The organism is Algoriphagus sp. TR-M9, assembly GCF_027594545.1.
Classification (GTDB): Bacteria; Bacteroidota; Bacteroidia; order Cytophagales; family Cyclobacteriaceae; genus Algoriphagus; species Algoriphagus halophytocola.
The window spans coordinates 2,660,489-2,718,159 of the sequence record NZ_CP115160.1 but is presented as its reverse complement, the minus strand read 5'-3'; the positions used below and the strand labels follow the sequence as shown (position 1 = coordinate 2,718,159).

Sequence of the window (57,671 nt, the reverse complement as noted above, 5' to 3'; positions counted from 1 at the left end):
CATCATAGGCCAAGGCTATTCCCTCCGGCAATTCCTGATCCACGCTACGATGAAGGCCCAGCTTGTGCGAAATATGTGTGAAATAGGTCTCCTCTGCTCCGATTTTCTGAGCCATTTCTATAGCTTCTTCCAGCGTGAAATGTGAAATGTGCGGGTCTTTTTGCAAGGCATTTAGTACCAGGGTCTTGGTGCCTTCCAGTAGTTTCAATGATTCCTCAGGAATGTAGTTTGTATCTGTGATGTAGGTGAAATCTCCTATTCTAAATCCGAAAATCGGCAATTTATAATGAAAAACCGGGATAGGAGTGATGGTGATTCCGGCCAGGGTGAATGGCCTATCTGAAATCTCCACGGTCTCCACCTGGGGCACTCCGGGATATCTTTTGCCGGTGAAAATGTAAGAGAATTCCCGTTGGATTTGCTCCAGCACCTGTTTTTTGGCGAAAATGGGCATGTCTTTTTGCTGACGGAAATTGAAAGGCCTGATGTCATCCAGGCCAGCGGTGTGGTCCTTGTGCTCGTGGGTGTAGAGCACCGCATCCAAGTGGGTAATTCCTGCTCTCAGCATCTGAGTGCGGAAATCCGGCCCGGTATCGATTACCAGACTGGTATCGCCGATTTGGATATGGATGGAAGAGCGAAATCTTTTATCTCTAAAGTCTAAGGATTGACAGACGGGGCAGGCACAGCCTATGACGGGTACGCCTTGCGATGTGCCGGTGCCTAGAAAGGTTACTCTCAAAATTTAAGTTTGGTTTGTCTCAGCTCGGTCAGAAAATCATGATTGGACTTGTCCTGAAAATCTTTTGGGTCCAGGTTTAGCTCCATGAGTATGTCTATGAGTGCATTGATTTTTCCTTCGAGCGGGAAATATTTATTTACGATTACAATTTTGGCGTCATTCAATACACAGTAGCCGGATTTGAAATTACCCTTCTCGTACCGCAGCATGTAGTCAGATGATGCAAAGAGGTTTTCAAGTTTGTCCAAAAAATGCTTGGTGTATTTTACTGCCATATCAGCTGAGGTGTTTTTTTACTAATGCCAATACCTGATCGTAATCCAGGGGTTTTTGCAGGAAATCAGAGAAACCCAAATTGCGAAACTCGTCTAGGGTGTAGTTTTTTAGATTTCCGGAAATAGCAATAATGGGAAGGTTTGATTTGACCGGATCTTCCAGTTTCCTGATGGCCTGAGTGCAGCTTACTCCATCCATAACAGGCATATTGATGTCCATTAGGATCAGGTCTATGTCATCTTTTTCCAATTGCTCCAAGACCTGCTTGCCGTTTCGAGCAGACTTGATTTCAAAATTTTCAAAGGCAAGTATACTTTTTGTCAAGTTGATGATTACAGAGCTGTCTTCAGCAACGAGTATTTTAGGGGAATTACTCATGGTTCAAAAGTTTTTTCATCTTTTATGTATTCTTCAAAAATTTTCTTTTCGCAGTTTAGCATTTGAATCGCCTCTTCAAGTTGGGGCCAGTTATGGTCTAAAGCAAATTGCTCGGCTTCAGAAGAGATCTTATAAATGGTATTCGCACCTAAAGTTCCAGAATTCCCCTTAATTGTGTGCAGGTTTTTCGCAATTTCTTCCAGATTTCCTTCCTGTAGCAGTTGATGGATCAATTTAGTCAATGTATCCATCTCCAGGACAAAATCATCATAAACAGCTTTGACTGCCTGGGTATTATTGAATTTGCTGAGCTGACTGAAGGTGTCCCTGTCTAAAATAAGGTCTGCCTGGTTAGTTGGGTTTTGATCCGATGAATTTCCGCATTGCTCATGAAGGAAATTTTCTATGAAAAGTAGAAAATCCTTGGGTTTTATAGGTTTCAAGAGGAATTCGTCAAAGCCTATGTTGATAAACTTCGCCCTGTCCTGAGGCTTCGCAAAGGCACTGATAGCAATGATGGGGCAGTTTTGGGGCGTCTCTTTTCGAATCCTTCTCATGGTGGTGATTCCGTCTATTTGGGGCAGCTGAATATCCATGAGGATCAAGTCAAATTTGCTTTCCAAACAATAGCTCAAGGCCTGAATTCCATTTTTCGCAGACACGCAGGGAGTTACCTGTGCGATCAGACTTTCATATAGCTTTCGATTGAGATTATTATCCTCTACTATTAATACGGTTTTGGTTTTCATGCCAATACTTTGGATTTTTGGGCAAAGTCATACCTAGCCTCTATTTTGATTGATCAAGCAATTTTACTTCTGGTAGTAGGGCCGACTGCGGTAGGAAAAACCGAAGTCTGTCTAAATCTAGCCAAAAAATTCAAAACAGAGATTGTCTCCTGCGATAGCCGGCAATTTTACCGGGAATTGGAGCTGGGTACGGCAAAACCAAGCCCTGAAGAATTAGCCGAAGTGCCACATCACTTTATCAATAGCTTGTCTATTCAGGATCCCTACGATGTGCGGCAGTTTGAGCAAGAGGCCATAGCCTTGCTAGGCCGGCTGTTTGCAAAGCACCGCGTGGTAATCATGACTGGCGGTTCTGGGTTGTTTGCCGATGCAGTAGTGAACGGTTTGGATGAAATGCCGGAGGTACCGCCAGCAATCAGGCTACAAATCATCCAGGAATATGAGGAAAAAGGCCTGGAATTTTTACAAAATGAAGTGCAGGCAAAGGATCCGGAATATTACGCAGTGGTGGACCAAAAAAATCCTCAACGACTCATGAGGGCATTGGAAATCTGGAAGGGTACGGGAAAAAAATTCAGTTCGTTCCGGGTGAAAAAAAAGAAGGAACGTCCCTTCAAGGTGGTTAAAATAGGACTGGAAAGATCCAGAGATGAATTGTATAGCCGGATAGATCTCAGGATGGATAGGATGATAGAAAAGGGGCTTTTTGAGGAAGCTAAGCTTTTTTATCCACAGCGGGATCTGAATGCGCTGCAGACCGTGGGCTATTCGGAGATTTTCGGGTTTCTGGCTGGTGAATACGATCAAGAGGAGGCCATCCGTCTGTTAAAAAGAAATTCCAGACGCTACGCCAAACGCCAATTGACCTGGTTTAAAAAAGACCATGAGATTAATTGGTTTTCCCCGGAGGATCAGGAGGGGATTATGAGCTTTTTGGCTACTCAGATGGACTGAAAACCAGCGATTTTGCCTACCCAGTTATAAGGAGCCTTGCGTAGAAGGGTATTATATTGATTGCGGTTAAGCTTCATTTCCCGGATGATTTTGAGGGCTTTTTTAGCTACACTTTCTTTGAGCGGTCTTTGCTTGAGTGCTTGTACCAGCGAATCAGGGTCAGCTTGATCCTGAACCACGAAGCCCAGTTCGGGGTTGAGTGAATTCAATTTGAAAAGTAACTCTTTTTGCAGGTTGAGTTTTCGCTGGAGGGAGTTTTTCACCGTGAGATAAAACAGCACGCAAGCTCCCCCCAGCATAACAAATAGTGGAATGTATCCCATTTTATATACTTAGGATTTCTACCAGTTTCAGATGGTCCTGGATTAGTGGTTTTGATTTGCCAATGCAGTCTGCAAATGGCGTGTAGACAACTTCTTGATTGATGACACCGGCCATGTGGAATTGGTAACCTTCCAGTAATCCCTCTACAGCAGCCATTCCGCATCTACTTGCAAGCACTCGATCTCTAGCTGTGGGGCTTCCGCCCCGCTGAATATGGCCTAGTGTGGTCACCTTGAAGTCCTTGGTTGAATCTTGTAATTTATCTTTGACGATCTCCATGACCGTCTGGGCATTTCCGGCATCGTCACCCTCAGCCACTACTATGATACTAGAGGTTTTTGATTTACGAAGGTGCTTGAGTGATTTGACCACCGCATCCAGGTCAGTTTTGGTCTCGGGCACCATTACAAATTCCGCTCCTCCGCCTATGGCTGACTCCACTGCGATAAAACCTGCATCTCTTCCCATCACTTCTATAAAGAAGATCCGGTCATGCGCAGCCGCGGTATCCCTGATTTTATCTATGGCTTCTAAAGCCGTATTGACGGCAGTATCGAAGCCGATGGTGTAGTCTGTACCATAGAGGTCATTATCTATAGTTCCGGGACATCCTACGGTAGGAATTCCGAATTCTTCGTAAAACAATTTTGCTCCGGTAAAGGTCCCGTCACCACCAATGGCCACTAAGCCTTCTATGCCATGAAGCATCAGATTGTCATAAGCTTTCTTTCTGCCTTCTGGAGTACGGAATTCCTGCGATCTTGCAGACTTGAGTTTGGTGCCACCACGCTGTACAATATTACTCACGGAGTGAGACTGCATGCGCTTGATGTCACCATCTATCATCCCCTCATATCCTCTATGTATTGCATATACTTCTATTCCTTTAAAAATTGCCGTTCTCACGACCGCCCTGATACAGGCATTCATGCCAGGACTATCCCCTCCGGAGGTAAATACAGCTATTCTCTTCATGTTTCTAGGTTTAAGAATTCAAAAATAGAGATTAAAGAAAGAATGCATCTAATTTCTTCAATTATTAACTATTTAATAAACAGAGATCAATCAAAGTGTTTGAATTATAGATTTAAAAATCACTATTTGAATACATGGAAAAAAGAAAAATACCTGGCCTGTCCATGCAGATCAGCCCGATTTCCCTGGGATGCATGTCTCTGCCAGCCAAGCCAAAGGAATCCCAAGCCATCCTGGAAAGGGCGATTGCAGCCGGGATCAACCTGCTGGATACAGCAGACCTGTATCAGCAGGGACTGAATGAGGAACTGGTAGGAGCGGCTATACGAACCCAAAGAGATCGCTTGACCATCGCGACTAAGGTGGGAAACCAATGGAGGCCGGATGGGAACGGTTGGGACTGGAACCCCAGAAAGGATTATATCCTAAAAGCTGTGGAAGATAGCTTGAAGCGGCTGAATACCGACTATATCGATTTGTACCAATTGCACGGGGGGACTTTAGAAGACCCTTTAGAAGAGGTTTTTGAAGCCTTCGAAAGTTTGAAAACCCAGGGTAAAATCAGGGCATACGGGATTTCTTCTATACGTCCCAATGTCATCAGGAAGGTGCTGCAAATTGCAAATCCAGCTACCATCATGATGCAGTACAGCCCCCTGGACAGAAGACCGGAGGAAGAAGTTTTTCCGCTTTTGTCCAAGTCGCAGACCCGGGTTTTGGTACGCGGAGCTTTTGCCAAAGGCCAGTTGATCGATAAGCCAGCTTCAAATTATTTAGATTATTCACCTACTGAGGTGGATGCGGTGGGGCAAATGATCAAGGAAACCGGGTATTCCCCCGAAGGCATTTTGATCAAGTTTGGGCTAAGTCAGGAGGCGGTGGGTTCCTTAGTGATAGGCGCCAGTTCCACAGAGCAGATCGAGAAAATTGCCAGAGGCTACCGGGAGGCTCAGCAGATCCCGGAGGAGTTGATCACTGATCTAATGGCCAAATTCCCCATCAATCACTACCAACAGCACCGTTAAATAATTCAAGTCCTGACTATCAGGAAAATTGAATTAATTTAGAAAAGTATATGCTTATCCGCAATGATGCCAGTAGTTAAAGAATGTGTCTGGATAGTAACGGACAATCGTCTACCGACGACAGTCCACTGCCCACAGCGCGTTGAAAGAAACCTTAACCCTTAACTTCTCTCGCTCCTGGTAAGCAAGCGGATATACCTAAAAAAGCAAATACTTGGGCATCCGCAAAACAGCTGGTCTGCCTACAAAAGTTAAGGAGTTCCATATTTTTTAGGCTAAATAGGGCCTAGACCTATATGGATACTCTAAGAAGAATATAACCCAACTACTTTATGCAAAGAGCTTTACTACTCCTTCTTTTACCTCTATTCTTTTTTGCCTGCCAGCCTCAGACCGAACAGGAACGCTGGGAGGAAATAGCCGAGCGTGTAGAGATCATCAGGGATGATTTTGGGATTCCCCATATCTATGGCGAAACCGATGCTGATGCTGTTTTTGGAATGCTATACGCTCAGTGCGAAGATGATTTTCGCAGGGTGGAGAGAAACTATATCTGGGCTACAGGAAGATTAGCCGAACTGGAAGGGGAGGAGGCGATCTACTCTGACCTGCGCGCCAATCTCTACATGACAGAAGCAGAGGCCAAAGCTGCCTATGAATCAGCACCAGACTGGCTTAAAGAACTTTGCGTAGCCTTCGCAGATGGAGTGAATTATTACTTGGCCACGCATCCAGAGGTGAAGGCTCAGGTGATTACGCGATACGAACCATGGATGCCTATGTTTTTCAGTGAAGGCTCCATAGGCGGAGATATTGAGCAGATTCCCACCAGAAGAATTGCTGCTTTTTATGGGGAGGATAAGTCCTTGGCTTTGAATGAATATGGCGCCGGTATAGCTCCGGTGGATCTGACTGAGGAGCCCAAAGGCTCTAATGGAATTGCGATCTCGGGTTCCCGAACAGCTTCTGGTAATGCCATGCTTTTGATCAATCCGCACACTTCCTTCTACTTTCGGCCTGAAGTCCATGTGGTGAGTGAAGAGGGATTAAATGCTTACGGAGCGGTGACCTGGGGACAGTTTTTTGTGTATCAGGGATTCAATGAAAAGACAGGCTGGATGCATACCTCCACCGGGGTGGATTTTATAGATGAGTTTGTGGAGGAAGTGAGTGAGGCAGGAGGTAAATTAACTTATAAATACGGAGAGGAAAATCGGGAAGTTGAAGAACTGCCGATTACCCTGAAATATAAGGATGCTGGAGAATTGAAGGAAAAGAGCTTCACCATGTACAGAACCCATCATGGTCCGGTCACCCATAAGCTAGAAGATAAGTGGGTGGTGACTAAGATCAATTGGGACCCGGTGAATGCGCTTACGCAAAGCTTCACCCGCACCAAACTCAGCAATCATGCAGCGTTTAAAGAGATGATGAACATTCGAACCAACTCTTCAAATAACACCGTATATGCCGACTCGGAGGGGAATATCGCCTATTTTCATGGAAACTTTATCCCAAAAAGAAACCAAGATTTTGATTTTTCCAAACCAGTAGATGGTTCAGATCCAGCTTCCGACTGGCAGGGATTGCACACAGTGGATGAAAGCATCACCTTACTCAATCCTGCCAATGGCTGGATCCAAAACTGTAACTCTACCCCATATACTTCAGCCGGAAAATTCAGTCCCAAGCCGGAGGATTATCCGGTTTATATGGCACCTGAGGCTGAAAATTACAGAGCGCTCCATGCGATTAGTGTTTTGGAAGATGCAGATGACCTGACTTTGGATAAGCTAATTGACCTGGCTTACGATCCCTATCTGCCAGCTTTTGAAAAGTTGATTCCTATGCTTTTGAATGCTTATGACCAAAAAGGAGTGGCCGATCCTGAATTGACCCAGGCTATGGCTGTTTTGGAAGCTTGGGATTATCGCACCGGAGAGGAGTCTGTGGCCATGTCCATCGCACATTTCTTTGGATGGAATTTTATGAGAAATCATGGAAGTATTAACAACCTGATAGAATTTAATGCGGGTAGGGGAGAGCAGCCTGCCCCTATAGCTACCGAACTTCTGGAAACATTCCGAAGTACACTGGCCCAGATGGATGCTGACTTTGGCACATGGAATACGCCTTGGTCTGAAATCAATAGGTTTCAGCGGCTGACAGGTGCTATTGATTTGAAGTTTGATGATAGTAAGCCCTATGTGCCGGTAGGTTTGGCTTCAGGAACCTGGGGAGCTTTGGCGGCATACGGTGCCAGAGCTACTGAGGAGACCAAGCGCTTGTATGGTTACCGGGGCAATAGCTTTGTGGCAGTAGTGGAATTTGGAGAAAAGGTAAAAGCCAAATCATTGCTTGCCGGAGGGCAAAGCGCAGATCCTGATTCCCCGCATTTCGACGATCAGGCGCAGCGCTATGCAGATGCTGATTTTAAGGAGGTGGCATACTATAGAGAAGATGTAGAGAAGAGGATGGAAGAAAGCTACAGTCCTGGAAAAAGGAGTAAATAAACCAAGATTCTCTGCAATCAAGGGACAATGGTTTTAAGCTTCATGGTTGCGGATACTAGTCGCTAGTTCTTTCCTTTGCGAAATATTAGCCGAATTAGACCTCAATTTGCTTGATTGCTCATCTCCAAAAGTAACTCTCCCCCATGGATGATCTGGGAATGTCTCAGATCCAAAGCTGGTAATGGTTGACTTTTCCAGTTTGCCCTTTTTATATAAACATGCTCCGGTGAATTCCCGAGGGTTTTGATGATAAACTCCTTTCCCGGGTAGTACTTTGGATTCAGCTTGATACTGACTTGGTCAAAAATAGGACTGCCGATTTGATAGGCCGGATCTGCTTCAGTTCCACCGTTCATTTGGAACAAACCTATTTTCATCAGCACAGCTAGGCTTCCCATCAACCCCTGATCCTCATCTCCATTGTAACCATTCTCATGACTCAGTCCTGAATAGATTCTATTCACTATTGCTCTGGACCAGTACTGGGTCAGTGCAGGTTTTCCGAGTTTGTGGAAGATAAAGGAGGTCTGAATGGAAGGCTGGTTGCCATAGTTTATGGGGATTCTTCGGTATTCGGGGTGGGTTTCTTGCGCATGGGAGGTGCCCGAAGTGAATCCCAGTTTCTCGGACTCCACAAACGATTGATTCAGTCTTTCTATAGCTTTTTCTGTTCCTCCCATTAACTCTGCCAAGCCTTCTAAGTCATGAGGAACAAACCAAGTGCCTTGGCTTCCATTTGCCTCGTTGAAACCAGCATTGTACTCATAGGGATCGAAAGGCGTTTTCCAACTGCCATCCACATGCCTGGGGCGCATCCAGCTAGATTCTTTGTCGTAGGTGTTTTGATAGTTTTTGGATCTTTGTAAAAACTCCTGTTCCGCAGATTTATCCCCTAAGGCTTTGGCCAGCTGTGCTAAGGTCCAGTCCTGATAAGCGTATTCCAAAGTCAGGCTCGGTCCGTCCTGGTGATACCCGAAATTCCCCTCCGGAATAGGCCAGGGCACAAACCCGTTTTTCAAATAATAAGAAAATCCCCCTCCCAATGCGGTTTTATGTTCGTAGCCAGCTTTTTCCATAATTCCTCCGGCTCTATGGTTTTTCTTCAGCCCTTCATAAGCCAGGTCCACGTCAAACCCCCGAATTCCTTTTTGGTAGGCACTGACGATAAAAGGAGTGCTGGAAGCCCCTGTCATCACATAAGTGTAGTTTCCGCCTGAAGGTCCTCTGGGAATCAAGCCCCCGTCCTGGTAGTAGCGGAGCATGGAGTTCACAAACTCCTCGGTGATTTCAGGGTAAACCAAATGCCAAAGTGTATTGATGGTCCACTGAGCTCCCCAAAAGGAATCCGAATTGAAGTGTCTGAATTTTGGATTCCCAGCTTCATCCAGGGGGATTTGCTTGACCTGATGCGTTCCGCTGGTCAGGTCAGCATATTTGCCATTGACATCGGAGATCGTTCTTCTGCCCTGTAGTGCATGAAATAAATCGGTGTAAAAGCGTCTACGGTCTTTTTCTGTGGCACCCTTTACTTCTATCCTTCCCAGATAGCTGTTCCACTCTTCAGTAGATTCTTTGACCACCTGATCAAAATCCCAGTGAGGGAGTTCTGAGTTCAGGTTCAGCATGGCCTGTGCTTCGCTGACGTAAGAAATCCCAACTTTCATGAGTAGTTCCTGTTTTCCTCCGTCAACTCCCAGGAGCACGCCAGAATCTTCCCCATGGATATTGCTCAGTTTCTTACTCAACCCTTCTGCTCCCCAGCCATTGATGTCGGAGATGTTTTGGTTCAGTTTGATGGCAAAAAACACCGGTGTATTATAAGGTCGCCTCACAGTGGGTCCATTGATTACATGCCCTTGCAGGGTCTTGCTGTCCAGCTGGATAAGTTCTCCGTCGGTGATTTGGGAAGGCCCCAGTAAGCCGCCTATTCGGATGAGTACCTGTTTGCTGGCATTTCGTGGGAAAGTATACCGATGAAATCCCGTGCGTAAGGTGGAGGTGAGTTCTACTTTGATAGTATACCGATCCAGCCACAACCGGTGGTAACCGGGCTGCACGATTTCTGTCTCATGAGAAAATGGCGAACCAAAGTTCCTTTCTGTACCTAGTGTAAACTCCGAAACAGGAAGTACTGAAAGGGCTGAAAGCTGCCAGGCATGAACATGGCTGAGGCCCTTGATAGAATCACTCTCATAGCGGTATCCCGACCCCCAGGCACCGCCCATATCAGTATCCGGACTCAGGTTGACCATCCCAAAAGGGCGTGTGGCCGAATTAAAAAAGAACCATCGGGAATTCTTACTGTCTACATAAGGATTCACCAAACTGGCAGGGTCAGCATCAGTCTGGGACAAAGCCAGAAAGGAAAATGGAAGGATTAAAAAAGTGAGGCAAATGCGGAGGTTCATCTTGGGTTAGCTTTTTTTCATAAATGAAATCGAGCATGTCGGAAGCGACACACAGAGGGATGATTATCTCCCAGGCGAGATTCCATATGGCCTTTAAAAGACAAATTATAATCATATGAAATAAATAGTAAAATGTTCAGTATACAACTCTTACAAATAAGGTATTTATGCAATGCATTTCGGTGTTTGGAAAATTCTTGTGTACATTTTTCCTAAATGATATATATGATTTTCCGCAATGATGCCAGTTATCTTAGACCCTTTGCTAATGTGGTCGGAAAACAGATGACCGAAGAAGAAATGACCTTACCTGACTTTGGTTGTCACATTCTTGTCTTCTGGACGGTTAAGTTAAGTGATTGTTTTACGATTCTCATTCTAGGTTGTTCAGGGGTACGCAGTTTTAACATTAAGGTGTGAGCAATAGTAGGTTCGCTCTTCAGTTTTGTTTTGAATTCAAGGGGGTAGAAGGGAAGGTCATCCTCTTCGCTAGCTCCAGCGGGTACTGCGGCCTTGAGTTCGCCCATCTGTAGGATGTTCTGTACCACCACTTCTGAGATGTAGCGCTTGTTTCCTTTCTTGTCTTCGTAGGATCGCTTGCTGATTTTGCCTTCTATGGCGATTGCCAATCCCTTTTCGGTGTACTTATCCGGGGGTTCGGCCTGCTTGCCCAAGTTTACCAGATTGTGCCGGGTGGTCTCTTCTACGCGTTCACTTTTTTGGTTTTTGTAATACCCATTAGTGACGATGAATACCTTGCCTAGGGTTTTGTCCCCGTCCAGGTTTTTGATTTCAACTTTGGATTCTAGACGTCCGATCAGCAGTACTTTGTTTCCTGTGGTAATAATTGTTTTTTAGCGGGTATATGGAATCTCGCTTAAATTCTATTTATCCCATTGTCTGGCTATTCAAATAAAGCTCGATTTCTTAGCGTGTTTATGATTTTGCTGTTTTTGGTTAGCAAACTTGTTCTTCGTTTTCGCCGGAGGAAATCGATAAGCCAAAGTTATGGGATAGCAGGTTTCGGAATTGGGATTTAGTCGCTTGTATCCGTTTGTAGTCGGATAAACTGTGTTTAGAAGCTACGAAGGGTACTGGAGTTTAAAAAAAGATGAGTAGGTTTAGGGGGAAATAAAGCGTCACGGATATGTGATTGTTGTGGTGCATTTTAAGAACGACACATTATGCCAATATTTAAGCTAGAAGGACAGAAAATAGTGGACCATGCCGATCCGAGATTGGGGCATGATCCTAAACCAATTTATGATTATGTTTGAAAACCGTCTAAAATTCTAACCAACCCTAAAATCTACTTACACACTTTTCGGGATAGTGTCGAAATAAAGAAAAATGAGCCATAATAGCACCTGTCTCAAAGTTGCTGTTCAGTGATTAAATCAAACCTTGTGCATCTCTTCTATAAATACTTGGGCTTGGACACATTAATTTGCCTTGAAACTTCGTGCTTTAGCCATCGGCAAACCGATAGCACACATTAATATGAAGCAATCTTATCTTATCATAATCTACACAATTGTCGGAACAGCCATGCTATTAGGTTGTCGCGAGGCGGCTTACAACTATAACTGCGGACTGGCTGCCTCTACACCAACAGACTTAAGGATAACAAATAATACCACTCGTGAAGTAGAGGTGACGCTAAAAGTGAAAGAGACACGATTATTTGAGTTCAAACAGTTAACTCTTTTACCCTATAAAAGTGAATTATTGTGCATAGAATATGAAGGGTCGATAACAGATGGAATTCATATCGAATTTGAAAATCAAACTACAATAATTAAGCTTAAACCGCAGCAGTTGAATGAGTTTGACATGAAAGAAAGAAAATTAAAATAGATATTACGTAGATCCGGTTTTCTGCCAGTAAGCAGACAAAAGCAGCATAGGATATGTTAAACTTAAGAATTGAAGCCACTACAGTCTTCCGGCCGGTTGAGGAGAGAAATATTGGTTACTGGCAGCATTCCGAATATCCATGTAAGTTAAAAAACTGCGCCAGCATCCAGTTTTCCACCGTCTGCCTAGCACGGACAAAGATTCTTCAATTAAACCAAGATCATAAATGGACATAGAAATTTCGGAGACCAGGGACTTAGCACCTGATCAAGTTTTAGCACTTTACACAGCGAATCATTGGAGCGCTGCCAAAAAGCCCATCGAATTGCTACAAGCACTCAGGAATTCACATTCCCTGGTCACAGCTTGGGCTCATGATAGCTTGGTGGGGCTAGGGAATTCCATCTCAGATGGATACCTGGTAGTGTATTACCCTCATTTGTTGGTTCATCCCGATTTTCAGGGCACCGGAATTGGTAAAATGATCCTGGCAAGGATGCAGGAGAAATATGCCGGTTTTCACATGCAATTATTGACTGCAGATGGCAAAGCCATTGACTTTTATAAAAAAGCAGGATTTGTTAAAGCAGGAGAAACACAATCCATGTGGATTTACCAAGGGGATGAGCATTGAGATAAAACCTTTAAATGGGAACCAATGTATAGCTTATTATTAACTAGGCCCAGTATATCGATTATTTAGATGGTACTAGCATTTTTTCTTTTTCGCCCATTTCAGTAATTTCCTCTCAGCTATGAAAACTACCCCAGAACATGACGAACGGATGGCAAAAATGACCTTTGCCTCAGTGTATCCGCACTATGTGACCAAAGTAGAAAAGAAAGGAAGAACCAAGGAGGAACTTCATGAAGTGATCCATTGGCTTTGCGGTTTCGATGATTCGGAAATTCAAAAGCTGATAGCAAGTAAGGTCACTTTTGAGGCCTTTTTTCAGCAAGCTAGCTTAAACTCCAATGCGAACTTGATCAAGGGGCTGATCTGTGGCTATAGAGTGGAGGAACTGGAAAATCCCCTCACTCAAAAGGTACGGTATCTGGACAAACTCGTGGATGAACTGGCCAAGGGGAAGAAGATGGAAAAGATTCTGCGTAAGGCCTGAAAAATGCTTTTTTAATCCTCCAGCTCATACCATTCTATTTCCCTCAAGGGAGCCCTTCTTCCCAGATAGGGCGCCGGAGCATAGTGCTCGGCCAGGTAATCCAATATAGCCTCCTCGCTTTCTCCCAAAGGCCAAAGTCCTTGGGTTTCCTGCATCCACACGATCTTTTCCTTCCAGCCTTCCCGGGTAAATCTATTTTGTATAATCAGTGCGCTGGAGTGACAGTTGGTACAGTTCGCTTTTATCAACTCCAATCCTGCAGAAGCTACCAAGCCGGTTTCTGCATCGATTCCATCCCCCGGTGCCAAAGCACTCTGCTCACTGCTGCCGGACGTTTCTGAAAGCAGCTGTTCCGGCTTCGTCTCCTTTTCTGCTGAGAAATCAGGTCTGAAAATCATAAAAAGCATAACACCGATCAGGAGCAGAATAAGCACCAGCACGCCTAAAATTGGCTTAAGCAGTTGGGAGAATACTTTTTCCCTTTCCGGGTAAGGGTTTCTATCAGAGTTTTTCATAATTAACCTACTTTGACGGCTATGCGGTGACAGGCATTGTTCAGGTAGCCTTTAGGGTTCCAGCCGGGGATTACCATAGGTTGCGCCACTCCTTGCTCATCGGTGGCTTTGGCCCAAATCTCATAATAGCCCACTTCAGTAAAATCCAATTGTATGGACCACTGCTGCCAAGCAAGCCGGTTGACAGGTTTGCTTAACGAACAGGTTTTCCAAGTAGCGCCAAAATCTGTGGAGACCTCCACACGTGCCACTTCGTTTTCCCCGGCCCAAGCATGGCCACGGACCTGCAGTTTCTTGGATTTGCCAAACATCGCCCCGGTCTTGGGGTAGGTGATAAGTGACTTTACCGGCATAGATTCTATGATTTTCATATCCTCGTCCGGCACATTTTCTCCGGGAGCTACGGGGTTTTTAGGAACCCGGTAGGAGGTTCCGGTCATTTTTGGACCATCATGTTCTTGGTTTCTTACCACCAGCTTGTGAACCCACTTGCCGGAAGCAGAGGCTGGCCAACCTCCGCATACCAATCTCAAGGGATAGCCATGTGCCAAAGGAATTTCCTCCTCGTTCATGGACCAGGCCAGCAATGTCTCATCTTGCATTGCCTTGGAGATAGGCACCCCGCGGGAAATCACCACCTTGCTTGGGTCTCCATTGAGGTGCTTGTCCTTCCCGTAATAGCCAATGTATACCGCATCTGATTTGATGCCCACGGCTTCCAGTACGTCCCTGAGTCTTGCACCTGTCCACTTGGCGCAGTAAACAGCCCCTTCTTCCCATTGGTTGCCGGAGGCTGGAGGATAAAATCCTGCTCTTCCATTACCTCCACATTCCAGCACCAACTGATAGGTATAGGCTTTGAAGTTTTGTTTCAGTTCCTGCAGGGTAAAAGTTTTCTCCTGCTTCACAGATTCCCCGCCGAAAGTCAAAGTCCATTTTTCTGCATCCACATCTTCGGGAATCAAGCCATTATTTCTAATGAAAATACTGCCAAAAGGAGTGATAGCGTCATCCAAAAGATGGGGGACTGCTTCCACATTCCAAGGTTTTTCATTTCGGATGACCATTCCTTGGTTTTTACCTTTCATGGGGTCAAAATCAGCTTCAAGCATGACAGGAATATATCCTGAAGGCATGCTCACGGCATGGACTATATCGGCTCCTAGTAAAGCAGATAGCGTGGCAAGACTGCTTTTTTGTAAAAAAGCCCTTCTATTTTGGGTTTTGAGATCTTTTTTCATGGGGTTTGCGGCTGCTGAGTGCTCCGTGGAGTTAGGCTACACATTAATTTTAATCTAAACCGCTTCAATTTAAAAGTCTTCTCCTGTAGCTGCAATCATTGCTGGCTCTTTTACGCGAGTGGAAAAGGAAATCAAAACAGGATAGCAAGATTCGGGTTTTGTGATTATATGAATCAATTTACTTTTGAGCAAATAAGCTGAATTCCCATGAGCGAAACTCAAGACCTCAATTACCTACGAATCGCCAAGGCCATTGAATATATTCGGGCAAATTTCCGCACCCAGCCTGCTCTAGAGGAAATAGCCGCGCAGGTGCATTTGAGTCCCTTTCACTTTCAGCGCCTGTTTACCGATTGGGCAGGTGTGAGCCCCAAGAAGTTTATGCAGTTCCTAAGCCTGGAGTATGCCAAGCAGCTGCTAAAAGGGAAAGAAGCTACCTTATTTGAAGCGGCTGAGCAGACCGGACTGAGCGGCACGGGCAGACTTCATGATTTGTTTGTGAAAATAGAAGGTATGACACCGGGGGAATTCAAAAATGGCGGTGAAAACCTAGAGATCAAGTACAGTTTTGCGGATAGCCCATTCGGACAAATCATCGTAGCATCCACTTCAAAAGGTATTTGTCACCTGGCTTTTTTCACAACTCTGCACGAAGGGGAAACTAGTCTGAAAGCCCGCTTTCCGAATGCAAATTATAAGCAGATGGTAGATAGTATTCAGCAGGAAGCCTTGTGTGTTTTCCGGCAGGATTGGAGTAGGATTTCCCAGGTCAAACTTCACCTGCAAGGCACAGCATTCCAACTCAAAGTTTGGGATGCCTTGTTGAAAATCCCTTTGGGAAAGCTTACTACCTATGGGAGCATAGCCTCAGAAATAGAAAAGCCTAAAGCTTCCCGGGCCATAGGAACTGCGATAGGCAGTAACCCTGTTGCATTCTTGATTCCTTGCCATCGCGTGATCCAATCCAGCGGAAATATCGGCGGCTACATGTGGGGACCTACCCGCAAATCAGCGATTATAGCATGGGAAGCGGCAACAATACACAGAGATCACTAAACTCATAATGGACTTATTCAATCAAGATTTGCCTGAAACCATCAACCTGCTGCCGAAAGACGGAGTTGTAAATTATTATGGTAAAATCATGCCTAGTCCTCAGGCTATGCGATACACGGACTACTTGTTGAATGAGATTCAATGGAAAAATGATGTTGCCGTTATTTTTGGTAAACGCATAGAGACCAAGCGGAAAGTAGCCTGGTATGCTGAAAAGCCTTTCGAATACACCTATTCCAATAACACGAAGACGGCTTTGCCCTGGACCAAAGAATTGCTGGAGCTAAAAGAGTTAGTAGAAAGTAGAACGGGCGAAACATTCAATTCCTGTTTACTGAATCTCTATCACAATGGTAGCGAAGGCATGGCCTGGCATAGCGATGGGGAAACAGATCTGAAAAAAGACGGCGCCATAGCTTCGGTGAGTTTTGGTGCCGAACGCAAGTTCGCCTTCAAACATAAGGCTTCCAAAGAGACCGTTTCTCAGATTTTGGAGAATGGAAGCCTGCTTGTGATGAAAGGAACTACCCAGACGCATTGGCTGCATAGACTTCCCCCGACCAAGTTGGTTTCAAAGCCTAGGGTGAATTTGACTTTTCGGACTATCGTTGGTTGACTTTGGTTCAAAGCTATAGTCTTGGATCTATTTCAATGCAGTCTCTTGACTGCCAACAAAGCAGAATCCTGTTATTCTGCTTCTCCGGAAGCTGTATTAATTTGAGACTTCATCCCAGTTTAAGCGCGGTAGGCGCAGAGAGTTTCGCAGAGCGCGTAGGTCATGGGTAATTTTGAGTAACTGGCTTATTTAACAGTCTAGATCTAAGCCTCCCGATTTATTGATCTTTTTGAATCATAGGGTCAAAAATCAAAGCATCTTCACTTGTCAAAAGGCAATTTCCAATTTGCACCCTGATATTTTACCGAGTTTGTATTTTTTCTTTGCTTAATCCAAGGATAGCAGTACTTTGATAGGAATATTAAACCCAATAGACCAGTAAAAATATAAACCTTAAACTTTAACCAGAGATAAATTGAAGAGAAGAGATTTTATCCACCTTTCCGGAATGGGACTAGGTGCCCTCGTCACTCCCGGGCTTTTAATGATGGGGAATCCGGTCTCAGCAGAGCAGTTGCTTGAGCCGGGAATCGATGTAGCCGCCAAAAAAGTGCTTGCTGATACTGCACTGAATGCAGCCCGAGCAAAGGGAGCCACTTACAGCGATGTAAGAATCGGAAGATACCTTAGACAAAACGTCTTTACCCGCGACAAAAACGTGCAGAATATCTCCAATGGAGAGACTTTCGGAGTCGGAATCCGGGTCATAGCCAATGGCACCTGGGGTTTTTCCTCCACCTCTGACGTCACGCCAGACGGGATCAAGCTTTGCGCAGAAACTGCAGTTGCTATCGCAAAGGCAAATTCAAAACTTCAGAAAGAACCCGTGGAGCTAGCTCCGGAGCCAGGCCACGGTGAAGTGACCTGGAATACGCCTATCAAGAAAAATGCCCTGGAAATTCCTGTAAAAGAGAAAATTGATCTTTTGCTGAAGGCTAATAATGCAGCCATAGACAATGGTGCTGCTTTTGTTAATTCAGCGCTCTTTATGATCAATGAGCAAAAGTACTTTGCTTCCACCGATGGGTCTTATATCGATCAGGACATTCACAGAATATGGCCCACATTTACTGTCACTGCCGTAAACAAAGAGTCCGGTGGGTTCAGAACCCGGCAGGCACTGAGTGCACCTATGGGAATGGGCTATGAGTACATGGATGGCTTGGCAGAGGACAAGATGATGAACCCTGCAGGTTTCAATAGCTACAGAAACAGCTATGATATAGTGGAGGATGCTACAGAAGCGGCAAAACATGCCAAAGCAAAAATCTCCGCAAAATCTGTGATTCCGGGCAAATATGATTTGGTGTTGGATCCGGATCACTTGGGATTGACCATTCACGAATCTGTAGGTCACCCACTCGAGCTGGATCGTGTGCTAGGCTATGAGGCCAATTACGCCGGTACCAGCTTCGCAACGCTTGACAAGTGGAAATCAGGTGATTTTAAATACGGTTCAGATTTAGTCAATATCGTCGCTGACAAGACTCAGCCTTTTACCCTGGGCAATACCGGCTACGATGATGAAGGGGTGAAAACAAAAGAGTGGGATCTGATCAAGAATGGTGTTTTGGTGAATTACCAGGCGATCCGTGATCAGGTGGGCATTTTGGGAGAAAAGGAATCTCATGGATGCTGCTTTGCGGACAACTGGAGTTCTGTGCAGTTCCAGCGCATGCCGAATGTTTCTTTGCGTCCAGGCACAGAGAAACTCAGTCCTGCAGAAATGATCAAGAATGTGGAGAAAGGGATTTACATACTCGGCAGAGGTTCATACTCTATAGATCAGCAGCGGTACAACTTCCAGTTTGGAGGTCAATTATTCTACGAGATCAAAAATGGCGAAATCGTAGGTATGCTTGAGGATGTGGCTTACCAGTCCAATACGCAGGAATTCTGGAATTCTTGTTCCCAAATTTGCGATGAGGATGATTACAGATTTTTCGGTTCTTTCTTTGATGGGAAAGGCCAGCCATCGCAGATATCAGCGGTATCACACGGTAGCTCTACCACCCGTTTTGATGGGGTGAATGTGATCAATACGGGAAGAAATATTTAACCTCAACACGAGAATTATGGCCATTTTGACTAAAGAACAAGCAAAGCAAATTATAGATAAAGTACTTTCCTACGCAAAAGCTGATGAAACTGAAGTATCGATTTTCGGTGGAAGAACCGGTAACATCCGTTACGCTAGAAATTCAGTAAGCACCAGTGGAGAGACTAACGAAATAGGATTGAACGTTACCTCGGTTTTTGGTAAAAAATCTGGTTCATCCAGCATCAATGAATTGGATGACGAGTCGCTCCAGAAGGCAGTCGCTAGAGCAGAGGAAATCGCCCAACTGGCACCGGAAAACCCGGAATACATGCCGATGTTAGGTCCTCAGGAATATTTGGAAAGCAAAACTTTCGTAAGTGCCACCGATCAGATAGATCCTGAACAGCGTGCACAAATCGCTGCGGACAGTATAGGCCCGAGCTCTGAAGCGAATCTCACGGCAGCAGGATACTTGGAGGATTTCTCCGGTTTTGTGGCTCAGGGTAATAGCAAAGGGCTTTTTGGCTATAACAAAAGAACCTCAGTGGATTTTTCCATTACCGTTCGGACTGCAGATGGAACAGGTTCAGGTTATGCCATCCGCGACTACAACGATATCAATCTTCTGAACTCCAAAGACGTCACCAATATTGCCATGCAAAAAGCACAGGCATCACAGAATGCCCAAGCCATAGAACCTGGTAAATACACGGTGATTCTGGAACCTACCGCTGCAGGGAATTTGATGGGATTATTAACCGGTAGTTTGGATGCTCGTGGAGCAGATGAAGGCAGGAGTTTCCTCAGCAAAAAAGGTGGTGGAACCCGTTTGGGTGAAAAACTCTTCGATGAGCGTGTGAATATCTATTCGGATCCGCTTAATCCCCAGATACCAGCTTCGCCTTGGGACAATGAAGGCTTTCCTCAGAAGCCTATGACTTGGGTGGAAAACGGAGTGGTGAAAAACATGTTCTATTCCCGCTACTGGGCAGAGAAGCAAGGTGTACAGCCTACCGGACGACCAAGTGGGATGATTATAGCGGGCGGTGATCAATCTATCGCAGACATGGTGAAAAGTACCGAAAGGGGGATTCTGGTCACCAGATTCTGGTACATCCGAGCGGTAGATCCCCAAACTTTACTTTACACAGGTCTTACCCGTGACGGTACTTTCTATATTGAAAACGGTCAGATCAAGTTCCCTGTGAAAAACTTCCGATTCAACGAAAGTCCGATCATCATGCTAAACAATATCGAAGCACTCGGTCAGCAGCAGCGGGTAGGAGGGGATTTGATTCCGGCCATGAAGATCCGGGACTTTACCTTCACCAGTTTGTCAGACGCAGTGTAGCAGAATCATAGTTTTTAGACCATAGTCCATAGTAATTGCTATCGACTATGGTCTATTAGCTACTAACTTATTTTATTTCCAGATGCCTTTCTTCTTCACCAGAATCAAATACAATTCCGGCAATTGGGATACGGATCAGCGCATGCCGATCAACCTGCTCAATTCCCTGGTAGAATACACCACCATTCCGGTGGACGAAAAGGAAAAAGTAGTAGAGCTGAGTAGCAAGGAGATTTTCAAAAGTCCTTTTTGCTACATCAGTGGCCACAAGCTGGTGGAGTTCTCCTCTGCAGAGCGCCAGAACTTCAAGACTTATGTAGAAAACGGGGGCTTTGTCTTTGCTGATGATTGCAATCATGACATTGATGGGCTGTTCGCAAAATCCTTTGAGGCCGAGATGGCCAAGACTTTTGGAGAAAATGCCCTCCAGAAAATCCCCAATACCCACCCAATTTATTCCTCCTTCTTTGAATTCGAAGATGGGCCACCTGCTACCTCCTTTGAGCTAAATGGCTGGGGAGATGATCTGATACATGATTACTTGAAGGCAATCGTCATAAATGGCAGAATCGGAGTTCTTTATAGTAATAAAGATTACGGCTGCGAATGGGATTATGACTTCAGAAACAAACGCTTTTTGAAAGTCGATAATACCAAGTTTGGAGTCAACATAGTGGTTTACGCATTAACACATTGACATTGGAAAACACAGAATTAACAGCCTATAAAGAGTTGGTGGCGAAGATCCCCCAACTCAAAAAAGAAATAGCTAAAGTCATCGTCGGTCAGGAATCTGTGATTGAAGAAATCATCATTACGCTTCTGGCAGGAGGACATTGCCTGTTGGAAGGTGTGCCGGGCTTGGCAAAGACCCTGATGGTAAATTCCCTTTCGCAGGGAATGGAGCTGAACTTTAAGCGAATTCAATTTACGCCGGATTTGATGCCTGGAGATATTTTGGGTACCGAAATCCTGGAAGAAGACCACGAGACAGGGAAGAAGTTCTTCCAGTTCAACCGGGGACCAATCTTCGCCAATATGGTGCTGGCTGATGAGATCAACAGAACTCCTCCTAAAACTCAGGCAGCACTTCTGGAAGCCATGCAGGAGAAGGTGGTGACCTATGGAGGACAGCATCATCCGCTACCAGCTCCATTTTTGATCATAGCGACGCAAAACCCCATAGAACAAGCCGGAACTTACCCACTGCCCGAAGCACAGCTGGATCGCTTTCTTTTGTACATCAAACTAGGCTATCCCTCCGAGCAGGAGGAGCTGGATGTGTTGGAAAAGACGACGGGCACTTACAAGGGGAAACCAGACGTAGTATTCACCAGTGCGGATATCCAGCACTTACAAAAGCTGACTAGAGAGGTTCACATAGATTCTCAATTGCTGGTTTACATCAATAAGTTAATTCGAGCTACACGGCCTAATCATTCAGAAATACAGTCAGTTATAGATTATGTAGAATGGGGTGCGGGAACCCGGGCCGGACAAGCATTGATACTTTGTGCCAAAGCCAGAGCCTTGGTGAAAGGTCGCTATGCTGTCACTCCTGATGACATCAAAACACTTGCTTTTCCAGTCTTAAGACATAGACTTTCCCTGCACTTCCGGGCAGAGGCAGAGAATATTCAGCCGGACGCAGTCATCACGAAAATCCTCGAAGCACTCCCGATCCATGCAGGCAAGTAATCTGGAAATCATCAAACTCAATAACCTCAAGCTGGCCGCCAAGATCATCAGCGAGCAGCTCAAGAATGGTATTCACCTGGGCAAGCGGGTGGGTGCAGGTTCTGAGTTTGAGCAATACAGGTACTACGAGCCGGGAGACGATCCCAAACGGATCGACTGGAAGTACTTTTCCAGATCTGGTAAACACATGATCAAAGAGGCCCAAACCGAGAGTCATTTGCATATCCGTATGATGCTTGATCTGTCTGGATCGATGAACTATGAGGAGAATGGAATCAAGCGCTTAGCATACGCTAAAAACCTGCTTGCCTCCCTTGCTTACCTGGCACATCAACAGGGCGATTCTTTGAGCTACTTCACCTGCCAGGATGGAAGGGTGGAACAAAAGGTCTCAGCAACTCCCAAAGCATTTCAACGCATACTTTATTTTTTGGAAGGGGAGACTGCTGCAGGTTCTTGGCCTGTGACCAAGCAGGTGTTCCCGGTTTTGAAAAGTAAGCAGAAGGAATTGATAATTCTGGTTTCTGACTTTTTGCAAAAGGACAATGAGTGGCTGCACATAGTAGAGCAAATGCGCCATCCCAAGAAGGAAATCGTATTGTTCCAAATCTTAGGAGAGCAGGAGGAAAAGTTTAACCTGAGGGGGAGTTTTAGGTTTCAGGATTTGGAGTCCGATAGGTCCATTATATTAGATGGAAAAGCGATAGAAAAAAACTATAATGATTCTATAAATAACTATTTATCAGAATTTAAAAAGTCTTTACTTCTACCTCAGGTTCATTTGATTCAAGTGCGATTGTCAGACTCAATCGCTGGGGTACTCAGTGCATTTTTGTCCCAAAGATCCCTATCCTGATGCAGTTTCTTCAGCCTATATTGCTCTGGGGATTACTCGGAATCAGCATCCCAATTCTTATCCACTTGTGGCGGGGAAGAAGAGGTCAGCTTATTCACTGGGCAGCCATGCACTGGCTGACTTCCCAAGAAAGTAGCGTGACAAAAGGCTTTAGGTTAGAGAATTTACTCGTATTATTTCTGAGGATCTTAGCCTTGACCTTGCTGGTTTTACTGCTGAGTCAAGTGTTTTTGCCGGCCCTTAATCAGCAAACTGCCGAGCGGGTGGTTCATCTGGTGCAACCGGATAAACTTCTGGCAGAGGAATTCAGATTTGAACTTCAGCAGGCCCTGAATAATGGAGATGAGGTCTATTGGGCAGATGGGGATCTAACAGCGCTTTCACTTGGGCAATTGAACCCTGAGAATAAGGATTTTAAACTCCAGGCTTCGCTTGATTTGCTACCTCAGGAGGTTAGCAAGCTGGTTTTGTATTTAGGTAATTCCCAGCAGACAGTAGGCGAGAGCTTCTATAGGTCCCCGATACAGCCAAATTTGGTATTGGGTACTTTTGCTTTGCAAGGCAGTGGCAATGAGCAAATCCAGTTTTCCGAAGAGGTGTTTTTTCAGGTGAATGAGGAAGGAATTTTAGATTCAATTTCTGGAGAATCCAGTGGAAATGTAAGGGCAATTCAAATGGATCAGTTGAGTTATTATTTCGCTGATATTGAGGATTCAGAAGCTGAAGCAATTGAAGCGTCACTAGAAGCAATTCAGGATGTATATGGATTGGAATTTCAGGAAGTGGATACGGAGGAGTCCGCAAAGCTTATTTTTGCCCAAAGCCTACCCAAAGAAACGGCCACTTCCAAGCTATATTTTGTTACTACCGAATTCTCATTTCCTACCCGGAAAAACCTGCTGATATTTTCGGATACCCTGGATTTTGAGCATGCAGAGCTGGTGCAAAATGGTCGTTTGCCGGAGTTGATTTTGGAGAAGTTATTGGAGTTTTATGACATTGAACAGCAGGATGCTCCCTGGAGCTTATCCCAGCTTTCCAGGAGGTTTCTGGTGGCGCAGGATAAGTGGCAGGAGCAGAAGCCGAATCTAAATCTATTGCTCCTGGGATTGCTGTTGCTTTGCCTGGCATTGGAGCGATACTTTGCAAATCGTCAAGGAGTATGAGTACCATTGAAAAACATATTGCCAAAATCAACTTTCAATTGCAGGTTCAAGCGGTTTTGAAAGCACTCTTGGCAGCCATAGCTGTAGGTATTTTTTCAAGGGTTTTTCTGGACTCGATTTTGGCTATCACGCTGACAGGTTTACTGGTGTTTGGGAGCGCTGCTTACCTGTTGGGCTTGTTCAATAGCTTTAGAACTGAAGCCATACAAATTCTCCATCAGCACTTCCCGGACCTGGAGTTTAGCCTGGAGTTGCTGGATAAAACTCCCAGAAATAGCGCTGAAAAACTGCAATGGGAGCGTGTGAATTCATCTTTCAAAGGCGGAGAGATAGGGATTTGGTATCAAATCACCTGGCCATTTTTACTCGCTTTGGCTTTGGCATCCGGGGTTTTTGTGTTGTCACAGTATATTCCTGTACAGCAGTCTAAGGGAGAATTGACGGAGAACATTAAGGACAATTTTCAGCCTAGTTCTACCCTGGAAGATCTCCCGGTAAACTTGTTAGATGTGAAAGTGAGCATTACTCCTCCGGCTTATACTGCGCTGCCAATAGTAAACCAAGCTAAACTGGAAATATCCACCATTAAAGCTGCAGAAATAGAATGGAGACTGAAGTTTAGTAATTCGGCAGATGTTGCTTTTGAACTGGTAAGTTCCGCTGTGAACTCTCTTTCATTTAGCCAAGACAAGGGTGATTTTTTTCTGAAAGACCAGGTGAAGAACTCGGGAATTTATGCCATTCGAGGGCATAGAAATGATGAGCTGGTGTATGAATCAGGCTATTTTCCCCTGGAGGCAAAGGACGATCTGGCTCCGGTGATTCAGCCAGCAGACCGGGAACTATACAGCTATCATTTTACCAATGACCCCAAAGTAATGGAAGTGAAGGCGAGGGTCTCTGATGATTTCAAAGTCAGGGAGGTTTACCTGGTGGCTACTTTGGCACGGGGCTCGGGGGAGAATGTGAAGTTTAGGGAAAATAGAATTCCGGTTTCCAGGAGTAATTTCAAAGCTGAAGACCTCTCGGTACAACTTGACTTGAATGCCTTGGACTTTAAGCATGGAGATGAGCTGTATTACTATTGGGCGGCAATTGACAACAAAATGCCTGAGCCAAATTTTTCGCGCAGCGACACTTATTTCATCAACTATGTGGATTCGGCTGGGCTGAGTGAGGAGGAGCTGGTAGGGATGGCCATTCATGTGATGCCGGATTATTTCCGTAGTCAGCGGCAGATTATCATCGACACTGAAAAGCTCTTGGCTGCGCAAAAAAACCTGTCTGAAAGGGAGTTCAATGCCACTTCTAATGAAATAGGCTACGACCAAAAGATGCTAAGATTGCGCTATGGACAATACCTGGGCGAGGAGTTTGAAGAGACTGCCGGAGGGGGGCCTACAGCCACCGGGGATACAGAGAATCTGCTCGAAGGATATGAGCACAGACATGATGAAGAAAGCGAGGCGGGAATCACTGCGAATGTGCTTTTGCCAAGTGAACATGAAGAGCAACACTCAGAAGAGTCGCATAGCCAGGAGGAAGGGGGGATAGAGAGTGTCCTGGATTCTTACCTGCACAACCATGAGGATCCGGAGGCCAATACTTACTTTGAGGAATCCACCAAAGGCACTTTGAAGGCAGCTCTGGAAGAAATGTGGGAAGCTGAACTGTATATGCGGCTTTTCGAACCGGAGAAAGCTTTGCCCTACCAGGAAAAGGCTTTGAAACTTCTCAAAAAAGTGCAGCAGAAATCCAGAGTGTATGTGAAGCGTACAGGCTTTGATCCGCCTCCTATCAAGCCTGAAGAAAAGCGCCTGAGCGGAGATTTGGAGGAGGTGAAAAACCGGATTGAAAGAGAGCAAAAAGAGATTTCCAGGCGATTGGAGCCACTTGCCGCTGAAATTTTAGGATTATTAAATAAGGATGCGCTGGACGAGCAAGATCAGCTATTGATCCAGAATTTCGGGGAGCTTTGGACCGTAAGGATGAATTACTCTGGCATGGATGATTGGTCGGTTTTATTGCTTTTGCAGGAATTGAAATCCGGCAAAATCAGGGAAGAGGGCAAGCTGGAAATGTTTGAAAAAATTTATCCCCTAATCCCAAAAAGTGAGGGGCTGAATGCTTCCTATTTGAAACAAAGAAAACTGGAAAAAGCCTTTTGGAGCAGACTAAAATGATTCAATTCGAACCTTTGATTTCTTGGCCCTGGGCTTACCTGTTCATCCTATTGATAGCATGCATTCTGGGGATTCAGCTGTATTGGATATACAGATCCAAGGATTCCTCACTCAAAAAATGGGTTAAAACTGTTTTGAACAGCCTCTTTTTTCTGGCCTTAATAGCATTCATTTTGCAGCCCAGCTGGAGGTACAGCAATCCAGGTAACGGCCTGCTGCTGTATTCTGAGGATGTTTCCAAGGAGCAAATCAGGTTCTGGAAGGATAGTTTGAACCTTAAGAAAGAGCTAAAAATAAATACGTATCATGGGGAACCGGGGCCCATTTACCTTTTAGGGGCTGACTTTTCCCGTCTTGATTTATTGAAATTCTCTGGGGAAAAGGTGAATTGGATACCATTTTCTGATCATCAAGGGCTTTCGTTTTTAAACTGGAAAGCCATCCTGAAGCAGGGGGAAAACCAAATGATTTACGGTTACTTAAATGTCAGAGATTCGGCTCATCTGAAGCTTATCCAGGGTGAAGAAGTGCTGGCTGAGCAGCACCTAAAGAATGGGAAGGCTGAGTTTAAGCTTGAATTTCCTGTGCAGTTGATCGGCAGAAATGAGCTGGATTTTCTTGTCAACGATACTTTGAAGGGAAAAATCCGGTTTTACTCCACGGCTCCCAGCCCCGTACAGTATAGCTTGAAGTTTGGGTTTCCGGATCCTGAACTCCGATTTTTAAGCCAATACTTAACCCAAACTGGTCAGTCTGTGAGCGAGGAAATCAAGGTTTCCAAAAGTGCATTTATTCAGTCCGGAGCTAGGAATTCCGATGCTGTCCAGTTTTTGATCATTGACCCAAGCCAACTGGAAAAGCAGGAAGTGAAGGCGGCTATTGAAGCAGGTGCGGCTGTGCTACTGCTGAACTTGAACGATGTTCAGTCAGAAGTCAAACGTATAAATAGTGCCCTGAATACAGATTTTGAAGCGGAAAGGCTGAGTAGTGAATCGTCCAGGGAACTAGAGGAGGAGCTTTATGCGGCTCCGTTTGAATGGAAAGCTAAACCTGCCCAGATACGAAATTTTGGAAATTCCTTAGCGGTTCAAAGAGTTGGTAATGCTAAGGTTGGCGTGAGTTTGCTGGGGCAGACCTTTCCCATCAAGCTAGCCGGTGACAGCCTGCGGTACCGGAAAATCTGGAGCGAGATTTTAGGTGCTCTGCTTCCGGAAGAGCCCGCCTCTGTAGTTTTGGAAGCACCGGTTTTCCAAGGGGGTACAGCAGGCCTGACTTTGAATCAGGAGCGTTTTGATCAGGATTTTGCCAGGGTGGGTAGCGACACACTTTATTCCAGGCCATCTTTGGTCAATCCTTTTTCCAAGGCTGTTGAATTGATCAGTCCGGATTCTGGCTGGGTTTCCCTGGGCGATACCCTGGAATACTATGCTTATGGTAGGGAGGAATGGTTAGGTGTTTTCAGAACGAAGCTTTTTGCAGATTTTTTGAAGCAAAACCAGAATGCCTCTTCTATTTCTTCTGAGGCGAAAAGCGGTCAAAAGCCCTCGGACTGGATTTGGTATGCTTTGCTCCTGGTTTTACTGACTTTGCTATGGGTAGAGCCGAAAATCCTGGACTAGGTTTACTTGAAAATTTACTTCGTAAAAGAATTTTTACCTGAAAGTCAAGGTAAATACTGTACGTTCATTGGGGATGGAAGTCACCTGTAAGCTGCCTCGGTGGAGGTTCATGATCTGTCTGGAAATGGCCAATCCTATGCCACTCCCTGTTTTTTTGGTAGAGTAAAACGGCACGAAGATTCTTTCCAATGCTTCTGGTACAATCCCTGGACCGGAGTCTTCCACCTGAATACTCATTCCCAGATCTCCTTGGCTGATAGCAGTCAGCCCGATGACCCGGTCTGCCTGCGACTGCATGGATTCTGAAGCGTTTTTCACCAGGTTGATCAAGATCATGGTGATCAGGTCCGGGTCACAGTGGATCTGAAGATCCTCTGGTTTTATCGCGGTTTCGATCTTCACTTCAGCATTTTTCAGGTCCTCCTTCATCAGATTAAGTACATTTTCAAAAAGCTGACTGACCGGCATCAAAACCTTTTTAGGGGTAGGAATATTGGTGTAGTCCCGGTAGGCATTTACGAAGCTTACCAGTCCCTTACTTCGGTTTGCAATGGTGTCCAGCCCTTCCTGCATGTCCTGGAACCCGTCTCTTTTGATCAGAAAACCTTCCTGCTGCACGTAGCTGTCCTCATCCAAAATAGTCCGGAGGGAATCCACCAGGCTGGATATAGGAGTGATGGAGTTCATGATCTCATGTCGGAGTACTTTGGTCAGATTTTGCCAGGCTTCCAGTTCATTGGACTGTAGCTCGGCATTGATGTTTTGTAGGGAAAGCAAGGTCCAGCTTTGGCCTCCCATTTTCAGGGAAGTGGACTGGATGATCAGGTGAAGGGAAGAATTGACCTTTTTCGAAATTCTCTGCCCGGGTTTCATTTCCAGCACCTTTTCCAATAGTTCCTTGGATAGCTTAGCCAAATCCGAAATGTCACGAAACTGGGGAATCTGCAGCAGGTGCTTGGCGGCATTATTGATGACACCGATTTTGCCTTCAGCATTGAAGGAAATGATGCCGGTATTGATGTGCTGTATGATGACCTGCAGAAAAAGCATCTGCTCTTCCTTCTCTGCCCGGGTTTGCTTGAACACCTCCATCACCTCATTGAAGGACATGTTCACTTCCTTAAAAGATTCCCCCATTTTGCTGTCAGAAGTAAATGAACTGGAAAAATCCGCATACCGGATGGAGTCCAGAAAACGCGCCAGTTTGTGGTTTACAGAATTGACATAATAGATCAGTTCTAAAACCTGGGCCAGAGCTAGTATCCCCAGAATGGCGGGAGCGAGCCATAAGCCTTGTCGGAAATACATCCAAAGCCCAATGAAAAGTGAGACAATGATCCCCAGAATCCGGAGCGTGACTCCTATGGAAAACCGCTTATAGACCATATTTTTCTAATCTTCTATAAAGGGATGATCGTGTAAGTCCCAGTTCCTCTGCTGCACGGGTAATGTGTCCATTATGCTTCTGAAGTGCCTTTCTGATCAAAATACGTTCTACATCCTCTATGTTCAGGTGCTCCAGACTCACCGATTCCTCTTGTTTTTCAGGCTGGGACATTTTCTGTAAAAAGAGATCCTCAGGCTGCAGTACATTATGATTGCTCATGATCACAGCCCGTTCTACACTATGCTGAAGCTCCCGGATGTTGCCGGGCCAGTGGTACTTGCTCATGCGTTTTATGAGGGGCTCCGAAGCTTTGCGGATGTCTTTGTTGTATTTTTTGGAGTAAAAGGCGATAAAATGATCTGCCAAAAGCGGTATGTCTTCCACTCGTTCCCGAAGAGGCGGTAGCTGAATTTCTATGGTGTTGATTCTGTAAAGTAAATCCTGGCGAAAGCCATTTTCATAGACCATATTGTGTATAGGCATATTGGTGGCTGAGATCAGTCGGATGTTCACATCCACCGGACGGTTAGCCCCCACACGGGTCACTTGCCGATTTTGCAGTGCTGCCAGTAACTTGCTCTGCAAGGGCAGGGGGAGGTTACCGATTTCATCCAAAAACAAAGTGCCCTTATGTGCCTGCTCAAACCTACCGGCCCTGTCATCCTTAGCATCGGTAAAGGAGCCTTTTTTGTGGCCAAAAAGCTCTGATTCAAAAAGGGTTTGTGTTATTGACCCTAGGTCAACCCCTACGAATGCTTCTTTGGAGCGTCTTGAATTTCTGTGTATAGCTCTGGCAATTAGTTCTTTTCCTGTTCCGTTTTCTCCCAGAATCAATACATTGGCATCGGTCACCGCCACTCGCTCTATGGTTTCGAAGACTTTTTGCATGGCTTCACTTTGCCCTATGATATCCTTGAACTTATTGTCCATATCCTGCTGCAATGTCTGTTTTTGATCCCGAAGTAGGTCTACTTCCATTTTCTTTTTGCGCAGCTGCAGGGCAGAATTCAAGGTGGCTAGCAGGCGTTCATTTTCCCAAGGCTTCAAGACGAAATCGGTAGCTCCTTCTTTGATGGCTTTCACAGCTAAGTTCACATCTCCATAGGCAGTAATGAGCACCACCACAGCCGAAGGATCCAGTTCCAGAATCCTATCCAGCCAGTAAAAACCCTCCTGTCCCGAACTCACATCTTTGGTGAAGTTCATGTCCAGCATGATCACATCATAAGACTCATTATGGGTGAGAATGGGAAGCAGATCCGGGTTGGTCTCGGTATCCACCTGGGCAAAATGCCTTTTGAGAAAAATCTTCGCTGCTTTTAGCAGATCTTCATTATCATCTACGATTAGGATTTTGCCGGTTTTGTGCTCGCTCATTATGCTAAAGAGTTTAGACTGGGGTATAAAAGTTTTCCAGGTTACTTCTCCCTTGTTCCAAAAGCATACCGAAATGCTGACAGCGCAGAATTAATCAGAAAACGTTTGATTTCGGACGTTTTGGGCATGTTTTCCGCATTGGGAGCCTACCTTCAAATTAGTCAAAAATAATCCGACTTTGAATTCTTTTGTTCGCCTGCGGACGAAAATGTTCGCGATCCTAAGGTTGATTTTCTAAGAAAACAAGCCAAAAAGCCAGTAGGGGCGATATTTTGCATGGCATGCCATTTGGCATAAAGGGAGTAGCCGAAAATGGCAGATACACACAATGGATAGAAAAATACAAAAGAAGACCTGGACACCCAGGAAGATTGCATGGATTATCGGCGGAGTAGTATTAGTGGCCGGGATTATATACCAAATCGGGTTTGCTGACCATAGATCCACCATGAATGTGGAGAAAGATCGTCTCAGCATAGCCACAGTGAGCAAGGGTGAATTTACCGACTACATCTTGGTGTCCGGACAGATAGAACCGGCTCAGACTTTTTACCTGGATGCGGTAGAAGGTGGCATGGTAGCCCAGCTGGTACGTGAATCCGGTGCATTGGTGGAAGTAGGAGATACCATTTTGATCATGAACAATTCGAATCTCCAACTGGATGTGATGCAGCGGGAAACTATGCTGTACGAACAAATCAACAATCTCCGTCAGACCCGTCTGTTTCTGGATCAAAACGACCTGAGTCAGCAAGGTCAACTGGCAGAGATCGATTACCAGATCAGTTTGCTTGAGCCCCAATACAAGCGTTTTAAGGAGCTACACGAAAAGAAACTGGTATCAGATAGGGAGTTTGAGGAAGTGGCGGAGCAGTACGAGTACAATCTTAAAAGGAGAGAATTGACTTATGCCTCTTATAAAAGTGACTCCATAGCCAGATCTTATCAACTGCAGCAGCTGCGGCAATCCGAGAATAGAATGAATGCTTCCTTGGAAGGGGTGGGGCAGATTTTGAATAATCTGGTGATCAAAGCTCCTATCGCAGGGCAGCTTGCCATGGAGCAGATAGAAGTAGGTCAGGCGATCAATTCAGGTGAGCGGTATGGGCAGATCGATGTGCTGGATGAATTTAAAGTACGAGTACCCATAGACGAATTGTATCTGCCGAGAATCGGACAGGGCCTGAGGGGAAAGTTTACGCTGAGCGGTGTGGATCATGAACTGGAAATCATGAAAATCTACCCTACCATTACCAATGGTCGCTTCGAAGTGGACATGAAGTTCACCGGTGAAAGTCCCCGAGGCATACGTCGTGGGCAAAGTGTACGGATCCGACTCGAGCTGGGTGACAGTGAGCAAAGTCTGCTATTGCCAACTGGAGGTTTCTTTAAGGACACCGGAGGAAATTGGGTTTTTGTGATCAATTCCGCAGGAAACGCAGAAAAGAGAAACATCAGATTGGGAAGAAAAAATCCCGAGTATTACGAAGTACTGGAAGGACTGGTCGAGGGAGAAAAAGTCATCATCAGCGGTTACGAAAACTTTGGGGATAATGAGGTGCTGGAGATGAGGTAGAGAGACGGAAGACCGGAGACAGAAGAAGATTTAGGATAAATAAGAGCGATTGTAGTCAAAATTTAAGCTGATCGGATAGGAGTTTCAAGTTTGAAAAATTGATCATTTGGCACAAGGCGATGGATCTGGCTGAAGAAATTCATGAGTTGTCAAAGGAATATCCAAAAGAGGAGATTTACAATTTGACCAGCTATTCGAAGAGCTGTAGATTCAATAGCACTTAATATCGCTGAAGGTTCAATTGGTCAGACTAACCCAGAACAAGGAAGATTTGTTGGCTATTCTTTAAGGTCTTTGGCGGAGGTAGTTACATGTTTATATAAAGCAAAAAGAAGAAAATATACAGGAGAAACAGAGTTCAAAAAACACTATTCTGAATGCTATAATCTCATGAACATGATTATAGGGTTTAAGAATGCCATTAAATAAATTAGCTGGAAGTCCGAGGAGAGGAGACCGAGGTGGTCTATGCTAGTTTTAGGAACCTTCTTTAGGATAAAAAAAATATAGTATCAAAATATTACAAACAAAGTTGGAGGATCCCATGACTTCGGTCTTCGGTCTTCCGTCTTCAAACTTAACTCACATGAACGTCATCAAAACCGTCAATCTCAGAAAAATGTACGCTACCGAGGAGGTGGAAACCACTGCATTGGACAGCATACAGATCGAAATCAAAAAAGGTGAATTCGTCGCTATTATGGGGCCCTCAGGCTGTGGGAAATCCACCTTGCTGAATATCCTGGGCCTACTCGATAATCCTGACGATGGGGAATACCATTTCTTGGATCAGGAAGTAGCCAAATTCTCGGAGCGCAAAAGGTCATCCCTTAGAAAAGGTAACATTGGCTTTGTATTCCAGAGCTTTAACCTGATCGATGAACTGACGGTATTCGAAAATGTGGAACTTCCACTTTTGTACTTAAAAATCCCAACTGATGAGCGCAAAAAACGAGTGGAAGAGGTGCTTACCCGAATGAACATCATGCACAGAAGAAACCACTTCCCGCAGCAGCTTTCCGGTGGTCAGCAGCAGCGTGTGGCTATCGCCAGAGCTATTGTAGCGAAGCCTTCTGTGATCCTTGCCGATGAACCTACAGGTAACCTGGATTCTACCAATGGCGAAGAGGTGATGCGTCTTCTCGAAGAACTGAATAACGAAGGAACAACCATCGTAATGGTAACTCACTCTCCCCATGATGCCAACTACGCTCACCGAATCATCAATCTCTTCGATGGTAAAGTGGTGACAGAGAATATCCGGGAGCAGTTTCACGTGTAGAAGTTGGGAAGTCGGAAGACCGGAGACCGAAGTGAGCAACGTCACTGCGAGGAACGAAGCAGTCTGGTAAAAAGGGATTAGAGATTACTTCGCTCCTCGCAAAGACGCACATGGGATAACGGATGTTGGGTGACAGATGATGGGATCCTCCTACGGCATAGGTAAATCTTAACCGGAGTATTCGGTAGTTGAAATCTCAGCAAGATTGAAGCAATCTGTTTTAATCGGGGAGATTGCTTCGCTCGTTCCTCGCTCGCAATGACGGTCATGGTAATTTCAGGTCATTTCCTTGCTCCTTACTAATCCCGTGAGACTCATCACATGAAGCAATACAATCCAGGTCAGAGGTTCAAGTAGATCTCGTAAATCAAAAATCGTAAATCAAAAATCTATTATGCTCCGCCACCAGATCTTACTTGCCTTTAGAAGTTTTATAAAGTCGAAAAGCATTTTCGCCATCAATCTTTTTGGATTGACCATAGGGCTATGTACCGTGATCCTGATTATGCTTTGGGTCAAGGATGAATTGAGTGTAAACCGCTACCATACCCAGATAGACCAGATCTACCAGGTGATGACTAATCACCACAATTCCACCGGAATAGTGACCATTCCCTATACTCCCGCCGAAATGGCTGAGGCGATGAGTGAAGAACTTGCACCAGTGGAGGCTGCTTCGGCATTTTCCCCGCTGATTGAAGGCGTAGCCCTGGAGCAGGGGGACACCAAAATGAATGGGAGTGGCTTTTTTGTGGATCAGGAGTACTTCCAGATTTTCGACCATGAATTTCTAGCAGGAAATCCAGAAAGAGCGCTAACTGAAATCAATGCCATCACAATTTCAGAGACTTTAGCTACCAAACTCTTTGGAAGTCCTCAGTTGGCTTTGGGCAAGTCATTGAAATGGCAGGTTTTTGATTTTCAGAATGAAGTGGAAGTGACAGGTGTTTACAAGGATTTTGGGCAGCTGGATGTGGACAAACCTGATTTCCTCATGGCATTTCCCTTTTTTAAGCAAATGCTCGGAGATGGTGCCCACTGGGATAATTACAATGCGACAGCAGCAGTCCTTCTCAAGGAAGGTACAGATGTAGCTGCATTCAATAATCAGATAAGCGATTTTATTAAAAAGAAAGAAGAGTTCACCAACGTTACCGTTTTTCTTCAGCCCTATGCTGACACTTATCTTTATAATACTTATGAGGATGGAAAAATTGCTGGAGGGAGAATCAGTTATGTGAAAATATTTTCAGCTATTGCTGTTTTCATTTTGATTATCGCCTGTATCAATTTCATGAATTTGACCACAGCCAAATCCATGAGCAGACTGAAGGAAATAGGGGTTAAGAAAACTATGGGGGCTAGTCGTGGAGGACTTTTTACACAGTTTATCACTGAATCACTTGTGCTGTCCTTCTTTGCATTGCTCTTTGCCCTAGTGGCAGCCTTTGTCCTACAGCCATTTTTCAACCAAGTGACTTCCAAATCGCTGGCCTTGTCTTTTCAACCGGATGTGGTTTTCTTATTGCTGGCTGCTTGGCTTTTTACCGGCTTGCTGGCTGGGATTTATCCGGCCATTTACCTGTCCAAGTTTAAACCGGTAGAAGTGATGAAATCTAATCTCAAAGGCAGTTTTGGTGAACTGTTGGCGAGGAAAGGTCTGGTAGTATTTCAGTTTTCCATTTCACTTCTGCTGATTATTGGTATCACAGTGCTGAGCAAGCAGATGAATTATATCCAAAGCCAAAACCTAGGCTATGAGCAATCTCATTTATTGGAATTGAATGCTTCTGGAATCCAGCCCAATCAAATGCAGGCATTTCTGGATCAGACTAAAAAAATATCAGGAGTTGCGAATGCTTCCAGTTTGTCTCACCCATTGGTAGGCTTAGCAAGTTCTACCATAGGCCTGGAATGGGAAGGGAAAAATCCTGATGAAGAAGTGAAGTTTGAGAATATTTCGGTCAACATGGGATTGATTGAAACCATGGGATTTGAGATGTTGGAAGGAAGGGCTTTTTCTCCTGAGTATGGAGAGGAGGAGAATAAAATAGTTCTAAATGAGGCAGCAGTGCAAACTATTGGTTTCCGAGATGCTGTAGGACAGATCGTAAACCTATGGGGAGAGGATATGGAGGTGATAGGAGTGGTAAAAGACTTCCATTTTGAATCTTTGAAGGAAACGGTAAAACCTGCTTTTATCAAATATAGTCCGGGTTTTGCCCAGAAAGTCATGGTGCGCTTAGCTTCAAATGATCAGCGGGCAACCATTGCAGGGATTTCGGATGTCTTCCAGCAATTTACCGGTCAACCTCTCAGCTATTCCTTTATGGATGAGGATTATCAGTCGCTTTATGCTTCTGAACAGAGAGCATCTGATCTGGCTATATATTTTGGGACTACAGCCATTTTTCTTTCCTGCTTGGGTCTGTTTGGTTTGGCAGCCTTCACTGCTGAGAAGCGTAAAAAGGAAATCGGGGTAAGGAAAGTGATGGGAGCTACCTTGACGAGTGTTCTGACTTTGGTTTCCAAAGATTTCATGGCTTTGATAGTCGTAGCTATTCTGATTGCAGTGCCGGTGGCCTGGTATCTGTCCAATAGCTGGCTACAGACTTATGCCTTCCAGACGGATTTGAGCTGGTGGATATTTGCCGGATCTGGAGTGCTTTTGATTCTGATTTCTTTAATCACGGTAGGGTATCAGGCATTCAAAGCGGCCTCTGCCAATCCGGTTGAGTCTCTTCGTTCAGAGTAGCTAGAATTCTGATTTCGGATGGTTGATTTCGGATTTTGGTCGATAACACCTGAAGAGTACGTCATCGGTAGAAGGAGGTAGGACGACAGCCTGTCCCGATTCTACGGGAAAGCAATCTCGTTTTAAAATGTAAAATTTGTTGCTTCGCCTCAGGTCTTGTCCTCACGGATTGCTAAAAAAATGGCCCGTGACGACACGGACCAGGGCAGACAAGCGTCCTCGATCCCCGTGGCTATGCGGGACGCTCGGACTGAAGTTAGTTTAATCATGGCACAAATCGCTAGTAGAATTGCCCGAAAGCGAACGATACTGTACGAAGGTAAATCGATAATAAATTGAAAATGGGCTTTCCTGCATTTGGAAGGCTTTGGTTAAAATGGCATAAATCCTGAATAGCTTTTATACAGCTCTTCGCCTCTATACCTGTCTAGATGGAATGAAATTGAATGGGTTGTGAAGACCTGCCTACCGGTAAGCCAGGCACCAACCAAGACAGTGGAAAGCCAGGAAGAATGCGTCATAGGTGGGAGGAGAGAGGACGACAAAGCCAGCTCAATCTAATTGTATAGAGTAGGGGTTGCTTCCTGCCTCTACTCCGCTAGGACTGACGCACGCTCTATTGCCATGCCGAAGCAGATATAAACCATGGCGGGAACAGTAATGAAAATCAATATAGGGTAGAGGTTCCGCTAAATCCCGTAAATCTCAATTCATAAATCGTAAATGTAATCATGCTTAAAAACTACTTTAAAATCGCCATCAGGAACTTAAAGAAGCATAAGTTCTATACATTTATCAATGTATTAGGTCTGTCCGTAGGCGTGGCTGTATGTATGATCATCTCGCTTTTTGTGATCAATGAATTGTCCTACGATAAGCACTTTAAGGATGCAGATCAGATTTATAGGATTCATGCCGATATTATTTTTGGGGGCAATCACTGGGATATGATCCAGGCTCCTGCACCTATGGCTGAGGCTCTCCCCAGGGAATTTCCAGAAGTGGAATACGCAGTCAATTTCAGACAGCGTGGCTCTTACCTGGTCAAAAAAACAGAAGAAAACATCAAAGAGCAAGGAGTAATATGGGCTAGCAAGGATTTTTTCAATGTATTTGGTACCAACCTGATTGAAGGAAATAAAGACGGGGTTTTGGCCGAACCCAATACCATGGCCATCAGCAAAAGCATGGCTGAGAAATATTTTCCTGGAGAAAGTGCGGTAGGGAAATCCCTGATTTTGGATAATGACATGGATTTTAGGATCACTGGAGTTTATGAAGATATCCCTCAGAATAGTCATTTTCATTTCCACTTTTTACTGGCTATGGCAGGCTTGCCCGAGGCCCAAAGAACTTCCTGGCTCAGCAATAATTTCCAAACTTATCTGAAAGTCAGGGCTGATGCTGATCCGCAAAATCTCAATCAAAAATTACAAACCCTGGTTGAGAAGAATGTGGAACCGGAACTGGGTAAATTATTTGGGGAAGGAGCCACCCTGGCCGGCATGCTGGCTGATGGCAGCAAAATGGAATATATGCTGCAGCCCCTACTGGATATCCACCTGAAAAGCGACCTGATGGGAGAGTTTGAGCCAAATTTTAACATCACCTACATCTACCTATTTATCGCAGTGGCACTTTTCATCCTCGTCATTGCCTGTATCAATTTTATGAATTTGTCCACGGCCAGATCGGCTAACCGTGCCAAGGAAGTAGGGATCCGAAAAGTGATGGGGTCATTTCGTACCCATTTGATCCGACAGTTTCTCATGGAGTCCATCTTGCTGAGTTTTATCTCCTTTTTGATTGCCATGCCCCTGGTTTCCCTGCTCTTGCCTTTTTTTAATGATTTGGCTGGCAGAGAGTTGCAGCTTCCATTTTCCCATTTTAGCTTTTATGGTATTTTCCTCTTGGGAGCGGTTATTACAGGACTATTGGCAGGAATCTACCCGGCTTTTTTCCTATCTGGCTTTAAGCCGATCAGCATTCTAAAAGGTAATGTATCCATGGGAATGAGATCAGGAATGATCCGCAGCTCCTTGGTGGTTTTCCAGTTTGCGATTTCTATTATTTTGATCATCGCAACCATTGCTGTTTTCAATCAACTGAACTTCATTCAGAATAAGAAGATTGGCTTTGACAAGGAGCAAATCATTACTGTAGAAGATGTCTATGCACTAGGAGATCAAGCCGAGACTTTCAAGCGAGAGGTTTTAGCCAATAGCATGATGGAGTCCGGAACCATTACCGGGTATTTGCCGGTGGCTGGTACATGGAGATCTGATACGCCATGGTGGGCCGAAGGAAAGGACCCCAAGCAAACGGAGAATATGGTGAGTTTGCAAAACTGGCAGGTGGATTACGATTACATCCAGACTATGGGAATGGAAATCGCCGAAGGGAGGGACTTTTCACTGGATTTCCCATCCGATTCTTCAGCAGTTATTTTGAATGAATCTGCTGCCAAGCAATTTAACTTTGAGGGAAATCCCATAGGTCAAAAAATATACTCCATGGCCGGTGAAAACGAGACTGCAAACTTGGACAACCTGAACAGTAAGACTGTGGTAGGAGTGGTGAAAAACTTCAATTTCGAATCACTGAAAGAAAATATAGGATCGGTGATGATCTTTCTGAGCGAAAGACCAAGTGGAATCGCTTCCTTTCGGTTCAATTCAGAAAATACAGACGAGGTCATAAACTTTATAGAAGCAAAATGGAAAGAAATGGCTCCTGGTCAACCTTTTACTTATTCATTTTTGGATGATAGATTCGGTCAGATGTATGCCTCCGAAACCAGGCTGGGCAAAGTCTTCGGTATCTTTGCAGGATTTGCCATTGTGATAGCCTGCTTGGGATTGTTTGCGCTCACGGCATTTACTGCGGAGCAAAGAACCAAGGAGATCGGTATCCGAAAAGTACTGGGGTCTAGTATTGGGAGTATAGTAGTTTTGCTGTCCAAGGAGTTTGCGAAGCTGGTGCTCATCGCTTTTCTGATCGCCTCGCCCATAGCCTGGTGGGCGATGAGAAAATGGTTGGAAGACTATCAGTACAAGCAGGACTTAAGTTGGCAAGTATTCCTGGGAGCAGGGCTTTTTGCCATTGTCATTGCCCTGCTGACCACCAGCTACCAATCGATCAAAGCGGCAATGACCAATCCGGTAAACTCCCTAAAAAGCGAGTAAGGTGAGCGTAGCGTCATGGGTAGTGAGGCATGGACAAAACTATCTCCAGACAGAAGGGGAAAGTCTGAAAGCTGAATAGTACTGTAACCTTTGAGGTATATCCTGACCATAGGGAAGGATCCCCTCGAAGGTTTTTTTGTATTCCCCTTGGTACGTGTTCGACTTGCTCCTAGGCAGGATTTCACGCAAGGAAATAATGATGGCCTCCGGGTCAAGACTACGGTGCCAGGAGTTATTTGACTAAGTCTACTGAGTCCTAATAGTCGGAGGTACACCTATGGTAGTTTTTATGCAATAGCTTTTCATTCCCCTAAGCTCATCATCCTTTACTTTATAGTGAAGTACTATTTTTGAAATAGAAATGCTAGCTAAGGTAATTTCTTGTGCTGATCGTAATTACCTTTGATTTACAGACCTTGCCTTTAGCAGGTAAGAGCATCTTGCGGTAAATCAGAAATTGTCTTTAAGTTGTGCAAATTTTGCACAAATGCTTGCGCAATCGATTGAAAAGTGAGCATTTTTATCCCCTAAAACTTCAGGATTAGTTAGCTTTTGTTAGTTTTAATAACTTCATGATTCCGATAAAAATGCCCAAATCGAGGTGTTTTTGTCAAGAAACAGTATTTTTTCGATTTAATACAGTTTGTTTTTACAGTTCTAAAGAGAGAAATTAGAGTGTTGCTGTTTTAGTATAAAACTCTTTTATGCAAAGAGCCGGAAAAAAGGAAAAACTCTAAAAAATAGATTTTGAACTTTGACTGGATCGTATGTAAATATATAGAGAAATCTAATTAGCATAATTTCCTATGTGTCTGTTGTATGGCGCAGGAAGAACGAATAACTAACAAAACCCATTGAGCCAATGAATTATTATCATCTCCTTTATTTCAGTAGGGATCCAGCAAATTAAAGTTGGGTTTTCTAATGCTTTAATTAAAAAGCAGAATATAAACTGTCTCGTAAATAATTGATAGACAGTTTGATCTGATCACTTTCAATTTCTGAATAGTGCTTGGTGCTGATTTGCTAAAAAATCATCACCCTGATATACTATTGTGTAACCGGTACTTACATATTTTATGTAAGGTGGAATACTATTGTGTTTTATGTAATGTTAATTATCAATCAAACCCATAATAAATATGAAATGTAATTCTTTACCAAAGAATGCCCTTTTCGTCTGTATGGTGTTGTCATTGAATGCTTCTTTTATTACAGACTCGAAAGCTTTTATTATAAATAAGGCTTCCAATATAGCTGTACAAAAAGAGGTGGAAGTGACAGGTACTGTACTGGATGCTCAAGGACTGCCCCTTCCTGGGGTTTCTGTGATTTTGAAAGGCACCACTACGGGTGTCGCCACGGACTTGGATGGTAGATACTCTCTTACTGTCCCCGGTCCGGAAAGTGTCCTGGTGTTTTCCTTTATAGGATTCAACACCCAGGAAGTGACTGTAGGAAACCAATCTTCTATTAATATCACCTTGACTGAGAATCTTGCCAATCTGGATGAGGTATTGGTAGTAGGTTATGGTGTTCAAAAAAGAGGGACAATTACCGGTGCGGTAGGTGAAGTTAAAGCCGATGACCTGATCCGTACTCCAGCTGTAACCACTTCGGGTGCACTAGTTGGTAAAATTCAGGGGGTCACTGCCCGGCAAACTGATGCACGTCCAGGTGCTAGTACTTCCATTCAGATCCGAAATATGGGGACTCCATTATTCGTTATTGACGGGATTCCATCTGATGCGGCTCAGTTTAATAACCTAGGTCAATCCGATATAGAAAGTATCTCAATTCTAAAAGATGCTTCTGCGGCCATTTATGGTATGAGAGCGGCAAACGGGGTGGTTTTGGTAACTACAAAAAGAGGTAGCCAAAATCAAAAGCCCGAGATCAGTCTTTCCGGATATTATGGACTTCAAAACTTTACCAGATATCCACAGCCAGCAAATGCCTTCCAGCATGTACGTGCCAATGCGGAGTCTGAAGTGAATCTAGGTGGAAGCCCAACTATCTCCCCTGAAGATCTGGCCAGATGGGAGCAGGGAACAGAAAAAGGCTTCCAAAGCTTTGATTACTATGACTTCATCATGAAGCCTAATGTGCCTCAGTCCTCCATCAATGCCAGCGCAACTGGAGGTTCTCAGAACACCAAGTATTTCTTCTCTGTATCCCACTTGGATCAGGATGCGATGATTGAAGATTACCTCTTCCAACGAACTAACTTCCAGTCAAATATAGAAATGACCTTGGCAGATGGCCTCTCAGTAGGTACTCAGCTTAGTGGTAGATTGGAAAATAGAGAGCAGGTAGGTGTGCCAGGATTGGATGATTATTTTAACCCATTCTTGAGTATTTTCACCATGTGGCCAACAGAGCGTCCCTATGCGAATGATAACCCGAATTATGTAAACGGTGACGTTCACAACATCAACGTAAACCCGGCTACCTATACTAAGGAAATCACAGGGTATATAGATGAGGTCAATCGCGCTATAAAAGCGAACTTCTACGCACAGTATGAGTTTGACTTCGGCCTTTCAATGAAAGGTACTTACTCTTATAGCTTTAACAACTTTGATTTTGATGGATTTGAATATACCTACGATGGCTACATCTACAATGAGGATACGGATGTATACGAAACCAGGCCAGAGTGGGGCAACCAAAACCCATGGAGAGAAAGAAGAAAGCGCAATACTGTAGACCAAGTGGCACAGTTCCAGGTGAATTATGGTAAAAACTGGGGTGACCATTACCTAGCAGGTATAGCGGCATACGAGAGATGGAGCAATAATTCGCATTACACAGTAGTACACACCGTGCCGCCAAACAATTACATCCCAATCATGTCTTTTGCAGATCAGGATCTCCTGATTGATGAAATATACCAAGAGGCTAGAGAGGGATATTTGGCAAAAATCAACTACAACTACCAAGAGAAATACCTATTAGAGGTTTTCGGGAGACTTGACGGTTCATTCCTATTTGATGAGGAAAACAGATATGGTTTCTTCCCTGGCGTGACTGCCGGATGGAAAATCTCTGATGAAGGCTTTATGGACAATATCACCGGAGATTTTCTGAGTGGTTTGAAATTTAGAGGTTCATGGGGACAGACGGGTAGTGATAGATTTATAGGTAGCAATAATTTTATTGTAGATCCTTTCAGCTATTACTCAGGGTATAATTTCATCCCTACTGCAGGTGGTAGTGCTATTTTGAACGGTTCTTTTGTACCTGGAGTAGATCCAAGAGGACTGCCAGTAAGGAATTTATCCTGGATTACCAATACCAACATCAACTTTGGTATAGATTCCTATTTCTTCAAGGACAAGTTATTCTTGCAGGCAGATATTTTCGAAAGAAAAAGAACTGGTTTGCCTGCCGGGCGATATGATGTTTTGCTTCCTACTGAAGTAGGGTACACCCTGCCTTCGGAAAACCTGGAGTCGGATGCTCATAGAGGTGTTGAAGGTATAATTACTTATTCTGGACAAGCCGGAAATGTAAACTTCACCTTAAGTGCCAATGGAACCATCTCCAGGTTGAAAATAACTGAAAGGTACAAGCCTAGATTCGGTAACTCCTGGAATGAATACAGAACTGACCAAGAGAATCGCTGGGCCAATATCAACTGGGGGTATCAGGTAGAAGGTAGATTCGAAAGCCAAGAACAAATCAATAACCACCCGGTAAACATCGATGGACAGGGCAATAGAAATCTACTCCCTGGCGACTTTATCTACAAGGATGTGAACGGTGACGGCACCATCAATGGTATGGATGAAAGACCAATAGGGTATGCTGAAGGCGCCAATCCATACATGAGCTTTGGCTTCAATGGCTCTGCAAATTACAAGGGTTTTGACCTTTACTTCAGCTTTGCGGGAGCCTCCATGCAGACCTTTACCAGAAACTGGGAGCTGCGATACCCTTTCCAAAACAATGGTACCTCTCCGGATTATATGTTTGAGGATAGATGGCACAGAGAGGATCTGTACAACTCAGATAGTGATTGGGTACCGGGAACTTACCCTGCGATCAGAAGATTCGGGGCTGACCATCTTTACCGACACAATACCTTCTGGTTGACCAATGTGAAATACATGAGATTGAGAAACTTGGAACTAGGGTACAGACTTCCTGGCCCAGTATTGGAAAAAATCGGTATCAGTACGCTCAGAGTTTATGCATCAGGTACAAACTTGTTCTCATTTGACAATGTGAAAGACTTTGGTATAGATCCGGAAATCGGGGCTGGTAATGGATTAGTATATCCTCAGCAGCGCTTGTTCACATTTGGTTTTAATATCACCCTATAAAAGAACTATTATGAAATTCTTCAAAAGATATATTTTAGGGTTGACGCTATTATCCATGCTATCAACCTCCTGCGATTCAGATTACTTAGAGCTGGAGCCGCCAAATATCCTACTTGACGATCAGGTATGGAATGATACCAAGCTAATCACTGGTGTTCTTTCTAATTATTATGACAGATTACCTGCACATACATCCCTGACTACGGGATGGGCTGATTTTGCAGCCTACGATGAGGCCATGTGGTCCGGATATTCTGGAAATGATGGTCTGAACAATATATTTTCCTACAACTTCGGTAGATGGAGCCTGTGGGATTATGGATTGATCCGAGATATCAACCTGGCTATTGACAAACTGAATACTGTTTCAGAATTGTCAGAAGATCAAAAAACGCAGTTTCTGAGTGAACTTAGATTTATTCGTGCCTACGTGTACTTCGAGCATGTGAAGCGAATGGGGGGAGTTCCGCTCATCACGGAAGAGTTGATCTATGATTTCAGTGGAGATCCTAGTTACCTTCAGTATCCAAGAAATACCGAAGCAGAAGTTTACGACTTTGTGATCTCTGAAATGGAAGCCATCATGCCTACTTTGGGTAACAATGGCAGCCAAACCCGTGCAAATAGATTTACTGCACTGGCAGTGGTGAGTAGAGCGGCCCTATATGCAGGATCCTTGGCGAAGTATAATTCAGAAATGGGTTCTCCGATCCAGTTGCCTGGAGGAGAAGTGGGAATTGATCCTTCTAGAGCTGAAGGATACTACACCAAGTCTCTGAACGCGTCAAAAACCATTTTGGAAGAAGGAGGCTATGGTCTTTATAATGCTAACCCTGACCTGGGTGAAAATTTCTACGAGGCTATTATCACCAAGAATGGTAACCCAGAGGTGATCTGGGCACAGGACTATTTGCTTTCAGCGGATAAAAGACATGGATTTACCTATGACAACGTGGCTAGATCTGCTCGTGAAGATAACCTGGGTTCCTCGGCTATCACTCCAGGTTTGGGGTTGGTAGAGGACTTCCAGTATTTGGATGGAAGTTCAGGAGAACTTAAAACTCATACAGAAGATGGGTCTGACTATATCTATTATGATGAGGTAGATGACATCTTTGAAAATAAGGATGCCAGATTGTATGGAACAGTAATCTACCCAGGAGCCTCCTTTAGAGGTCAGGAGATCTTTATGCAAGCTGGAGTCATGGTTTGGAACGGTAATTCCTACGACCGAATCGAATCTGACGGATTGGCTACAGAATATGAAGATGGTGGAGTTTTGGTTGCGGCCGGTGGTCCTCACCGTTCTATCCAGGAAGTTTCAAATACAGGTTTCTATCTTAGAAAGTATGTAGATAATGCTGTAGGAGCTAGTACCAGAGGTATACGTAGTGAAGTATGGTGGGTAAGATTCAGACTGGGTGAAATCTACCTGAATGCTGCTGAGGCTGCTTTCGAACTGGGTATGCCAGAAGCAGTGGATTATATCAATGTGCTTAGAGAAAGAGCAGGGTTTGGCCCGAATAGTCTAAGCAGCCTAACTATGGAAGATATCATGCAGGAACGCAGAGTAGAGCTGGCATTTGAGGATCATGTAGTATGGGATTACAAAAGATGGAGAGTGGCTCATGAAAAATGGGATGGCAATACCAGTAACCCAGAAAGCATGATCTATAGCCTCTATCCATATCGGGTAGTTAGACCGGGTGATCCGCGAGATGGCAAGTTTGTATTTGTACGCTCAGTCGCTCCTAGATTCCGTGCACCGAGATTCTTCCAGTTGGGAAATTACTATTCCTTCATTGGGCAGGATATCATCGATGCCAATCCTAAAATTGTAAGAAACCCATTCCATTAATAAGGAGAAGCAATGAAATCAAGCATGACACAAGAATCATTGTCAATCGTGTGAGACTTCATAGGGCATTTAATAGATAAACTACAAGCATATGAAATCAAGCATGACCCGAAGCGACACACAGAGGGATGATTATCTCCCAGGCGAGATTCCATATGGCCTTTAAAAGACAAATTATAATTATATGAAATTGAAATCCATAAATACTTATTTAATCCTGCTGATAGGCCTAATGGCTGCCAGCTGCGATTTTGATAACTTTGAGGAGCCGAAATCCACCCTCAGTGGCAGGGTGGTTTATAACGGAGAACCTCTAGGTCTGCGAAGCAATGGTGTGCAACTGGAACTTTGGCAGCATGGTTATGATCTTTTCCAAAAGATTCCTGTCTATGTAGATCAAGACGGTTCTTTCTCAGCTGTGCTCTTTGATGGAGATTACAAGATGACCTTACTGCGTGGTAATGGCCCGTGGATGGATCAGACTGACTCCATAGATGTGCAGGTAAGAGGAAACCAGATAGTAGATGTAGAAGTGCAGCCATATTACGTATTAAGCAATACCAGCGTCAATCGAAACGGTGACAATCTATCCGTAACCTTCACCGTAGACGGCGTCAATGCCGATAGAGGCCTGGAACATGCTTCGGTCTATATGGGTAGAACCATGCTGACTGATGCAGTTAGAAATGACGGAATATTTAATGTGCCTGCGGACCAAATCGAATTAGGGACTCCCGTTACAATAGAGGTGCCTATTCCCGGAAATCTCTCTGCAAGAAGCGAGATTTTCGTAAGGATAGGAGCTAAAACAGTGGGGATTCCAGAGTTGGTTTATACTCAGGTTGAAAGCATAACATTGTAAATCTTTCTCATTGGTGAGCAATGTTTGGCCGGTCGCTGCAAAGTGGCCGGCCTTTGTATTATACCCCATACTATGATTTGCTTATACCCCATACGGCTCTGTCTCCGGTCCACTCAATCATTGCATGCCGCTGCCAAGAAGTTCAGCTATGTTTTCTAGCTACTGACTCTTTCAAAAGTTAATCGACACAGTGTTTGTTCGCTGAATTAGATTAAGTCAAAGGGAATCACTCAGGAAAAGATGATTTTAAAAGTAGTGCCATTTCCTTTTTCGCTACTGATGCTGATCCCGGCGCCTATGCTGTCAGCAAAATCTTTGACCAGCATTAGACCAATGCCTGTTCCTTGCTCTCCATCAGTGCCTGAGGAAGAAAACTGTTTGTTTTCGAACAGACTATCAATTTGGTTTTCGTCCATGCCTTTACCACTATCCTTGATCAATAGGGCAGAGGGATGGTCCGGAGCTACTTGAATGTGGATTCGACCCCCGGTTGGAGTGAATTTGATAGAGTTGGAGAGGGCATTGCGGATGATGAAATCTAAGCGATCAGGATCAGTGTAAACAGTGAAGTTGGCTGGGACATGGTTTTCTAGCACTAGCTTTTTTTGCTCAAGCTGCTTGGCAAAGAGGTGTTGGTTTGATGCGACTAAGTCCTGTATTGAAACCTCCTTCTTTTCTACTTCATCCGAACTCATTTGTGTACGTGCCCAGGTAAGCAGGTTGGAAAGCAAACTGGAAGCAGCATGGGCATCGGAAGCAATAGCAGCGAGTACATAGTCCATCTCTTCCTTGCTAAGGTCTCCGGATTTCCAGAGGTCCAGAGAGTTATTTAGCGAAGAAAAAGGCGTCCTCAAATCATGGGAAATAATGGAGAATAGCTTGTCCCGAAAGTGGTTGGCCTTTTTGAGTTGGAGGTTACTGCTGTTCAGCTCATCTGACTGCAGTTGGATCTGCTGATTTTGGGATTTTACCTTAGTGTTGTATTCTTTCAGTTTTTTGGTGACTGCCCGGAGCTTTTGGTTGGTTCTACGCTGGTACCAGGCCACGGCAATGAGTAAGATAGCGACTGCGATAAAAATGAGCAGCAATTCATTTTTTCGAGTTATCGTAAGTGCTGCCAGCTCCTGCTCTTTCAGGAGCTTTTGATTCTCTAGTTCTTTCTTTTCACTTTCATATTGGACCTCTAGTTCAGCACGGATTTTGGCCCTGGAATCATTAAAGATGGAATCATTGCTGGCCTCATTGATTCGCTGGTACTCGTATGCTTTTTCAAAATCCCGGTTCAGCGCTGACAAGTGAGCCATTTTGCTGGCAGCTATGCTGATCTGATAGTTTGACTTAGTTTCTGCTGCCAATTCATAAGCCTGAGTGGCATAAGCTATGGCAAGGTCCAGGGAGTTATTGTCCCGGTGATAGTCCGAAAGAGTTCCTAGGGAAGAAAGCCTCCCTTCGGTATCGTTCATTTCCTGGGAGATCTCTAGTGCCTGCCTGAGTAGGAGGATTGCCTGCTGCTTTTCTCCTGACTCATAGTATAATTCTCCCAGCTGAAGCAGGGTATTGGTGAGGCTGCGCTTATCGTTTAGCTTTTCTTTAATAGCCTTGGATTTCTCCAGATACGCTTTGGTCTGATTGAAGTCTTCACTTTCTTTCCAGGATAACCACCGGTCCAGGTAGTAGCTGCCCAGATTATTATACAATAGGCTCATGGCACGCTCATGATTGATCAGCTGCGCTAGCTCCAGAGATTTTTCATATTGCTTGACAGCCTTTTCCAGTTCTTTGAGACGATAGTAGATATTTCCCAGGTTCATGGTGGACTCAATGATCCCTACCGTATCCTGTAGATTCTCCCGGATACCCAGTGCTTCCAGGTGGGTACTCAGGGATTTTTCATAGTCTGATTGAATCAAATAGGAGACGCCTACAATATTGAGGGCATTTGCTCCTATTTTTTCAAACCCATTTTCCTTGGCGAGTGAGGCAGCTTCCATTCCATAGAGGATCGCCGTATCCTGATCGTAGGTATAATAAAGCTTACTTAAATGGTACAAGGCGGAAGCTTTGACCGAGTCATTATCCGCTTGAACTAGCAGGTTTTTCAGACTATCAGTCTGTGATTGCTGAGCAGGCAATAAAAAGGGAACTATCCAAACCAGTAAGTGAGGAATCATAATTAGGTCTTAGGAAGAAAATTATCCAGCTAGGGTGACAGGATGATAAGGTAAATATGCATTTGATTGCCTGAATATCAAATGGCTGGATGGGATAATTCCTTTGAGATTTTTAGAAAACCCCAGGGTTTCATCAGCTCTAAAGCTTTTCACTAAAATCATTACATAGAGCATTAGGATCCTAGTTTTCCTTGGAAATATGTCCGCGATCGGTCAAAATCTCTGTTTTACGGACAAGTAATTCGGAGAAAACACCCTTCCAAACCGCCCAAAGGCAGTTCTGGGCCTTGGCACAATGTCTGAAACAGGCTGAGTGTACACTTAAACCATTACATTATGAAAGGCTCTAAACTATTTGCATGGGTATTTATCCTGTTTCTGATGGGAACTACCGCTCAGGCGCAAACCGAAACCAGAACTCCAGGCTCTTTCAATCGGGTCAATTCATCGGGTTCTTGGGATGTGATCATAGCTATTGGAAATAAGGATGAAGTAAGACTGGTTTCCCAGGATTTTGACTTGGACAAAGTGATCACCGAAGTAGAGGATGGGAACTTAGAAATTAAACTGGAAAAGGGAAATCACAGGAATGTAAACTTTACTGCCTATGTGACGGTGAGGGATTTGAAAGCTGTGGGACTAGGAGGTTCAGGAAACATCAGTTTAGAATCGGATATTTCAAGCAAAAGCTTCTCTATAGGAAGTTCTGGATCTGGCAATATCCTAATCCCTTATCTGGAAACTGGCGCATTGAATGTAGGCATGAGTGGTTCAGGCAAAGTCAAAATCAATGGAGGTAGTAGCAACTCAGCCAATATAGGTCAATCGGGTTCAGGATCATTTGATGCCTTGGAACTGATGGCCGGAGATGTGAAAATCGGTAAATCAGGTTCTGGTGCTACTTCCATAGGAGTAAGTGGAGACTTGCGGGTGGGAGCCTCTGGATCTGGAAACGTCTATATCAAAGGCAACCCTACCAGTCAATCCATTGGCAGTTCTGGATCGGCCCGGATAATCAGAAAATGACAACCTGTTCAAGGAGGACAGGGGGATATTCCCTTGGTTCAAACTTTTTATTCTTCAAGCCGCTCTAGCTATGTTTAAAAATTACTTCAAAATCGTCTTCAGAAACGCGAAGAAAAATCCACTTTACGTTTTCATAAACCTGCTGGGCTTATCCATAGGGATGGCTGTCAGTATACTGATTTTCCTTTATGTACAGCATGAGCTTAGCTATGATACCTATCATACGCAGGCAGATCGAATTTATAGAGTTTCCAGAAGCTGGAACAACGGCGATGGAGAAACCAGTCTTCATCTGGGACACCTGGCGCCTCCATTTGGTCCATTGATCAAGTCCGATTTTGAAGATCAGGTAGATGAGGTGGTTCGGCTGTTTAATTCAGGCTTGCTGATTAAGTCCGGAGAAAACTCCTTTGTGGAGGATGAATTCTTTTTTGCTGACCCGGAGTTGTTTGATGTGTTTTCCTGGAAAATGATTGAAGGGGACCCGGTAGCTGCTTTGAACCAGGCCGATGGGGTGTTGGTTTCTGAGTCCATTGCCCGGAAATATTTCGGTAGCGAATCTGCTATTGGCAAAGAACTATTGGGTGAGGTGCAAGGATTGCAGCTTACCTTTCAGGTGCGAGGGGTTTTTGAGGATATTCCGGACAATACCCACATGCACCCGGACTTTATAGCTTCCATGGCTCCTGTGATCCAGTTTTATGGAGGCTTAGAGCCTTTCATGAGTAATTTTGGCTCCAATAATTTCTCTACGTACCTGCTCCTTAAAGAGGGCTACGATTACCAGGCGCTGGAAGCACAGCTGCCGGCACTGATAGACCGAAATATGGGAGAGGCCCAGGCAGGAGTGCCTCAGTCCCAAACTACTGCCCTGCACCTTTGGCCTATTACGGACATCCACCTGCATTCCAATCTAGATTCAGAGATAGAAGCCAATAGTAATATTGAATACGTCTATACCTATTTGGCTGTAGCCTTATTCATTTTATTGATCGCATGTATCAACTTTATGAATCTCTCCACAGCCAGGTCTTCGCTCAGATCTATGGAGGTGGGCATTCGCAAGGTGATGGGGGCAGACCGCAGGCGCTTGATCAAGCAATTTATGGGAGAATCCTTCGTGATGGCCTTTATTTCCATGATTTTGGCAGTGCTGATCGTCTTCCTTTTTCTACCCACTTTTGCAGCTTTCACCCAAAAACAGCTTCACCTGGACTTTATTTCAAATCCTGAGTATCTGCTTTCTCTGTTGGGATTGGTAGTTTGTGTGGGGCTATTGGCCGGTAGCTATCCTGCTCTTTTTCTCTCAGGATTTACACCTTCCAGAGTTTTGAAAGGCACTTTCAAAGCTGGTAAAGGCCATGAGAATTTCAGATCAGTACTGGTAGTAGGTCAGTTTGCCATCTCGGTGATGCTGATTGTGGCAGTGATCGTGGTGGTACGCCAATTGGATTTTATGCAATCCAAAGCGCTGGGATTTGACAAGGAAGATGTAGTAGTGCTGCCCGCCAGTACTGAAATCACTGAAAATTACCAACTCATCAAAGACAGGCTGATGAATCACCCGGGGATTTCTGCAGTGACCATTTCCAGTAGGGTGCCTTCCGCTAGGTTGCTGGATTCGCAGGGGGGTAGTGCTGAGGTGAATGGCGAAATGTCCCAACTCACTGTTCGAATCGCTGATATCCATGTGGGCCATGATTTTATCCAGACCTATGGTATTCCTATGGTAGCCGGTAGAGATTTTGATTATCACCTGGCGAGCGATTCTACAGGCGCTTTCGTTCTGAATGAGTCCGCTGTTCGCGCTATTGGCTGGACCAGCCCGGAAGCAGCAGTAGGCCAAAAGTTTAATTATGGAGGGCGATCCGGCTTTGTGACCGGGGTAATGAAGGATTTTCATTTTGAATCCTTACACCAGCCTATTGTTCCGATGGTTTTTATGATTACGCAGGATAGATCCTATGCCGTGAGTATGAAAATCGATAAAGCCCAAAAGGCGGAGACTTTGGCATACTTACAGGGGGAATGGGCAGATTTGAATCCCGGATACCCTTTTGAGCCCATCTTTGTAGATGAGGGTTTCAATCGGCAGTATGAAGCTGAGCAGCGGGTCAAAACCATATTTACCTTCTTTTCTGCCTTGGCGATTTTGATTTCAGTGCTCGGACTGCTAGGTCTGACCACATTTGCTACGGAACAGCGCACCCGAGAGATCGGCATTCGAAAAGTGATGGGAGCAGAGACAGGTAATATTTTGGTTTTGTTAGCCAAGGATTTTATGAAACTGGTCATGCTAGGTTTTCTGATCGCTATTCCGGTTTCCTGGTTTGGGATGAATACCTGGCTGGATGATTTTGCTTATAAAATCGGCATCAGTTGGACGGTTTTTCTATGGGCAGGAACGATCGCGGGAGCCATAGCTGCCATCACGGTGATGTCGCAATCCTTAAAAGCTGCTTGGGCAGACCCGGTAAAGAGCATCAAGAGCGAGTGAGGTATTAGTAGGAAGAGACAGGAGGTAAGAACGTAGAACCGAGAACCAAGATCGAGAACCGAGAGCCAAGAACCGAGAGCCAAGAGCTGAGAGCCTAGAACCAAGAGCTGAGAGCCGAGAATCTAGATAATTTGAAAGAAATGGGCTGGGGATGCAACCTTTTGAGTAGTAAGTGCATCTAAAAAACGAGACATGGTAACTCAACACCAAGCATACTATCCAACTATAGCTAAAAATTAAATTTTCTAATTTAAAAATATGTATATCCGATTTCTTACCAGCAGCGATAGAAAATAAGGGTTAAAGCTTCATTAACCTCTTGTGAACAGTGGACTGTCGTCAGTGGACAATTATCCTGCTACTTTCCAGCCACGTTCTTTTACTACTGGCATCATTCCGAATAGTCATATCAGATTATAAAATATTTCAATCTTACAATACAATTAAAATGAAAATCCATTCAAAAATTTTAGCATTTGCGTTCACAGCTTTCGTGATGGTCTCATGCGCTCAGGCTCAACAATCAGAAACCAGAACTCCTGGCCACTTCACCAAAGTACATTCCGGAGGAAGCTGGGAGGTGATTCTTACTCAGGGAGACAAAGAGGAAATCCTCATAGAAGCCAGGGGAGTGTCTCTGGACAAGGTGAAAACAGAAATCAATGGGGATGTGCTGAATGTAGGCCTGGAGCGCGGCAACTACAACAATGTGAAATTGAAATTCCACATTACTTACCGGGACCTGGAAGGAATAAGATGCTCCGGCTCTGGGGAGATGAAACTGAACTCACCGGTACGCTCAGAGGCGTTTTATGCAGGACTTTCAGGTTCTGGGGATATTTATATGGAGTCCTTAGAGGCCAGAGAACTGGAAGTCTCGATTTCCGGATCCGCAGATATAGAAATCAACGGTGGGGCAGTGGATATGGCAGAAATCAAACAGTCCGGCTCAGGCGACTTTTATGGGGAAACGCTGGCGATAGGACAGCTTGAGGTTTCAAAATCCGGTTCGGGTGACACCCATGTTGGGGACCTAGGCGAAATATCCGTAAGATCTTCTGGATCAGGCGATGTGATCTACTCCGGATCTCCAAGAATGGGAGACATCAAAGTTTCCGGTTCCAGCAGTATCCGCAAAAGGTAAATACTATTCCTGTAGGGACTTTAATAGAATTTATCATCTATACAGTTAGCAGGATTATTTCGGATATATTGAGAGATTCTGTTTAAGGAATCCAAATTTTATGTGCTGTGGGCAGTGGATTGTTGTCGGTGGACGATTATCCGCTGCTATCTAGCCCTATTCTTTAACTACAGGCATCATTGCGGATAATCCCATTTAATTATTAGCCCACTGAAAATAAGTCTATTACATCAAAAACCCATTCTCCGTTTGGTAAGACTCGGGAATATTCTTTTCGCCCAGCATTTCGAGTAAATCTATCTCTATGGCTCTGGCAATAGATGAAATCGGCACATCATTGTACCCTCCTTCAAATGGATTTTCGGAATAGTCACCTATCCTGTCCACCACAAAGAATGTCCAGATGATAATCGCTGAAAATGGGATGGTAAGCCAATAATGCAAGGCTGAGGACTCTGCAAAAATATCCAATAAACCAAAGGGAATCAGCGCACAGAAAATGTAGGTGATCCAGAGACCTGTGGAAGCATACTGTCTGGGAAAAGGGAAGTTTTTGATCCGCTCACTCATTCCCTGATTGGTGTAGAGCTTGCCGATAAGTTCATGCAGCCAAACCTGCTTGTAATCGCTGATGAAGCCCTTTTCATGCAGCGTCCCAATAGCCTTACTTTGGTTTTTGAGGAGTTGGGAAGGGAGATTGCTGTAGCTTTTCAGTTCTTCCAGCTCATCCTTGTCCAGGTATTGTTCTATTTCCACAAACAATCCATCGTAATACTCCTTGATAAAGCCTGGGATGAAATTCAGTTTGTTCACCGGAAGGTTGTGCTCCCAGGTTTTTTCCTTTCGCATCACATGCTTTAGTGCCAAAAGCCAAGCCAGATGGCGAAGAATAAGCTTTCTTTTCTCCTCGAATGGTAAGTCTGATTTAGGTAAACTGAGAATCCCAGTCGCGAAGGTTCTGCTTTCATTGACTATGGCTCCCCATATTTTACGCGCTTCCCAGGTTCGGTCATACGAGGAGTTGTTTTTGAAACCCAGGAAAAATGCCACCGCAATACCTATCACAGAGATAGGTTGCCAGGGTAAGGAGAAAGGGATATTGGTGAGTTCGTAGAGTACAATGATGAAGGTGGAATAGAGCAGTCCATAAATCAATGAATACTTAGACCAGCGCACTGTCATCCAAAAACTATAATAACGCTTTACATACATAAAAATCTGTTTTTGCAATTAATCTAATGAAAAATGTGATAAATGCATGAGCTAAGCCCTTGGTTTTCTGTATAAAGCCTAAAAGCATTATTCAGGATGCTGACTTTGTAAAATAATGCCTTTTGATTTGCTGAAAAAAGGAAGGGATTTTAATACATCTTTGACGAACTAATTTCCTTTTTTACACGTCAGTAAGGTAGCATGTTTTGATTGGCTCAGTTGTCAATTCTATTCCATCTAACCCCTTTTGATCCATGGATGATCTTTTTGCTGCCCGCTCCCAAATGGCTCTATCGCTGGGCTTTCATATCATCTTTGCTTGTATAGGTATGGTGATGCCTTTTTTCATGGCCACCTCTCATTACAAATACTTGAAAACAAAGGATACTGTGTATATGGATCTCACCAAAGCCTGGAGCAAAGGCGTGGCGATTTTCTTTGCCACCGGCGCGGTATCCGGGACCATGCTTTCTTTCGAATTGGGTTTACTTTGGCCGGAATTTATGCTCCATGCCGGACCTATTTTCGGAATGCCGTTTTCTCTGGAGGGGACGGCGTTTTTTATAGAGGCCATTGCACTGGGATTTTTTCTCTATGGCTGGGGTAGGTTCAATCCCTGGTTTCACTGGTTCACAGGTGTAATAGTAGGACTCAGCGGTTTGGCTTCGGGGATTTTAGTGGTAGCTGCAAATGGCTGGATGAACAGTCCTAGTGGTTTTGACTATGTCAATGGGGAATTCCTGAATATTGATCCCATCGCTGCTATGTTCAATGAAGCTTGGTTTACCCAGGCCCTGCATATGACCCTGGCGGCTTTTGTAGCCACAGGTTTTGCAGTGGCAGGCATACACGCCTACTTATTGATGAAGGGAGAGAACAAAGCTTTCCACCAAAAAGCATTTACCATAGCCCTGATTTTTGGAGCTGTGGCGGCTGTTCTTCAACCTATCTCCGGAGATATTTCAGCTAAGGATATCGCAGTGCGGCAACCCGCAAAACTAGCGGCAATGGAAGCGCATTACCATACTGAAGAAGCTGCAGACTTGATTATTGGGGGGATTCCCGATGAAGAGGCTAAAGAAGTAAATTATGCCATTAAAATTCCAGGAGCGTTAAGCTTTTTGGCCCATGGGGATTTTGATGCTGAGGTGATAGGGCTGGATCAGTTTCCGGAGGAACATCATCCACCTGTTACGGTCACGCACTTTGCCTTTCAGATTATGGTTGGGTTGGGGATGATTTTGGTGGGCTTGAGTTTACTGTATTTTTTCTCACTCTGGAAAAAGAAAAACTGGCTGGCCCAACCTTGGTTTCTCTGGCTATTTGCTTTGGCTACACCTTTGGGATTTATCGCCGTGGAAGCTGGATGGACCGTGACCGAGGTAGGCCGACAGCCCTGGATCATCTATGAAATCATGCTTACCAAAGATGCGGTAACGCCTATGCCGGGAATCAGCTATTCCTTTTACATTTTCACTGCAATCTATCTTTCCCTTACGGCAATTGTGGGTTTTCTGCTGGTAAGACAAATTAAGGCTGTATCCCAAAAGCCAACACTTACACCAAGTACTTCCTCTGACTCTTAATCTGATCCTATGCTGTACGTTGTCATCATTTTTCTGTGTTTGTCTATTTTACTCTATGTGATTCTGGGAGGAGCAGATTTCGGAGCAGGGATATTGGAAATAGTTACTCCATCTTCCATGCGTGACAAATTCCGCGACACCACTTACAAAACCATAGGCCCCATCTGGGAAGCCAATCACATGTGGCTGATCATTAGCATTGTGATCCTGTTTGTGGGTTTTCCTTCTATTTATACCATGCTTTCAGTGCATTTGCACATTCCTTTGGCATTAATGCTCATTGGTATTATTGGTAGGGGAACAGCTTTTGTATTCCGGCATTATGATGCCTATCAGGATGAAATGCAGAAAGTTTATAATCTCATTTTCACTTATTCCAGTTTTATTACCCCGCTATTTCTGGGCTTGACGTTCGGGGCTGCAGTGGGTGGGGAGATTGATCCTGAGGCCAATAGCTTTTTGGGAGCTTATATCCAGCCATGGCTCAATCTGTTCAGTATAGCGGTAGGTCTGTTTACAGTCGCTATTTGTGGGTTTCTGGCGGCGGTTTTTCTAGTGGGTGAGGCGAGAAAGGAGGAGGTGCAGAGGCTTATTATCCGTAAGGCAAAATTGTTTATGGTTTTAACTTTTGTGGCGGGAGGTTTGGTCTTTTTTGCATCTATCATAGATGAAGTGCCTTTAGTGGACTTGATTCTTACCGAGTGGTTTACGGTTGGGGTTTTGTTTCTGGCCACTGCAGCCATGATTTTGCTGTGGTTTAAGCTGGGTCGCGGCGATAGAAAACTGGATAGGTTCCTTGGAGGGTTTGTGGTTTCAGCCATTCTTTTGGCCTTTGGTTATCATTATTATCCAGACATCATTATTGTCAAATCCGGTGAAAATCTTTCGCTTTTCAATTCTGCAGCTCCTGAGAAAGCCATTTCTAGTCTGGCCTGGGCACTGATGATCGGAAGCCTATTTATCTTGCCGGCACTGTATTATTTACTGTATAGTTTTCAGAAGCCTAAATTGGTGGAGTAGTATACTACTATATTTTGAATGGTGATTTACAGGACGATGGTAAACCTTTTAAAGGAATCTGATTTTTTCTACCATCCCAAAATACTTAAACAATACCACTTTTAGCGGACATTTGTTGAGTGGAGCTATTCATTAGCAGTCAGAAGGTGACAATGGGATAGGATAAATTTGTTGAACTTATTTTTTTTTTCATATTATCAAGAAATAATTAGTGATAATCCAAAACCAATTTTTACAAATGAAAACAAGAATTTTTAAATTTAGTATTCCAAATGCGCTAGAGGGAATGGAGGAGCCAATGGCTGGTTTGCTGCGGGAGTATATACACCTTCTGGCAGTTCCAGTAATTACAGTTCAGGCTTAAAAATAATTTCAGGAATAAGACCATGAAAAAGATACTAAACCACTTTCTTTTAATTTTTGCGCTTTCTTCCTGCTTTGGTTCCAAAAATAATTTTCCAAATGGGGAATTTCCTGAGGAAGTCCAAAATTTTGAACTGCTGAATACACCTCATGATGAAATGAATATGGATTCTGATGTTTTGTACCACTCTGTAGCTTTCACTTTTTCGACCAACCAAACTAGCGCAGGGGGTCAATTTGATCTGGAAGTCAGTACATTGGATATAATTTGGGACACTGAGACGGGCAGTTTGAGCTTCTCTGTGTCCGAAGGTGAAAACAATAGGAAAAACGCTATATCCAAGGCAAGTAATTCTTCTTGTGATGAAAGAGGACCTT

45 protein-coding genes (2 of these 45 running past the window's edge) are annotated in these 57,671 nt (G+C 44.4%); 31 read left to right on the top strand and 14 right to left on the bottom strand.

Annotated elements, in window-relative coordinates; genetic code table 11:
* The 4 genes in view from PBT90_RS11500 to PBT90_RS11485 are tightly spaced (at most 1 nt apart) and all read right to left on the bottom strand, a layout consistent with a single transcriptional unit that may run on beyond the window.
* Positions 1–742 carry the 5' portion of an MBL fold metallo-hydrolase gene (locus tag PBT90_RS11500; RefSeq protein WP_270129387.1) on the bottom strand. The gene continues 23 nt to the left of window position 1, outside the view, so 742 of the gene's 765 nt are visible here — the first part of the coding sequence; its start codon is at positions 740–742; the stop codon falls past the left edge of the window.
* Positions 739–1,017: a hypothetical protein gene (locus PBT90_RS11495; protein ID WP_264810719.1), complete on the bottom strand. Its 279-nt coding sequence runs from the start codon at positions 1,015–1,017 to the stop codon at positions 739–741. Before PBT90_RS11495 ends, PBT90_RS11500 begins: the two co-directional genes overlap by 4 nt.
* Before the next feature lies 1 nt (position 1,018).
* The gene (locus PBT90_RS11490; RefSeq protein WP_264810718.1) at positions 1,019–1,396 is read right to left on the bottom strand and encodes a response regulator; all 378 of its coding nucleotides are present in this window, start codon (positions 1,394–1,396) and stop codon (positions 1,019–1,021) included.
* On the bottom strand, positions 1,393–2,145 hold the full coding sequence (locus PBT90_RS11485) for a response regulator (RefSeq protein ID WP_270129384.1): 753 nt from the start codon (positions 2,143–2,145) through the stop codon (positions 1,393–1,395). The genes PBT90_RS11490 and PBT90_RS11485 overlap by 4 nt, the downstream gene beginning before the upstream one ends.
* A gap of 45 nt (positions 2,146–2,190) precedes the next feature.
* On the opposite strand from PBT90_RS11485, the gene miaA reads away from it, so the two are divergent.
* Positions 2,191–3,099, top strand: coding sequence for a tRNA (adenosine(37)-N6)-dimethylallyltransferase MiaA (miaA, locus tag PBT90_RS11480; RefSeq protein ID WP_270129382.1), 909 nt, complete (start codon positions 2,191–2,193; stop codon positions 3,097–3,099).
* On the opposite strand, the gene PBT90_RS11475 is transcribed toward miaA, so the two are convergent.
* Both PBT90_RS11475 and pfkA read right to left on the bottom strand, forming a co-directional pair.
* Positions 3,087–3,422 carry a hypothetical protein gene (locus PBT90_RS11475; protein WP_270129379.1) on the bottom strand — a complete coding sequence of 112 codons (336 nt, stop codon included), beginning with the start codon at positions 3,420–3,422 and terminating at the stop codon, positions 3,087–3,089. The two genes, miaA and PBT90_RS11475, sit on opposite strands and share 13 nt — an antisense overlap.
* 1 nt (position 3,423) lies before the next feature.
* The gene (pfkA, locus tag PBT90_RS11470) at positions 3,424–4,398 is read right to left on the bottom strand and encodes a 6-phosphofructokinase (RefSeq protein ID WP_264810714.1); all 975 of its coding nucleotides are present in this window, start codon (positions 4,396–4,398) and stop codon (positions 3,424–3,426) included.
* Positions 4,399–4,532: 134 nt separating this feature from the next.
* On the opposite strand from pfkA, the gene PBT90_RS11465 reads away from it, so the two are divergent.
* Positions 4,533–5,423: an aldo/keto reductase gene (locus tag PBT90_RS11465; RefSeq protein WP_270129377.1), complete on the top strand. Its 891-nt coding sequence runs from the start codon at positions 4,533–4,535 to the stop codon at positions 5,421–5,423.
* Positions 5,424–5,755: 332 nt separating this feature from the next.
* The gene (locus PBT90_RS11460) at positions 5,756–7,936 is read left to right on the top strand and encodes an acylase (protein ID WP_270129375.1); all 2,181 of its coding nucleotides are present in this window, start codon (positions 5,756–5,758) and stop codon (positions 7,934–7,936) included.
* A gap of 101 nt (positions 7,937–8,037) precedes the next feature.
* Here the strand turns inward: PBT90_RS11460 and PBT90_RS11455 are convergent, their stop codons facing one another.
* Both PBT90_RS11455 and PBT90_RS11450 read right to left on the bottom strand, forming a co-directional pair.
* Positions 8,038–10,344, bottom strand: coding sequence for a GH92 family glycosyl hydrolase (locus PBT90_RS11455; protein WP_264810711.1), 2,307 nt, complete (start codon positions 10,342–10,344; stop codon positions 8,038–8,040).
* Between the two features lie 323 nt (positions 10,345–10,667).
* Positions 10,668–11,165, bottom strand: a complete 498-nt coding sequence (locus tag PBT90_RS11450) for a single-stranded DNA-binding protein (RefSeq protein WP_270133158.1) — start codon at positions 11,163–11,165, stop codon at positions 10,668–10,670.
* A 679-nt stretch (positions 11,166–11,844) separates the two neighbouring features.
* Between PBT90_RS11450 and PBT90_RS11445 the strand changes: the two genes are divergently transcribed.
* The 3 genes from PBT90_RS11445 (at position 11,845) to PBT90_RS11435 (ending at position 13,322) form a co-directional block, all read left to right on the top strand.
* Positions 11,845–12,201 carry a hypothetical protein gene (locus PBT90_RS11445; RefSeq protein ID WP_270129372.1) on the top strand — a complete coding sequence of 119 codons (357 nt, stop codon included), beginning with the start codon at positions 11,845–11,847 and terminating at the stop codon, positions 12,199–12,201.
* 226 nt (positions 12,202–12,427) lie between these two features.
* Positions 12,428–12,835, top strand: a complete 408-nt coding sequence (locus tag PBT90_RS11440; RefSeq protein ID WP_270129369.1) for a GNAT family N-acetyltransferase — start codon at positions 12,428–12,430, stop codon at positions 12,833–12,835.
* 121 nt (positions 12,836–12,956) lie between these two features.
* Positions 12,957–13,322, top strand: a complete 366-nt coding sequence (locus PBT90_RS11435) for a DUF2200 domain-containing protein (RefSeq protein ID WP_270129367.1) — start codon at positions 12,957–12,959, stop codon at positions 13,320–13,322.
* A gap of 11 nt (positions 13,323–13,333) precedes the next feature.
* Here PBT90_RS11435 and PBT90_RS11430 read toward each other — a convergent pair whose 3' ends face one another.
* Entirely contained in the window at positions 13,334–13,837 is a 504-nt protein-coding gene (locus PBT90_RS11430; RefSeq protein WP_270129365.1) for a hypothetical protein, read from the bottom strand.
* 2 nt (positions 13,838–13,839) lie between these two features.
* Complete coding sequence (locus PBT90_RS11425) at positions 13,840–15,078, bottom strand: sulfite oxidase (protein WP_264810706.1); 1,239 nt, start codon at positions 15,076–15,078, stop codon at positions 13,840–13,842.
* Positions 15,079–15,285: 207 nt separating this feature from the next.
* On the opposite strand from PBT90_RS11425, the gene PBT90_RS11420 reads away from it, so the two are divergent.
* The 10 genes from PBT90_RS11420 (at position 15,286) to PBT90_RS11375 (ending at position 27,664) form a co-directional block, all read left to right on the top strand.
* A complete protein-coding gene (locus PBT90_RS11420; protein ID WP_264810705.1) occupies positions 15,286–16,134 on the top strand; it encodes a methylated-DNA--[protein]-cysteine S-methyltransferase in 849 nt (282 codons plus the stop codon).
* Positions 16,135–16,141: 7 nt separating this feature from the next.
* Positions 16,142–16,750: an alpha-ketoglutarate-dependent dioxygenase AlkB family protein gene (locus PBT90_RS11415; protein ID WP_264810704.1), complete on the top strand. Its 609-nt coding sequence runs from the start codon at positions 16,142–16,144 to the stop codon at positions 16,748–16,750.
* A gap of 415 nt (positions 16,751–17,165) precedes the next feature.
* Positions 17,166–18,809, top strand: a complete 1,644-nt coding sequence (locus PBT90_RS11410) for a TldD/PmbA family protein (RefSeq protein WP_264810703.1) — start codon at positions 17,166–17,168, stop codon at positions 18,807–18,809.
* A 16-nt stretch (positions 18,810–18,825) separates the two neighbouring features.
* Positions 18,826–20,142: a TldD/PmbA family protein gene (locus PBT90_RS11405; protein WP_264810702.1), complete on the top strand. Its 1,317-nt coding sequence runs from the start codon at positions 18,826–18,828 to the stop codon at positions 20,140–20,142.
* A gap of 82 nt (positions 20,143–20,224) precedes the next feature.
* Positions 20,225–20,839 carry a DUF4159 domain-containing protein gene (locus tag PBT90_RS11400; protein WP_264810701.1) on the top strand — a complete coding sequence of 205 codons (615 nt, stop codon included), beginning with the start codon at positions 20,225–20,227 and terminating at the stop codon, positions 20,837–20,839.
* Positions 20,840–20,841: 2 nt separating this feature from the next.
* Entirely contained in the window at positions 20,842–21,840 is a 999-nt protein-coding gene (locus PBT90_RS11395; RefSeq protein WP_264810700.1) for an AAA family ATPase, read from the top strand.
* Positions 21,827–22,696 (top strand): DUF58 domain-containing protein, encoded by an 870-nt coding sequence (locus tag PBT90_RS11390; protein WP_264810699.1) that lies wholly within the window; start codon positions 21,827–21,829, stop codon positions 22,694–22,696. The genes PBT90_RS11395 and PBT90_RS11390 overlap by 14 nt, the downstream gene beginning before the upstream one ends.
* Complete coding sequence (locus PBT90_RS11385; protein ID WP_270129360.1) at positions 22,696–23,862, top strand: BatA domain-containing protein; 1,167 nt, start codon at positions 22,696–22,698, stop codon at positions 23,860–23,862. The genes PBT90_RS11390 and PBT90_RS11385 overlap by 1 nt, the downstream gene beginning before the upstream one ends.
* Positions 23,859–26,045: a hypothetical protein gene (locus tag PBT90_RS11380; RefSeq protein ID WP_270129358.1), complete on the top strand. Its 2,187-nt coding sequence runs from the start codon at positions 23,859–23,861 to the stop codon at positions 26,043–26,045. Before PBT90_RS11385 ends, PBT90_RS11380 begins: the two co-directional genes overlap by 4 nt.
* Positions 26,042–27,664 carry a hypothetical protein gene (locus tag PBT90_RS11375; protein WP_270129356.1) on the top strand — a complete coding sequence of 541 codons (1,623 nt, stop codon included), beginning with the start codon at positions 26,042–26,044 and terminating at the stop codon, positions 27,662–27,664. Before PBT90_RS11380 ends, PBT90_RS11375 begins: the two co-directional genes overlap by 4 nt.
* Before the next feature lie 33 nt (positions 27,665–27,697).
* On the opposite strand, the gene PBT90_RS11370 is transcribed toward PBT90_RS11375, so the two are convergent.
* Positions 27,698–29,050 carry a sensor histidine kinase gene (locus tag PBT90_RS11370; protein ID WP_264810695.1) on the bottom strand — a complete coding sequence of 451 codons (1,353 nt, stop codon included), beginning with the start codon at positions 29,048–29,050 and terminating at the stop codon, positions 27,698–27,700.
* Positions 29,040–30,428 (bottom strand): sigma-54-dependent transcriptional regulator, encoded by a 1,389-nt coding sequence (locus PBT90_RS11365; protein WP_264810694.1) that lies wholly within the window; start codon positions 30,426–30,428, stop codon positions 29,040–29,042. The genes PBT90_RS11370 and PBT90_RS11365 overlap by 11 nt, the downstream gene beginning before the upstream one ends.
* A 328-nt stretch (positions 30,429–30,756) precedes the next feature.
* Between PBT90_RS11365 and PBT90_RS11360 the strand changes: the two genes are divergently transcribed.
* From PBT90_RS11360 to PBT90_RS11330, 8 genes are all read left to right on the top strand, one after another.
* On the top strand, positions 30,757–32,004 hold the full coding sequence (locus tag PBT90_RS11360) for an efflux RND transporter periplasmic adaptor subunit (RefSeq protein WP_264810693.1): 1,248 nt from the start codon (positions 30,757–30,759) through the stop codon (positions 32,002–32,004).
* Positions 32,005–32,196: 192 nt separating this feature from the next.
* Positions 32,197–32,433: a four helix bundle protein gene (locus PBT90_RS20455; RefSeq protein ID WP_396127667.1), complete on the top strand. Its 237-nt coding sequence runs from the start codon at positions 32,197–32,199 to the stop codon at positions 32,431–32,433.
* 157 nt (positions 32,434–32,590) lie between these two features.
* Positions 32,591–33,286, top strand: a complete 696-nt coding sequence (locus PBT90_RS11355) for an ABC transporter ATP-binding protein (RefSeq protein ID WP_264810691.1) — start codon at positions 32,591–32,593, stop codon at positions 33,284–33,286.
* A gap of 394 nt (positions 33,287–33,680) precedes the next feature.
* Positions 33,681–36,041 (top strand): ABC transporter permease, encoded by a 2,361-nt coding sequence (locus tag PBT90_RS11350; protein ID WP_264810690.1) that lies wholly within the window; start codon positions 33,681–33,683, stop codon positions 36,039–36,041.
* A gap of 731 nt (positions 36,042–36,772) precedes the next feature.
* Complete coding sequence (locus tag PBT90_RS11345; RefSeq protein WP_270129352.1) at positions 36,773–39,226, top strand: ABC transporter permease; 2,454 nt, start codon at positions 36,773–36,775, stop codon at positions 39,224–39,226.
* 1,142 nt (positions 39,227–40,368) lie between these two features.
* Positions 40,369–43,554 (top strand): SusC/RagA family TonB-linked outer membrane protein, encoded by a 3,186-nt coding sequence (locus PBT90_RS11340; RefSeq protein WP_264810688.1) that lies wholly within the window; start codon positions 40,369–40,371, stop codon positions 43,552–43,554.
* A 10-nt stretch (positions 43,555–43,564) separates the two neighbouring features.
* Positions 43,565–45,412 (top strand): RagB/SusD family nutrient uptake outer membrane protein, encoded by a 1,848-nt coding sequence (locus tag PBT90_RS11335; RefSeq protein WP_270129349.1) that lies wholly within the window; start codon positions 43,565–43,567, stop codon positions 45,410–45,412.
* A 184-nt stretch (positions 45,413–45,596) separates the two neighbouring features.
* The gene (locus PBT90_RS11330) at positions 45,597–46,274 is read left to right on the top strand and encodes a DUF3823 domain-containing protein (protein WP_270129347.1); all 678 of its coding nucleotides are present in this window, start codon (positions 45,597–45,599) and stop codon (positions 46,272–46,274) included.
* Positions 46,275–46,504: 230 nt separating this feature from the next.
* On the opposite strand, the gene PBT90_RS11325 is transcribed toward PBT90_RS11330, so the two are convergent.
* The gene (locus PBT90_RS11325) at positions 46,505–48,445 is read right to left on the bottom strand and encodes an ATP-binding protein (RefSeq protein WP_270129345.1); all 1,941 of its coding nucleotides are present in this window, start codon (positions 48,443–48,445) and stop codon (positions 46,505–46,507) included.
* A 336-nt stretch (positions 48,446–48,781) separates the two neighbouring features.
* Between PBT90_RS11325 and PBT90_RS11320 the strand changes: the two genes are divergently transcribed.
* The 3 genes from PBT90_RS11320 to PBT90_RS11310 all read left to right on the top strand — a co-directional run bounded on the left by PBT90_RS11320 (position 48,782) and on the right by PBT90_RS11310 (position 53,112).
* Positions 48,782–49,471: a head GIN domain-containing protein gene (locus PBT90_RS11320; protein ID WP_264810684.1), complete on the top strand. Its 690-nt coding sequence runs from the start codon at positions 48,782–48,784 to the stop codon at positions 49,469–49,471.
* 70 nt (positions 49,472–49,541) lie between these two features.
* Entirely contained in the window at positions 49,542–51,968 is a 2,427-nt protein-coding gene (locus tag PBT90_RS11315; RefSeq protein WP_264810683.1) for an ABC transporter permease, read from the top strand.
* 448 nt (positions 51,969–52,416) lie between these two features.
* Entirely contained in the window at positions 52,417–53,112 is a 696-nt protein-coding gene (locus PBT90_RS11310; RefSeq protein ID WP_264810682.1) for a head GIN domain-containing protein, read from the top strand.
* Between the two features lie 225 nt (positions 53,113–53,337).
* Here PBT90_RS11310 and PBT90_RS11305 read toward each other — a convergent pair whose 3' ends face one another.
* Positions 53,338–54,324, bottom strand: coding sequence for a bestrophin family protein (locus tag PBT90_RS11305; protein WP_264810681.1), 987 nt, complete (start codon positions 54,322–54,324; stop codon positions 53,338–53,340).
* A 254-nt stretch (positions 54,325–54,578) separates the two neighbouring features.
* Between PBT90_RS11305 and PBT90_RS11300 the strand changes: the two genes are divergently transcribed.
* From PBT90_RS11300 to PBT90_RS11285, 4 genes are all read left to right on the top strand, one after another.
* Positions 54,579–55,910 (top strand): cytochrome ubiquinol oxidase subunit I, encoded by a 1,332-nt coding sequence (locus PBT90_RS11300; RefSeq protein ID WP_264810680.1) that lies wholly within the window; start codon positions 54,579–54,581, stop codon positions 55,908–55,910.
* Positions 55,911–55,919: 9 nt separating this feature from the next.
* Positions 55,920–56,930, top strand: a complete 1,011-nt coding sequence (locus PBT90_RS11295) for a cytochrome d ubiquinol oxidase subunit II (protein WP_264810679.1) — start codon at positions 55,920–55,922, stop codon at positions 56,928–56,930.
* A gap of 238 nt (positions 56,931–57,168) precedes the next feature.
* Positions 57,169–57,294, top strand: a complete 126-nt coding sequence (locus PBT90_RS11290) for a hypothetical protein (protein ID WP_264810678.1) — start codon at positions 57,169–57,171, stop codon at positions 57,292–57,294.
* Positions 57,295–57,316: 22 nt separating this feature from the next.
* Positions 57,317–57,671 carry the start of a hypothetical protein gene (locus PBT90_RS11285; RefSeq protein ID WP_264810677.1) on the top strand. The gene runs 644 nt beyond the window's last position, so 355 of the gene's 999 nt are visible here — the first part of the coding sequence; its start codon is at positions 57,317–57,319; the stop codon falls past the right edge of the window.

Coding starts and splice junctions, on each gene's coding strand:
- PBT90_RS11455 (WP_264810711.1), bottom strand. CDS start 10,344: ATGAACCTCCGCATTTGCCTCACTTTTTTAATCCTTCCATTTTCCTTT.
- PBT90_RS11335 (WP_270129349.1), top strand. CDS start 43,565: ATGAAATTCTTCAAAAGATATATTTTAGGGTTGACGCTATTATCCATG.
- PBT90_RS11315 (WP_264810683.1), top strand. CDS start 49,542: ATGTTTAAAAATTACTTCAAAATCGTCTTCAGAAACGCGAAGAAAAAT.
- PBT90_RS11415 (WP_264810704.1), top strand. CDS start 16,142: ATGGACTTATTCAATCAAGATTTGCCTGAAACCATCAACCTGCTGCCG.
- PBT90_RS11350 (WP_264810690.1), top strand. CDS start 33,681: ATGCTCCGCCACCAGATCTTACTTGCCTTTAGAAGTTTTATAAAGTCG.
- PBT90_RS11340 (WP_264810688.1), top strand. CDS start 40,369: ATGAAATGTAATTCTTTACCAAAGAATGCCCTTTTCGTCTGTATGGTG.
- PBT90_RS11430 (WP_270129365.1), bottom strand. CDS start 13,837: ATGAAAAACTCTGATAGAAACCCTTACCCGGAAAGGGAAAAAGTATTC.
- PBT90_RS11325 (WP_270129345.1), bottom strand. CDS start 48,445: ATGATTCCTCACTTACTGGTTTGGATAGTTCCCTTTTTATTGCCTGCT.
- PBT90_RS11310 (WP_264810682.1), top strand. CDS start 52,417: ATGAAAATCCATTCAAAAATTTTAGCATTTGCGTTCACAGCTTTCGTG.
- PBT90_RS11405 (WP_264810702.1), top strand. CDS start 18,826: ATGGCCATTTTGACTAAAGAACAAGCAAAGCAAATTATAGATAAAGTA.
- PBT90_RS11305 (WP_264810681.1), bottom strand. CDS start 54,324: ATGTATGTAAAGCGTTATTATAGTTTTTGGATGACAGTGCGCTGGTCT.
- PBT90_RS11435 (WP_270129367.1), top strand. CDS start 12,957: ATGAAAACTACCCCAGAACATGACGAACGGATGGCAAAAATGACCTTT.
- PBT90_RS11360 (WP_264810693.1), top strand. CDS start 30,757: ATGGATAGAAAAATACAAAAGAAGACCTGGACACCCAGGAAGATTGCA.
- PBT90_RS11370 (WP_264810695.1), bottom strand. CDS start 29,050: ATGGTCTATAAGCGGTTTTCCATAGGAGTCACGCTCCGGATTCTGGGG.
- PBT90_RS11375 (WP_270129356.1), top strand. CDS start 26,042: ATGATTCAATTCGAACCTTTGATTTCTTGGCCCTGGGCTTACCTGTTC.
- PBT90_RS11390 (WP_264810699.1), top strand. CDS start 21,827: ATGCAGGCAAGTAATCTGGAAATCATCAAACTCAATAACCTCAAGCTG.
- pfkA (WP_264810714.1), bottom strand. CDS start 4,398: ATGAAGAGAATAGCTGTATTTACCTCCGGAGGGGATAGTCCTGGCATG.
- PBT90_RS11425 (WP_264810706.1), bottom strand. CDS start 15,078: ATGAAAAAAGATCTCAAAACCCAAAATAGAAGGGCTTTTTTACAAAAA.
- PBT90_RS11420 (WP_264810705.1), top strand. CDS start 15,286: ATGAGCGAAACTCAAGACCTCAATTACCTACGAATCGCCAAGGCCATT.
- PBT90_RS11320 (WP_264810684.1), top strand. CDS start 48,782: ATGAAAGGCTCTAAACTATTTGCATGGGTATTTATCCTGTTTCTGATG.
- PBT90_RS11465 (WP_270129377.1), top strand. CDS start 4,533: ATGGAAAAAAGAAAAATACCTGGCCTGTCCATGCAGATCAGCCCGATT.
- PBT90_RS11495 (WP_264810719.1), bottom strand. CDS start 1,017: ATGGCAGTAAAATACACCAAGCATTTTTTGGACAAACTTGAAAACCTC.
- PBT90_RS11440 (WP_270129369.1), top strand. CDS start 12,428: ATGGACATAGAAATTTCGGAGACCAGGGACTTAGCACCTGATCAAGTT.
- PBT90_RS11290 (WP_264810678.1), top strand. CDS start 57,169: ATGAAAACAAGAATTTTTAAATTTAGTATTCCAAATGCGCTAGAGGGA.
- PBT90_RS11485 (WP_270129384.1), bottom strand. CDS start 2,145: ATGAAAACCAAAACCGTATTAATAGTAGAGGATAATAATCTCAATCGA.
- PBT90_RS11345 (WP_270129352.1), top strand. CDS start 36,773: ATGCTTAAAAACTACTTTAAAATCGCCATCAGGAACTTAAAGAAGCAT.
- PBT90_RS11460 (WP_270129375.1), top strand. CDS start 5,756: ATGCAAAGAGCTTTACTACTCCTTCTTTTACCTCTATTCTTTTTTGCC.
- PBT90_RS11300 (WP_264810680.1), top strand. CDS start 54,579: ATGGATGATCTTTTTGCTGCCCGCTCCCAAATGGCTCTATCGCTGGGC.
- PBT90_RS11295 (WP_264810679.1), top strand. CDS start 55,920: ATGCTGTACGTTGTCATCATTTTTCTGTGTTTGTCTATTTTACTCTAT.
- PBT90_RS11490 (WP_264810718.1), bottom strand. CDS start 1,396: ATGAGTAATTCCCCTAAAATACTCGTTGCTGAAGACAGCTCTGTAATC.
- PBT90_RS11400 (WP_264810701.1), top strand. CDS start 20,225: ATGCCTTTCTTCTTCACCAGAATCAAATACAATTCCGGCAATTGGGAT.
- PBT90_RS11330 (WP_270129347.1), top strand. CDS start 45,597: ATGAAATTGAAATCCATAAATACTTATTTAATCCTGCTGATAGGCCTA.
- PBT90_RS11445 (WP_270129372.1), top strand. CDS start 11,845: ATGAAGCAATCTTATCTTATCATAATCTACACAATTGTCGGAACAGCC.
- PBT90_RS11380 (WP_270129358.1), top strand. CDS start 23,859: ATGAGTACCATTGAAAAACATATTGCCAAAATCAACTTTCAATTGCAG.
- PBT90_RS11475 (WP_270129379.1), bottom strand. CDS start 3,422: ATGGGATACATTCCACTATTTGTTATGCTGGGGGGAGCTTGCGTGCTG.
- PBT90_RS11355 (WP_264810691.1), top strand. CDS start 32,591: ATGAACGTCATCAAAACCGTCAATCTCAGAAAAATGTACGCTACCGAG.
- PBT90_RS11365 (WP_264810694.1), bottom strand. CDS start 30,428: ATGAGCGAGCACAAAACCGGCAAAATCCTAATCGTAGATGATAATGAA.
- PBT90_RS11385 (WP_270129360.1), top strand. CDS start 22,696: ATGCAGTTTCTTCAGCCTATATTGCTCTGGGGATTACTCGGAATCAGC.